This is a genomic window from Paenibacillus sp. Paensp38, from assembly GCF_059491915.1.
Window position 1 is genome coordinate 3422854 of sequence record NZ_CP168516.1, and the last position, 57671, is coordinate 3480524.

At 46.3% G+C, this 57671-nt stretch carries 57 protein-coding genes, 1 tRNA gene and 1 pseudogene (1 of these 59 running past the window's edge); 12 read left to right on the forward strand and 47 right to left on the reverse strand.

The window, feature by feature from the left end:
* The first annotated feature begins 217 nt into the window (after positions 1-217).
* Complete coding sequence (locus ACEN8J_RS14995) at positions 218-745, forward strand: phosphatase PAP2 family protein (RefSeq protein WP_029516469.1); 528 nt, start codon at positions 218-220, stop codon at positions 743-745.
* A 51-nt stretch (positions 746-796) separates the two neighbouring features.
* Entirely contained in the window at positions 797-1930 is a 1134-nt protein-coding gene (locus ACEN8J_RS15000; RefSeq protein ID WP_029516468.1) for an MGDG synthase family glycosyltransferase, read from the forward strand.
* 41 nt (positions 1931-1971) lie between these two features.
* Here ACEN8J_RS15000 and trmB read toward each other — a convergent pair whose 3' ends face one another.
* Together trmB and ACEN8J_RS15010 are read right to left on the reverse strand one after the other, a co-directional pair.
* Positions 1972-2685, reverse strand: coding sequence for a tRNA (guanosine(46)-N7)-methyltransferase TrmB (gene trmB, locus ACEN8J_RS15005; protein ID WP_029516467.1), 714 nt, complete (start codon positions 2683-2685; stop codon positions 1972-1974).
* Positions 2686-2789: 104 nt separating this feature from the next.
* Entirely contained in the window at positions 2790-2987 is a 198-nt protein-coding gene (locus ACEN8J_RS15010) for a hypothetical protein (protein ID WP_013309373.1), read from the reverse strand.
* Between the two features lie 306 nt (positions 2988-3293).
* Here ACEN8J_RS15010 and mnmL point away from each other — a divergent pair, with 306 nt between their 5' ends.
* The 4 genes from mnmL (at position 3294) to ACEN8J_RS15030 (ending at position 7005) form a co-directional block, all read left to right on the forward strand.
* A complete protein-coding gene (gene mnmL / locus ACEN8J_RS15015; protein ID WP_029516466.1) occupies positions 3294-4247 on the forward strand; it encodes a tRNA modification radical SAM protein MnmL/YtqA in 954 nt (317 codons plus the stop codon).
* The gene (gene mnmM, locus ACEN8J_RS15020; RefSeq protein WP_029516465.1) at positions 4248-4829 is read left to right on the forward strand and encodes a tRNA 5-(aminomethyl)-2-thiouridylate-methyltransferase MnmM; all 582 of its coding nucleotides are present in this window, start codon (positions 4248-4250) and stop codon (positions 4827-4829) included.
* 168 nt (positions 4830-4997) lie between these two features.
* Positions 4998-5972: a type I phosphomannose isomerase catalytic subunit gene (locus ACEN8J_RS15025; RefSeq protein WP_495593641.1), complete on the forward strand. Its 975-nt coding sequence runs from the start codon at positions 4998-5000 to the stop codon at positions 5970-5972.
* Between the two features lie 25 nt (positions 5973-5997).
* Complete coding sequence (locus tag ACEN8J_RS15030; RefSeq protein WP_029516463.1) at positions 5998-7005, forward strand: alpha/beta fold hydrolase; 1008 nt, start codon at positions 5998-6000, stop codon at positions 7003-7005.
* A gap of 98 nt (positions 7006-7103) precedes the next feature.
* Here ACEN8J_RS15030 and ACEN8J_RS15035 read toward each other — a convergent pair whose 3' ends face one another.
* The 3 genes from ACEN8J_RS15035 to ACEN8J_RS15045 all read right to left on the reverse strand — a co-directional run bounded on the left by ACEN8J_RS15035 (position 7104) and on the right by ACEN8J_RS15045 (position 11969).
* Positions 7104-7634 carry a YfiT family bacillithiol transferase gene (locus ACEN8J_RS15035; protein ID WP_029516462.1) on the reverse strand — a complete coding sequence of 177 codons (531 nt, stop codon included), beginning with the start codon at positions 7632-7634 and terminating at the stop codon, positions 7104-7106.
* A 139-nt stretch (positions 7635-7773) separates the two neighbouring features.
* On the reverse strand, positions 7774-9072 hold the full coding sequence (gene odhB / locus ACEN8J_RS15040) for a 2-oxoglutarate dehydrogenase complex dihydrolipoyllysine-residue succinyltransferase (RefSeq protein WP_495593642.1): 1299 nt from the start codon (positions 9070-9072) through the stop codon (positions 7774-7776).
* Positions 9073-9077: 5 nt separating this feature from the next.
* Positions 9078-11969: a 2-oxoglutarate dehydrogenase E1 component gene (locus ACEN8J_RS15045; protein WP_029516460.1), complete on the reverse strand. Its 2892-nt coding sequence runs from the start codon at positions 11967-11969 to the stop codon at positions 9078-9080.
* 520 nt (positions 11970-12489) lie between these two features.
* Here ACEN8J_RS15045 and ACEN8J_RS15050 point away from each other — a divergent pair.
* Positions 12490-13761, forward strand: coding sequence for an MFS transporter (locus ACEN8J_RS15050; protein ID WP_029516459.1), 1272 nt, complete (start codon positions 12490-12492; stop codon positions 13759-13761).
* A 216-nt stretch (positions 13762-13977) separates the two neighbouring features.
* Here the strand turns inward: ACEN8J_RS15050 and ACEN8J_RS15055 are convergent.
* Positions 13978-14051 (reverse strand) — tRNA-Pro (locus tag ACEN8J_RS15055).
* 117 nt (positions 14052-14168) lie between these two features.
* Here ACEN8J_RS15055 and ACEN8J_RS15060 point away from each other — a divergent pair.
* Positions 14169-14474: a hypothetical protein gene (locus tag ACEN8J_RS15060; protein ID WP_029516458.1), complete on the forward strand. Its 306-nt coding sequence runs from the start codon at positions 14169-14171 to the stop codon at positions 14472-14474.
* 43 nt (positions 14475-14517) lie between these two features.
* Here ACEN8J_RS15060 and ACEN8J_RS15065 read toward each other — a convergent pair whose 3' ends face one another.
* Positions 14518-14922 carry a hypothetical protein gene (locus ACEN8J_RS15065; protein ID WP_029516457.1) on the reverse strand — a complete coding sequence of 135 codons (405 nt, stop codon included), beginning with the start codon at positions 14920-14922 and terminating at the stop codon, positions 14518-14520.
* 284 nt (positions 14923-15206) lie between these two features.
* On the opposite strand from ACEN8J_RS15065, the gene ACEN8J_RS15070 reads away from it, so the two are divergent.
* On the forward strand, positions 15207-15419 hold the full coding sequence (locus ACEN8J_RS15070; protein ID WP_016820594.1) for a helix-turn-helix domain-containing protein: 213 nt from the start codon (positions 15207-15209) through the stop codon (positions 15417-15419).
* 451 nt (positions 15420-15870) lie between these two features.
* Here the strand turns inward: ACEN8J_RS15070 and ACEN8J_RS15075 are convergent, their stop codons facing one another.
* The 6 genes from ACEN8J_RS15075 to ACEN8J_RS15100 form a co-directional block, all read right to left on the reverse strand.
* A complete protein-coding gene (locus ACEN8J_RS15075; RefSeq protein WP_459760138.1) occupies positions 15871-16593 on the reverse strand; it encodes a hypothetical protein in 723 nt (240 codons plus the stop codon).
* A gap of 196 nt (positions 16594-16789) precedes the next feature.
* Positions 16790-17164, reverse strand: coding sequence for a hypothetical protein (locus ACEN8J_RS15080; RefSeq protein WP_165145016.1), 375 nt, complete (start codon positions 17162-17164; stop codon positions 16790-16792).
* A gap of 145 nt (positions 17165-17309) precedes the next feature.
* On the reverse strand, positions 17310-17444 hold the full coding sequence (locus ACEN8J_RS15085) for a hypothetical protein (RefSeq protein WP_274385797.1): 135 nt from the start codon (positions 17442-17444) through the stop codon (positions 17310-17312).
* Positions 17444-18286 carry a barstar family protein gene (locus ACEN8J_RS15090; RefSeq protein ID WP_495593644.1) on the reverse strand — a complete coding sequence of 281 codons (843 nt, stop codon included), beginning with the start codon at positions 18284-18286 and terminating at the stop codon, positions 17444-17446. Before ACEN8J_RS15090 ends, ACEN8J_RS15085 begins: the two co-directional genes overlap by 1 nt.
* 64 nt (positions 18287-18350) lie before the next feature.
* Entirely contained in the window at positions 18351-18998 is a 648-nt protein-coding gene (locus tag ACEN8J_RS15095; protein ID WP_165145010.1) for a hypothetical protein, read from the reverse strand.
* Positions 18999-19025: 27 nt separating this feature from the next.
* Positions 19026-19514, reverse strand: a complete 489-nt coding sequence (locus ACEN8J_RS15100; RefSeq protein WP_495593645.1) for a HEAT repeat domain-containing protein — start codon at positions 19512-19514, stop codon at positions 19026-19028.
* A gap of 209 nt (positions 19515-19723) precedes the next feature.
* Between ACEN8J_RS15100 and ACEN8J_RS15105 the strand changes: the two genes are divergently transcribed.
* Both ACEN8J_RS15105 and ACEN8J_RS15110 read left to right on the forward strand, forming a co-directional pair.
* On the forward strand, positions 19724-20482 hold the full coding sequence (locus tag ACEN8J_RS15105; RefSeq protein ID WP_029516451.1) for a DUF2087 domain-containing protein: 759 nt from the start codon (positions 19724-19726) through the stop codon (positions 20480-20482).
* A 155-nt stretch (positions 20483-20637) separates the two neighbouring features.
* The gene (locus tag ACEN8J_RS15110) at positions 20638-20979 is read left to right on the forward strand and encodes a GIY-YIG nuclease family protein (RefSeq protein ID WP_209949591.1); all 342 of its coding nucleotides are present in this window, start codon (positions 20638-20640) and stop codon (positions 20977-20979) included.
* Position 20980: 1 nt separating this feature from the next.
* Here ACEN8J_RS15110 and ACEN8J_RS15115 read toward each other — a convergent pair whose 3' ends face one another.
* The 12 genes and pseudogenes from ACEN8J_RS15115 to ACEN8J_RS15170 form a co-directional block, all read right to left on the reverse strand.
* Entirely contained in the window at positions 20981-21541 is a 561-nt protein-coding gene (locus ACEN8J_RS15115) for a GNAT family N-acetyltransferase (protein ID WP_029516449.1), read from the reverse strand.
* A 30-nt stretch (positions 21542-21571) separates the two neighbouring features.
* A complete protein-coding gene (locus tag ACEN8J_RS15120) occupies positions 21572-22129 on the reverse strand; it encodes a hypothetical protein (protein WP_029516448.1) in 558 nt (185 codons plus the stop codon).
* 306 nt (positions 22130-22435) lie between these two features.
* Entirely contained in the window at positions 22436-23380 is a 945-nt protein-coding gene (locus tag ACEN8J_RS15125; RefSeq protein WP_341039112.1) for a class I SAM-dependent methyltransferase, read from the reverse strand.
* A gap of 115 nt (positions 23381-23495) precedes the next feature.
* Positions 23496-24707, reverse strand: a complete 1212-nt coding sequence (locus ACEN8J_RS15130; protein WP_495594550.1) for a rhamnogalacturonan acetylesterase — start codon at positions 24705-24707, stop codon at positions 23496-23498.
* A gap of 60 nt (positions 24708-24767) precedes the next feature.
* Positions 24768-25250, reverse strand: a complete 483-nt coding sequence (locus ACEN8J_RS15135) for a ribosomal maturation YjgA family protein (protein WP_029516445.1) — start codon at positions 25248-25250, stop codon at positions 24768-24770.
* 1 nt (position 25251) lies between these two features.
* Positions 25252-25410, reverse strand: a complete 159-nt coding sequence (locus tag ACEN8J_RS15140) for a hypothetical protein (protein ID WP_209949598.1) — start codon at positions 25408-25410, stop codon at positions 25252-25254.
* 62 nt (positions 25411-25472) lie between these two features.
* Complete coding sequence (locus ACEN8J_RS15145) at positions 25473-26060, reverse strand: GNAT family N-acetyltransferase (RefSeq protein WP_209949601.1); 588 nt, start codon at positions 26058-26060, stop codon at positions 25473-25475.
* Positions 26057-26770: an HAD family hydrolase gene (locus tag ACEN8J_RS15150; protein ID WP_495593647.1), complete on the reverse strand. Its 714-nt coding sequence runs from the start codon at positions 26768-26770 to the stop codon at positions 26057-26059. The genes ACEN8J_RS15145 and ACEN8J_RS15150 overlap by 4 nt, the downstream gene beginning before the upstream one ends.
* Before the next feature lie 250 nt (positions 26771-27020).
* Positions 27021-27578: an SMI1/KNR4 family protein gene (locus tag ACEN8J_RS15155; RefSeq protein WP_039269707.1), complete on the reverse strand. Its 558-nt coding sequence runs from the start codon at positions 27576-27578 to the stop codon at positions 27021-27023.
* 25 nt (positions 27579-27603) lie between these two features.
* Positions 27604-27999 carry a hypothetical protein gene (locus ACEN8J_RS15160; RefSeq protein WP_029516441.1) on the reverse strand — a complete coding sequence of 132 codons (396 nt, stop codon included), beginning with the start codon at positions 27997-27999 and terminating at the stop codon, positions 27604-27606.
* A 145-nt stretch (positions 28000-28144) separates the two neighbouring features.
* A complete protein-coding gene (locus tag ACEN8J_RS15165; RefSeq protein WP_495593648.1) occupies positions 28145-29230 on the reverse strand; it encodes a saccharopine dehydrogenase family protein in 1086 nt (361 codons plus the stop codon).
* Positions 29217-30031 (reverse strand): annotated as a pseudogene (locus ACEN8J_RS15170) (class I SAM-dependent methyltransferase). Before ACEN8J_RS15170 ends, ACEN8J_RS15165 begins: the two are co-directional and overlap by 14 nt.
* 172 nt (positions 30032-30203) lie before the next feature.
* Here ACEN8J_RS15170 and ACEN8J_RS15175 point away from each other — a divergent pair.
* Complete coding sequence (locus ACEN8J_RS15175; RefSeq protein WP_495593649.1) at positions 30204-31217, forward strand: LuxR C-terminal-related transcriptional regulator; 1014 nt, start codon at positions 30204-30206, stop codon at positions 31215-31217.
* 76 nt (positions 31218-31293) lie between these two features.
* Here ACEN8J_RS15175 and ACEN8J_RS15180 read toward each other — a convergent pair whose 3' ends face one another.
* The 22 genes from ACEN8J_RS15180 to ACEN8J_RS15285 all read right to left on the reverse strand — a co-directional run.
* On the reverse strand, positions 31294-31473 hold the full coding sequence (locus tag ACEN8J_RS15180) for a hypothetical protein (protein WP_013309345.1): 180 nt from the start codon (positions 31471-31473) through the stop codon (positions 31294-31296).
* A gap of 77 nt (positions 31474-31550) precedes the next feature.
* Positions 31551-32552: an NAD(+)/NADH kinase gene (locus tag ACEN8J_RS15185; protein ID WP_340884792.1), complete on the reverse strand. Its 1002-nt coding sequence runs from the start codon at positions 32550-32552 to the stop codon at positions 31551-31553.
* The gene (locus ACEN8J_RS15190; protein WP_013309343.1) at positions 32549-33610 is read right to left on the reverse strand and encodes an SPFH domain-containing protein; all 1062 of its coding nucleotides are present in this window, start codon (positions 33608-33610) and stop codon (positions 32549-32551) included. Before ACEN8J_RS15190 ends, ACEN8J_RS15185 begins: the two co-directional genes overlap by 4 nt.
* Before the next feature lie 301 nt (positions 33611-33911).
* Positions 33912-34130 (reverse strand): MbtH family protein, encoded by a 219-nt coding sequence (locus tag ACEN8J_RS15195; protein ID WP_029516437.1) that lies wholly within the window; start codon positions 34128-34130, stop codon positions 33912-33914.
* A complete protein-coding gene (locus tag ACEN8J_RS15200; RefSeq protein WP_495593650.1) occupies positions 34127-41599 on the reverse strand; it encodes an amino acid adenylation domain-containing protein in 7473 nt (2490 codons plus the stop codon). The genes ACEN8J_RS15195 and ACEN8J_RS15200 overlap by 4 nt, the downstream gene beginning before the upstream one ends.
* A gap of 14 nt (positions 41600-41613) precedes the next feature.
* Complete coding sequence (locus tag ACEN8J_RS15205; protein WP_341071815.1) at positions 41614-42663, reverse strand: isochorismatase; 1050 nt, start codon at positions 42661-42663, stop codon at positions 41614-41616.
* 44 nt (positions 42664-42707) lie between these two features.
* Positions 42708-44360 (reverse strand): (2,3-dihydroxybenzoyl)adenylate synthase, encoded by a 1653-nt coding sequence (locus ACEN8J_RS15210; RefSeq protein WP_340933887.1) that lies wholly within the window; start codon positions 44358-44360, stop codon positions 42708-42710.
* Positions 44361-44393: 33 nt separating this feature from the next.
* Positions 44394-45680, reverse strand: coding sequence for an isochorismate synthase DhbC (gene dhbC, locus ACEN8J_RS15215; RefSeq protein WP_029516434.1), 1287 nt, complete (start codon positions 45678-45680; stop codon positions 44394-44396).
* A 77-nt stretch (positions 45681-45757) separates the two neighbouring features.
* A complete protein-coding gene (locus ACEN8J_RS15220) occupies positions 45758-46543 on the reverse strand; it encodes a 2,3-dihydro-2,3-dihydroxybenzoate dehydrogenase (protein WP_039269699.1) in 786 nt (261 codons plus the stop codon).
* Positions 46544-46860: 317 nt separating this feature from the next.
* The gene (locus ACEN8J_RS15225; protein WP_495594551.1) at positions 46861-47631 is read right to left on the reverse strand and encodes an alpha/beta hydrolase; all 771 of its coding nucleotides are present in this window, start codon (positions 47629-47631) and stop codon (positions 46861-46863) included.
* Positions 47632-47749: 118 nt separating this feature from the next.
* Complete coding sequence (locus ACEN8J_RS15230) at positions 47750-48772, reverse strand: FecCD family ABC transporter permease (RefSeq protein WP_449291643.1); 1023 nt, start codon at positions 48770-48772, stop codon at positions 47750-47752.
* On the reverse strand, positions 48765-49772 hold the full coding sequence (locus tag ACEN8J_RS15235) for a FecCD family ABC transporter permease (protein ID WP_039269698.1): 1008 nt from the start codon (positions 49770-49772) through the stop codon (positions 48765-48767). The genes ACEN8J_RS15230 and ACEN8J_RS15235 overlap by 8 nt, the downstream gene beginning before the upstream one ends.
* Positions 49773-49782: 10 nt before the next feature.
* Positions 49783-50763, reverse strand: coding sequence for an ABC transporter substrate-binding protein (locus ACEN8J_RS15240; protein WP_029516428.1), 981 nt, complete (start codon positions 50761-50763; stop codon positions 49783-49785).
* Positions 50764-50927: 164 nt separating this feature from the next.
* On the reverse strand, positions 50928-51611 hold the full coding sequence (locus ACEN8J_RS15245; RefSeq protein WP_449291642.1) for an HD domain-containing protein: 684 nt from the start codon (positions 51609-51611) through the stop codon (positions 50928-50930).
* A gap of 146 nt (positions 51612-51757) precedes the next feature.
* On the reverse strand, positions 51758-52792 hold the full coding sequence (locus ACEN8J_RS15250; RefSeq protein WP_103047635.1) for an NAD(P)/FAD-dependent oxidoreductase: 1035 nt from the start codon (positions 52790-52792) through the stop codon (positions 51758-51760).
* 189 nt (positions 52793-52981) lie between these two features.
* Positions 52982-53431, reverse strand: coding sequence for a hypothetical protein (locus tag ACEN8J_RS15255; protein ID WP_165144977.1), 450 nt, complete (start codon positions 53429-53431; stop codon positions 52982-52984).
* Positions 53432-53459: 28 nt separating this feature from the next.
* Positions 53460-53981: a GNAT family N-acetyltransferase gene (locus ACEN8J_RS15260; RefSeq protein ID WP_165144974.1), complete on the reverse strand. Its 522-nt coding sequence runs from the start codon at positions 53979-53981 to the stop codon at positions 53460-53462.
* Positions 53982-54028: 47 nt separating this feature from the next.
* A complete protein-coding gene (locus ACEN8J_RS15265; protein WP_449291641.1) occupies positions 54029-54637 on the reverse strand; it encodes a phosphotransferase in 609 nt (202 codons plus the stop codon).
* A gap of 139 nt (positions 54638-54776) precedes the next feature.
* On the reverse strand, positions 54777-55268 hold the full coding sequence (locus ACEN8J_RS15270) for an 8-oxo-dGTP diphosphatase (protein WP_029516423.1): 492 nt from the start codon (positions 55266-55268) through the stop codon (positions 54777-54779).
* A 266-nt stretch (positions 55269-55534) separates the two neighbouring features.
* Positions 55535-56491: an aldo/keto reductase gene (locus ACEN8J_RS15275; RefSeq protein WP_449291640.1), complete on the reverse strand. Its 957-nt coding sequence runs from the start codon at positions 56489-56491 to the stop codon at positions 55535-55537.
* 105 nt (positions 56492-56596) lie between these two features.
* Entirely contained in the window at positions 56597-57409 is an 813-nt protein-coding gene (locus tag ACEN8J_RS15280; RefSeq protein ID WP_069012029.1) for a helix-turn-helix transcriptional regulator, read from the reverse strand.
* Positions 57410-57445: 36 nt separating this feature from the next.
* Positions 57446-57671: the 3' end of a hypothetical protein gene (locus tag ACEN8J_RS15285; RefSeq protein WP_069012027.1), read on the reverse strand. It continues 236 nt past the right edge of the window; 226 of the gene's 462 nt are visible here — the last part of the coding sequence; its start codon lies off the right edge, out of view — the gene reads right to left on this strand; the stop codon is at positions 57446-57448.

The following is a 57671-nucleotide window of genomic DNA, read 5'->3' on the forward strand; positions in this document are numbered from 1 at the left end:
GGATGAACGCAAAGAAAGTTATACAATACAGCTTATATTCCATTAACATTTTTGTGTAGAATTGAACCAAGTAAGTTATGAATCTTTAGTGATTCTTGAAATGAACAGCGTTTAAAAATATGATGAGAGCAAGAGAATAATTACTTATGGTCTGATTATGTCAAAATGACTCAAAATATTTGCCGACTGACCTGAACCGGCAACCGGAGGAAACCAAATGCAACGTCTAGTCGTAAAACTTGTAAGTCTGGAGCAGCAGTTGTTCAAATGGATCAACGGACGCTTACACAACCGTTTTTTGAACTTCTGGCTTTATTATCTCACACATTTAGGCGGGGCTACCTTTACTATAGCCTCCACACTCCTTATTTGGTGGCTCGCTCCGAACCCGTGGAAAGATTCCGGTATGAAGGGAGCCATCGCTCTTGGGGTCAGTCACATCCCCGTAGCTATCGTTAAAAAGCTGTACCCGCGGATTCGCCCGTATTTAGCGCTACCAGGTACAAATACATTCCGCAACCCCTTGTCGGACCATTCTTTTCCCTCAGGGCACACGACCGCTATTTTTTCAGCTACCGTGCCTTTTATGCTACAGTCACCGATGCTAACACTGCTGCTGTTGCCTGTAGCGACAATTGTAGGTTTTTCTCGGATTTATCTAGGTCTCCACTACCCAACGGATGTACTTGCAGGAGCGGTGATCGGAACGTCTGCAGCAATAGGAACGGTTGCATTCTGGCCTTAAAGCCGATATGGTATGATTGAGAACATCCCAGCAGGAACAGGTGAAATGAGAGTGGCTAAAAAACGAGTGTTATTATTATCGGAAGGTTTCGGTGCCGGACATACTCAAGCTGCCTACGCGCTCTCAAGCAGTTTGCGGAAGCTTTCTCCGAATGTGCAGACAAGAGTGCTGGAGCTGGGGAGTTTTTTGAATCCAAGAATGGCCCCCCTTATTATTACAGCATACAAGAAGACTGTCGTATCGCAGCCTCGCCTAGTCGGATTGGTTTACCGTCATCAGTACAAAAAATCATTAAACCGTCTTACAACGCTCGCTTTGCACCGTCTGTTCTACACGCAGACCCGAAACATTCTCCGGCAGCTTCGTCCCGATTTGGTGGTATGTACTCATCCCATCCCAAGCGCGGTAATTTCACGTTTGAAGCGCTTAGGTTTACATGTTCCGCTTTGTACTGTTATTACAGACTACGATGCACATGGAACATGGATTAGTCCCGAGGTTGACCGGTACTTTGTATCTACGCCTGAAGTCATGCGTAAGCTGCGAGCACGCGGAGTACCCGTCTCGAAAATCCAGGTGACCGGTATTCCCGTTCATCCAAATTTTTGGGAACATCCTGGGCACGATGAAATTAGAGAACAATTTGGACTTAAACCCATCCCGACCGTACTCGTTATGGGTGGCGGCTGGGGCCTTATGAATGACGAAGTTATACATCGTTCGCTTACTCAGTGGAGAGAGAACATTCAATTTATTTTTTGTTTGGGGCATAATGATAAAATTCGTCGTAAAATGCAATTAGATCCCAGGTTTAATCATCCAAATATTCATATCTTCGGATTTACACGGGAAATCGACAAATTAATGGAGGTATCGAATCTGCTCATCACCAAACCCGGCGGAATGACATGCACCGAGGGATTGGCTAAAGGGATTCCGATGCTGTTTCACAAACCTCTCCCTGGACAGGAGGAGGAAAATTGTCAATACTTTACGGCTCAAGGCTACGGAGAACCGATTACTTCGCTGGATGTTGTCGTGAAATGGATGAACCGACTGCTACACGATTTTCCAGAAATCGTCCGCAAACGACAGGAGCACGTCCACAATGTAGCGCGATATTATCCTCTTCAGAGCGCACAGAGTATTTTGGATATACTGGAACCGAACAGGGTGCTTTCCTAAAAGGAAGCACCCTGTCTTATTTTATCCATTTGATCTTTTTTTTATTTCCCGTACTTTTCAAGGCGTGTTTTTCCGTACTCTTCCAAAGCATCTTGGCCGATCAGCACTTCGACTCGATGAATATTCATACCCTTGCCCATGAACTTTTGTTCATATTCCGTCATGACATGCTCCTCGTTGATCCCCTCACGATGAAGGTTTAACGAAATATTCGTCATTTGTAAACCGCTATCGGCAAACGAATTCAAAGAAAACTCAAATAGTGTCTCCGAATCAGTCTTAAAATGAATTTGTCCTTTGCTGTTCAAAAGCTGACGGTACTTGTCCAAAAAACGCGGATGCGTCAAACGACGACGTGCATGCTTGGCTTTAGGCCAAGGATCACTAAAATTTAGATAAATGCGTTCAATTTCTCCTGGTTCAAAAACATTCTCGATCTGTTCAATGTTTGCCAGTGCCAATTTAATATTAGGCGGCGTATCAACCTCTGAATTACTCCAGGCCAGACGGGACTTTTCTGTTGCACGGCGAACCAGCTCATCATACATATCAAAGCCAATATAGTTAACCTCTGGATTCCGGAAGCTCATTTGGCTTATAAATTGCCCTTTACCCATACCGAACTCTACATGAATGGGACGATCATTACCAAAAAGCTGTTGCCATTTCCCCTTATACTGTGCCGGCTCCAAGATGACTAGATCCTGCTGTTCTTCCAGACTTTCCCGTATTCCTTTTCTTCCGCGTAAACGCATGTTACTCCTCCATATACTCTGTTATCAAGGAAAAAGGAATTTCACCCCCGCTTGAAGATACGGAAATGAAATTCCTTTTTCAATATATTTGGATTGGGGTCCAACTAATTTAATTGTTCATAGTCTACCCCATCAGCAGGTGAAAAATCAATTGTCTTTTGGCAAGCCGCTCTGATTTTTTGACGTGCGGTCGTTCCAATCTGACGATCCTGCCCAAAACGGACACCAGTCAATGCCAACGCCTCATCAAAGGTTAACTCAACAGTAACTTTATCCATACGCGTCTTATCCTGCGCATTCATAAAAGATCACCTCACGGGTTATTTGTGATGGAACCGACGTGCACTTACCCTAAAACAGGCGATAGAAACAGCATAGCTGCCTCCCTGAAGAATAATCATTAGCAACGGATAACTTTTATCTTCAGGATCGAAAACAGTCCTTTTATTGTATGTCTGGTACCGTTTACAATATAACATATTGTGTAACCTTTTTCAATCCGCAACGCCGTGAAATCCGCACATTTTATTGACTTGTTCGGTCAAATGATTCCCAATGAAGACTAATTTTTGTTACAATAGGGTGATCGTAAAAAAAGGAGTACACCCATGAAAACAGATTTATTGCCTGCTCCTCTCCTGTGGGGAGATAAACGGTTCCACACTTGGAATTACGAAATGCGTGAGCAATTTCAAAATAAAGTGTTCAAAGTCATGCTAGATGCGGGTTTTACCTGTCCGAATCGCGATGGCTCCATCGCTAAAGGGGGCTGCACCTTTTGTAGCGCACGCGGATCGGGTGATTTTGCCGGGCGTCGTCGTGATGATCTGGTCACCCAGTTTAATACGATTCGGGATCGACAGCATCTAAAATGGCCAAACGCCAAATATATTGGCTATTTCCAAGCCTACACGAATACGTATGCCCCGGTTGAGGAACTGCGAGAATACTTTGAGGTAATTCTGGAGCAGCCCGGCGTTGTCGGTCTGTCCATCGCTACACGTCCTGATTGCCTGCCTGACGATGTAGTGGATTACCTTGCCGAGCTAAACGAACGCACGTACCTGTGGGTCGAAATGGGTCTGCAAACCGTCCATGAATCGACCTCAGAGCTGATTAACCGCGCTCATGATACTCAATGCTATCTGGAGGCGGTGGAAAAGTTGCGCAAGCGGAATATCCGCGTGTGCGCCCACATTATTTATGGTCTGCCCCAAGAGACGCATGAAATGATGCTTGATACGGGACGTGCAGTAGCGGCTATGGATGTGCAGGGCATCAAAATCCACCTGCTGCATCTCATGCGCAAAACGCCTATGGTCAAGCAGTATGAAGCGGGATTGCTACGCTTTCTGGAAAAGGACGAATACGTGAAGCTGATTGTTGATACGCTGGAGTTTTTACCTCCCGAAATGATTGTTCATCGGTTAACCGGAGATGCCCCACGCGATTTGCTAGTGGGACCCATGTGGTCGCTCAAAAAATGGGAAGTGCTCAATGCCATTGATCATGAACTGAAGTCACGCGAAACGTGGCAGGGAAAATACTGGAGGCAACCTTAAATGGGATTCCTATCCGTCCTGAGCTACGCTCATCAATTGGTGGCTACGCGGGTGCAGCCAGGCGATACTGCTATAGACGCTACCGTCGGTACAGGAGCAGATACGTTATTTCTGGCAAAAGCTGCTGGCAAACGGGGCCGTGTCTATGGCTTTGACATCCAGCAAGAAGCACTGCATTGCGCCCGTCGTCGACTGGAAGAAAACGCTTCACCTTCATTAGCAGAAGTATCGCTACTACTACAAGGTCATGAGCAAATGCGGGAGGCCGTTCCGGACATGCTGCATGGCAAAGTCGCTGCGGTCATGTTTAACCTTGGCTACTTGCCATCCGAAGGCGCCGATCCTACGGTCATCACGCATACGCACAGTACGCTCGTCGCACTGGATGCTGCCTTACAATTGCTGCGACCACGCGGCATTCTGACTGCCGTACTCTATCCAGGGCATGCTGGAGGAAGTGAAGAAGCAGATGCCGTTCTTCAATGGGCTTCTGCTCTCCCGGTCTCCAGCGGTCAAAGCATTATTTATCGTCAATTACAACGAGCCGCTTCACCTTACGTAGTGGCAGTTGAGAAGAAATAATGTCGGATTTTAAACTCAGGTTATGAGCGGCTTTTTTACCGCCTTACATATATCATTTTTTTAGCTCGTTTGGGCGCTATTCATCCCAGTTTATTGCCCATCAGCACGTTATTGATTTCCCTATTCTGTTAGATCACACTCATTTACTCATTATGGAGGAGAGAAATTATGCTAAAGCCATACCCGCTGCAATTTCAACCTGAGTTCAAAGAGAGAGTTTGGGGAGGACGGGCCTTAGAGCAATTTGGTCTAACCCCACCAGAAGGACATATCGGGGAAGGATGGATGATTGCCGATCATCCAAACGGAACAACAACGGTCATCAATGGTGAGCTGGCAGGCAAAGGACTGGATGAAATTCGCGAGACCTACGGGCAAGATTGGCTCGGGGCCAAGGGTGTATCGGAAAAAGGCGGACGATTCCCACTTTTGATCAAACTACTGGATTGTAATGATGACTTATCCGTTCAGGTGCATCCGACAGATGATTACAAAGGACTTCCAGCCGGAGAATTAGGAAAAACTGAAATGTGGTACGTGCTTGATGCCAAGCCGGATGCCAAGATTATTTATGGTCTGACCGAAGGTGTAACCCGCGAGAGTCTGCGTACAGCTCTTGAAAGTGGGGACATCCTCGGCAGTTTGCGCCAGGTTCCAGTCGAAGCAGGCGATACATTCTTCATCCCCGCTGGAACCGTACATGCACTGTGTGCAGGCGTTGTCGTTGCTGAAATCCAGCAAAATTCGGATACTACCTATCGCTTATATGACTATAATCGCCCCGGACTGGATGGCAAGCCTCGTGAGTTGCATATCGAGGATTCCCTCAATGTAACCTCCTACGCAGGTGCAGGCGCAACAACGATGAAAACGGACGGCTTACAGCCTGGAAGATGGCTCCAGCTGGCAGCCTGTGAGTATTTTGTTGTGGAAAAGGGTATCGTAGATGGAAGTTGGGCACTTTCTACAACGGAAGACAGCTTCACCATTCTCGTGATTTGTGAAGGCAGTGGGACCATAACATGGAACAATAATACCGAGTCTCTTTCCTGTAAAGCTGGAGATTGCTTCCTGTTGCCCGCTAACCTGAGCGGTTACACGCTGAATGACGGAATGACCGTACTTAGATCTTATCTTCCTTAAGGCTTAAAGGATGTGATGTCTAATTATGCGGGAATACACCTTCACCATCGCTGAAAATGATGGAACAGAGCTTTTTGCCTACCGCTGGCTGCCCGATCAGAATTTGCCCATTAAGGGGATTGTTCAAATTTCGCATGGTATGTGCGAGACGTCCTATCGGTACATCCGACTGGCCGAAAAGCTTACTGCTTGCGGTTACGGTGTGTATGCCAACGATCATATCGGTCACGGGCGCACGGCTGGTGATCCTGATAAGCTGGGTATGCCAGGAGCTGATGCGTTTAATCGAATGGCAAATGGCATGCTGGAGCTAGGCGAAATTGTGGCTAAGGAATTCCCTGAACAGTCTCGTTTTTTGCTGGGTCACAGCATGGGGTCCTTTTTAACCCAGAAAATTATGTATGACGATCGGCAGACGTATCATGGGTTTATTTTATCGGGAACCAACGGAAGACGTGGTCTTCTAAAACTCGGAGAGCAAGTTGCTCTACTGCAAGCCAAACTGCAAGGAATGGATCATCGCAGTATGTTGCTCAACGCTATGGTCTTTGGAGGCTTTAATCGTGCCTTTCGTCCGGTGCGCACAGCGTTCGACTGGCTGTCCCGTGATCCTGAGGAAGTAGATCAGTTCGTGCACGACCCATTATGTGGAGCTATTTGCACGACAGGCTTTTTTCTGGATTTTTTCAGGCTATTGCAAGAAATCCACTGGCCTTCCTCGCTGAAACATATCAATCCCAAACTGCCAGTTTATATTTTTGCCGGGGATCGTGATCCAGTGGGTTTGTTCGGTAAAGGCGTGTTGTCACTAGTGGAAATGTATCGAAGCCTAGAGCTTCAGGACATAGAGTATCGCCTCTATCCTGATGGTCGCCATGAGATGCTTCATGAAACAAACCGCGACGAGGTGATGAGTGACATCGTAGACTGGCTCGACCGTCATGTTAATACAGAGGTGACCTCTGTTTCCACATTGTCTGGAGCCTCCGATGAACCTGAACAATCAACCTCGTCCAAGTCATCAGCCTTGTGAGGAAATAAGAAAAGAAACCTTTAAAACCACGATTAAAGTGGGATTGAAGGTTTCTTTTCTTATTCCTTTTTATTTTCCATTTGGGTTAGTTTTAAAAATCACCATGCATTTCGTTCTCTCAGGGAAGTAATATGAGCTGTGTGATGTTTGCCATGCCAGGCATAGATACCGATGTTTCGTTCCAGGCGGATCGTCTGGCCCGATTCAGGATGAATAAACGATCGGTGTAGCTGATCCTCTCCCAACGATCGCAACACGGTCACCCACCGTTCATGCAGTCCTTCTAGCAATTGCAACGAGGGCTCCAGTGGAAGTTCCCTGGCGTCTGGTATTTCGGCCCAACGTCCCTCATCATATGGCTTGATCGTCGGTGTATCCTCCGTCAGCGCCAGTTTAAAACGGATATAGCTGTTCATATGGCTGTCTGCCACATGATGAACTACCTGCCTTATCGTCCAGCCCCCTTCACGATAAGGCGTATTTAGCTGCTGCTCATTCAGTCCTTCGACCGCCAGACGCAGCTGTGCAGGCAATTCAGCAATGTCGTGAATCCATGCGATAAGCTGTTCTTCTGTAATGGTGTCTGGAACAACGAATGATCCTATCGGATAGCGCAAGTCTTTGTCCAAAACAGTTCCCGCCCTTCTCTACATCTACTGACAGTAATGTCTGTAGCCTTATGTGATAACTATGCAGGAAAAAAAGCAGACTCGCAAGAGTCTGCTTTTGTCATACACGTAAAGAGGAGATACACTTACCCCATTTATTTTATCCTTCCAGTAACAATGATTCCGGATCTTCCAGCAATTCTTTGACCGTTACCAGGAAACGAACTGCCTCACTACCATCAATAATCCGGTGATCGTAGGACAACGCGATATACATCATCGGACGATTTTCCATTCGTTCCTCGTCGATGGCAATCGGGCGAAGTTGGATTTTATGCATTCCCAAAATCCCCACTTGCGGCGTATTGAGAATTGGCGTAGACAGCAGGGAACCGAAAATACCTCCATTGGTTATGGTAAAAGTTCCTCCTTGCAAGTCGGCCAGAGAAAGCGAATTGGAGCGTGCTTTGCCAGCCAAATCTGCAATGCTCTTCTCAATCTCAGCAAAGCCAAGACGATCGGCATCCCGCACAACTGGCACAACCAAACCTTCCTTGGCAGATACAGCAATCCCAATATCATAGTATTTTTTCAGTACGATATCATCGCCATTAATTTCAGCATTCACGGTAGGGAAGCGCTTGAGAGCACCAACCACTGCCTTTGTAAAGAAGGACATAAAACCCAAGCCTACATCATGTTTTTCCTTAAACTTATCTTTACGGCGTTTACGCACATCGAGAATGGCGGTCATATCCACTTCATTAAAAGTGGTCAGCATGGCAGCTGTCTGCTGTGCTTCAACAAGACGCTTAGCGATCGTCGCTCTGCGACGAGACATGCGCTGGCGTTCCACAGGCTTGCTGTACTCCGTTTGCGCTGGAGACGGAGGCGCAGGCTTGCTAGTAGCGGCAGACGCAGGTATAGATGCTGCATGTGATACTTCAGCGCTGTTATGCGTTTTTACGTCCTCCTGGAATACACGTCCGAGCGGGTCCTTTCCCTGTACCTGCTCAAGATCAATCCCGCGCTCACGCGCTAACTTCCGTGCAGATGGTGATGCCGTCTGGCCATTTCCGTCGCTATTCGATGAAATAGGCGGTGCAGACTTTTCTTCTACTTTAACGCCGCCTCCTACGGAAGACGGTGAAGTCGCTACGGACGGTGCTTCAGGCGCTTGAGTCGCTGCAACTTCTCCAGCACCGGTTGAATCCGCACTACCACTGCCGCTTCCGATCAGACCAACAGCTTCACCAATGACCACAGTATCTCCCTCCTGACGAAGGATTTTCTGCACCACACCTGCTTCTTCCGCACTAATTTCCAGATTGACCTTATCGGTTTCCAACTCCAGCAGAACATCTCCCTGTCCTACGGAATCCCCTTCCTTCACAAGCCATTTGGAGATTGTTCCCTCCGTGATGGATTCTCCCATTGCCGGCACTATAATATCGCTCACAGCCGCTACCTCCCCAGTGTAATATTGTTTTTGGAATCCTGCTTCAACGCCGATTGAATAATTCGCTGTTGTTCTAGGCTGTGTACTTGCTGATAACCGCTGGCCGGGCTTGAACGATCTGGTCTGCCTGCGTAACGAATTTCCGCTCCCTGTGGCACAACATTCCGCAGGCGAGGTTCAATGTAACTCCAAGCCCCCATATTTTTAGGTTCTTCCTGAGCCCATACGAACTCCTTAACATGCGGGAAGCGACCGAAAATATTCCGAATTTCCTCTTCCGGGAAAGGGTATAACTGCTCCACACGAATAATATGCAGACGCTCTTCTGCCTCATTCTTATCCTTTTCCAATGCTTCTTCGAGATCAATGGCAATCTTGCCACTGCACAGTACAATGCGTTCTACACGATCCGGACGTGCACCAAGACCAGGCTGTTCCAACACAGGACGGAATGCTCCTTCGCTAAATTCAGAAGCAGGCGAAGCGACACGATTATTACGAATCAGGCTCTTCGGCGACATCATCACCAGCGGGCGGGCTTCCTCACTTTCGCTTAATGCAGCCTGACGGCGCAGCAGATGGAAATATTGGGAGGCACTGCTCAAATTAGCGACAGTCCAGTTATTTTGTGCGGACAACTGGAGAAAACGCTCCAGACGTGCGCTCGTATGCTCTGGTCCTTGTCCTTCGCTACCATGCGGTAGCAGCATCACCAGACTCGATTTCTGTCTCCATTTGGCACGGCCTGCGGAAATAAATTGGTCAAAAATAACCTGTGCACAGTTGGCAAAATCGCCGAATTGTGCTTCCCAAATCACTAACGTTTCAGGAGAATACACGTTATAGCCATATTCAAAGCCAAGGACAGATGCCTCAGACAATGGACTGTTATGAATACTGAACGAAGCACGTGCTTCCGGCAATGTATGCAACGGGCAATGTGTACGGCCTGTTTCAGGCTCATGCAGCACAAGGTTACGGTGAGCAAATGTAGCTCGCTCCGCATCTTGGCCTGTCATACGAATAGGCTTGCCGTCTGCGAGAATGGTAGCCAAAGCCAGCGTCTCCGCCAAACTCCAATCTACCTTTTCACCTTCGTTCAGAGCGGTTTTTCTACGCTGTAAAATTCGATCCAGCTTCGGATATACGTGAAAAGACTGTGGCCATTTGAGTAAGTTTTCATTGATTTGGCGCAGTTTTTTCAATTCCACTGCAGTACGTACCACAGAACTCTGATTCTTTTTCGCCTTCACAGGAGTAATCTCCGGCTCTTGTTCCGGTTGATTCTTCACCTGCTCATGCGCTTCCTTCAGTCTGTTTTGCACCTTCTCAATGAGGCCGGCACTAAACGCTTCGTCCACAATCCCCTGCTTCATCAGCTTTTGAGTATACAATTTGCTCACCGTCGGATGATTCTTCACCTTACGATATACCAGCGGTTGTGTTGTTTCCGGGTCATCGGATTCATTGTGACCATAACGACGGTAACCAATCAGATCAATCAGAAAATCCTTCTTGAAACGATTGCGATATTCGCCAGCCATACGAGCAGCTGCAATACAAGCTTCGGGATTATCCGCGTTCACATGCACAATTGGAATTTCATAGCCTTTAGCGAGATCACTGGCATAACGGGTCGAACGGGAATCAACACTCTCTGTCGTAAAGCCCAGACGATTATTCACAATAATATGAACTGAACCGCCATTGCGGAAGCCGCGCAAATTCGTGAAATTAAGTGATTCTGCCACGATACCTTCACCTGGGAAAGCAGCATCACCGTGCATAATAATGGTAGCTGCCTTGCTCACATCCAGCTTCGGATAACCAGCCTCACTGCGGTCTTCCTGTGCAGCTCGTGAAAATCCTTGTACCACCGGATTCACATATTCCAGGTGACTTGGGTTATTCGCCAATGTCAGACGGGCCTGCACCGCTCCCCCATCTTTTACAAAACGATCAGCACCCAGATGATATTTCACATCGCCAGTCCAGCCGTAGTTAATTCCTGTGGAACCTTCCGACGGGATCAAATCCTTATTCGGCGAATGATGAAATTCAGAGAAAATTTTACTGTAAGGCTTGCCCAGCACATGTGCCAGTACATTCAAACGGCCGCGATGCGCCATGCCCATCAGGACATGACTTGCTCCTGCATTTGTGGTTAGACGAATAATCTCATCGAGAACAGGGACAAGCACATCATTACCCTCGATGGAAAAACGTTTCTGTCCGACAAATGTTTTATGCAAAAACTCTTCGAACTGTTCTACTTCTACCAATCTGCTCAGCAACGACTTGCGTTCCTGTGTGGTGAGGGGCTTGGAGGACCAGCCGGATTCTGCATAGCTGTTCAGCCAGCGGCGTTCCTCCTCGTTATGAATATGACTAAATTCATAGGCAATCGGACCTGTGTATGCTACACGTAACCGTTGAATGGCTTCCCATCCGTTAAGTGTTCCCGCAGGAGCGTTATCCCATATTAAAGAGGCTGGAAAAGCCTTCAAGTCTTGTTCAGTTAAACCGTAAGATGCTGGATTAAGCAAGCGTGTATCCTGCTCTGCATCCAGTTCCAGCGGATCGATTTGGGCAGCTAAATGTCCGTATTCACGGATATTCCATACCATTTTACCCGCTGTAACCGCTTTCTGTAATGTATTCGAATCAAGATGCCCCAAAGCACTTGTGGGGGGGCCTTGCAATTTGTTGTCTATCATGGAAGCAGCCGAGTATTCGGATTGTGGCGGCTCACCCCATTGATCAAATAGCTCGCGGTAAGCCGGGTCAACCGTTCCGGGGTCCGCTACATACTTTTCATACTGGTCCTGCACATAACCTAGATTAGGTCCGTAATACGCCTGCCAAGGTACCTGTCTGCTGCTCTCTTCCATTGTCATCTCGTTCCCTCCGTCAAATTTTGAAATTCATAGCTGGACGGAAATCATTTTCATTTTTTTATTAATCTTCAATTTAAGTTGTTCACAATATGCTCACATTATATGAAATTCTTCATCAAAAGTCGAATTTCACAATTCTTATTCCTCTTCCATTGTATAAAGTTTTCTAGCTATGAGCATTTCCTTTTTCTCAACATATCCATGCGTAAATGAGATGAATCGGGCTAATCTGTAATCAAACACCTGGCAACTTAAATAACCAGCCGTCGAATATCAACTGACAGCTGGTTATTTAGTCTATGTTGCACCTCATAACGCCAAACGAGTTTGAATGCAACTTCCGAGTCCACCCCACTATGATTACCGTCAACAGCAGAATTTAAAAGGCAGAAGGTCCGATACGATGCAAATTCAAACGTAAAGTGACATTAAAGTCACTTTTCTGTACAATATTCCTACTTTTCACTATTATTTTAATTAGGCATCTAAAAACCGCTTTGAAAGCGAAAGGGATGGAACTGTGACTGGACTAAAACAAGTACTCAGAAACAAGAATTATGTCAGGTTTTTTCTGGCAACCTTCGCCTCACAAATGGGAGGAATTATCGGGGTTACTGCATTCATGTTTTATTTGTTGAAACGGTTTACAAATCAGCCTTATTATGCAACGCTTGCCGAGTTAATGTATTCGCTTCCTATGCTGGTAGTATTTCTCGTAGTTGGAGTGCTGGCAGATCGGATGGACAGACAAAAAATTGCTGTTAATTGTGACTGGATCAGCGCTTTTTTATCCTTATGTTTGCTTATTTTTATTTGGGTCGATTCGATTCCTTTGATATTTGCCCTCCTGTTCATCCGTAGTGCTGCCTCCAAATTTTTCTTCCCGGCCGAAAGTGCCATTATACAGGGAATATTAAGCGAAGATGATTACACCATTGCCGCAGGCCTCAATCAAATGATGGGGAGTCTTTTCATGCTATTCGGAGGAACTCTCGGGGCCGTCGTTTACTGGCACTTTGGAATTACTGGAGCCATCCTAATTGATGCTGTTTCTTTTATTGTGTCTGCACTGCTTATTCGTTCCTGCAAAATTCCAAAGGAAGTACGCCTTCCGAACGGGGCACATCAATTCAAACAATTAAAATTCAAACTTGTCATGATCGATTTTAAACAAGGGTTTCTTTACATATTACGCAACAGACTATTGCTTTGGTTGGTTTCAGGCTTTTTTATGTTCGGTATTTTAAATGGTGGTTTTAGCGTTTTACCGATGTTTATTCTTAAATACAAGCTAGCTCCAGGCAATTACGAGCAGTATATGGTATGGACGGGTATTATTTTTGGGGCTGGTGTGTTGCTTGGTACCCTAATCGCTTCTCTCATCTCTGCCAAGCTAAAACTACACCAAATGATTGCAGCGGGAGTTCTGGTAGCCGGAATGGGTATGTGCACACTTGGATTTGTTAACCACATCTACGCTTTCCTGATTATCAACTTTGTCATCGCACTGATACTTCCGTTCATTAACATCGGCATAGGAGGATGGCTTCCTCGTATTGTAGATCCTCAAATGATGGGACGTGTGCAAGGTTTGATTAATCCGTTAATGATGCTGTCCCAGTCTCTTACATTAGGTTTCATTGCTGTTAGCTTTCCTTCATTTATTTCAATTGAAATTCTGTTTTTATTAGTTGGGGTCTGTACCGTTATTGTAGGAATATACTACACTATTGTGCTTCCCCGTTATGCTGATTACAGTACTTCTTCCAAGACCCTTCAGGAATCTTTATAGGCAAATTAAAAAAGTCATACAGCAGACCATTCCGCCAGCGATTGTTGAGTTGCCACTTCTGCCTCCGAATCCAGTTCAGAGGTGGCTTCATACATTCGTTGCATACGACTAGCTCGTCAAAACCCAGTAGAGACAAAGACTAATAGGGTATGTAATATTCAAAAAAAAACGCCCGGCAGACGCATTAGCTGCATCAGCAGGACATTTTGATTGAAATCGGAGTAGCGGGATTCGAACCCACGACCTCACCCACCCCAAGGGTGCGCGCTACCTAGCTGCGCTATACCCCGATAACCCAGTGTATGTAGATCGATGCTGTTATTTACTATTATATTCTGGTCATAAAATCCTGTAAAGGGATTATTTTCACGTTAAGAGGTCAAAAACAGAGATCATAGGAGCTAACCATGCAAAGCAAAAAATTACTTATCCCCATTGCATTACTTCTTTTAATACAGTTAAGCGTTCCTATCTGCTATACCTTTGCACAGGATAACCTTGTCATAGATCATGAAACGAAAGAGAGAATCAAAGAACAATATGGCTTGGAAGAACCTCAGTCTCCTATATTAGAGCAGCAGCAAAACATTTTATTCGGAGGTGATTGGGGCTTTAATCCTTCTGCCGATGCTGTGATGCTGGAATTGACCATATGGATTCGGAATCCGCTCATTTTCATCAGTCAACAACTGATATATTCGGTGAAATCATAAGCTTTATTTCGACAAGTTCCATGATATAAAGCATAAGAATCATTTATTTCGTAGCAAATTGTCTGCCACCTAAGGTCACTTCATCCTTCTTATTGAAAAGGTTTAATTCAATGGGGCCCCTACCATGTAGCCACAGCAGTTCATCGAATAAAAATGTCAGTCCATCCTTGGCGCGCAAGCGCTCGATGATCTCCGTGACAACTTGCATAAGCTCCCCTTGTACACCCGCTGCCAGTTGCAGACCTCCGCTCTCTCCATCCAGATAAAGATGCGTATGATATGACTGCTCCACCTTCTTCACATGGCGCCGACACAGTAAGCCATTTTCGAGGTAAAAGAAATATTGACGGTCATAAAGAACCCCTTCGCATATCTCATACATATGAGGGTAATCATACGGCCCCTGAACCATGGATACCCGTTCCAATTCCATTACCGATTCTGTCATACATCCTCGCTCCATTCCTTTGTTCAAAGTTTCTTATTTGCCAATATGCTCTCTTTTACAGGTAGTTTTTCAAACTAGGCTGTTGAACGATAATTAATTGCTAATTGTAAAACGTTTTGATACGATAAGCATATTACTATGACGTTCACAAATAACATCTCAATAAACCAAATGCACATTACAGTGTTATTTTTGTTGTTTCTAGAATACATTGAATAGTGTTTATTGTCAATACTTTGATGGGTTTTTTTAACACTATAGAGTGCATTTATCTGGAGGAAAATATGATAAAGATTCATCTTTCCCGTATTATGGGCGAAAAACGAATAAATATTGCCGAGCTTTCTCGCATGACTGGATTACATAGAAACGGAATCACCAAACTTTACAACGAAGAAACAGACGGTGTGAAATTTGATACGCTAGATAAAATTTGTAAAGCTCTAGACTGCCATGTTCAAGATGTTATCGAGTATGTAGAGGATGATACAAATTAGTAAAATGGACTTCTCTTGTTATGGGAAACTGTTTCAATTAGGTTTAGAACCGGCGTACTCCCTAGTGAACTGATCGAATACTTGCCAGAGAGAGCCGTTAACATTCTTACGGCTCTCTGTTCTTTGTGTAATATTCAAAATACTTTTTTACCGATCTTCCACTCAATTAAATTTGAACAATGTAATCCCTTTCTATCAGGCCACTTTAAATATATTTCTCCCACATATTATAAATGTCGAATAAAGCATTGGGTCATTTATATTTTCTCATTTCACCCTTTTTTCCTGTATAAACTTGTACAATCCATACAGTTTCAACTCCTCTTAAACCCATAGAAAAGAAAAACCACATAGAATCAATCCATGTGATTGGAGTGCAAACTCACTATTAAAGAAACATCTTGGACCGAATAAAAAATCGGAACATGTTTTTGCTCTCAATTTAATTTGATTATTTCCTATTACCTTGAAGATTCTTTACAGTTCCAGTAATGGCCTGATAGTGATTAATAATTGAGTTATTTTGAGGATTAGAAGCAAAACTGTTAGAGATTTTATAAGGTCTTCTATTAAAACTACTAATTCCACCTATATTTTTAATAGAAGGGCCATAATTTTGATCGTAGTACCACTCACCATCTAACGTATGGATAAAAAATTCTCCTAAGAAATAGCTTGATAACAGAACGTTTTCCTCCGTCGGTTCTGAACTTAGCAAAGCTTCGATGGTTTTTAGCGACTTTTCATCTTTAAAGTTCAGATTATTTACCTCGACAAATTTCTGTAGCTTCTCAAACCATCCTTTATCCAAAAAATTTGCAGGAGGAAGCGTATCTTTAGGCACATTCTCTTCAAACCATTTTAGAGCATGCTCATCAATAATCTTTCCTAGGGTGATAAATATATCTCGTAATGACTCTTCATCCTCATAGTAATGGAATTTATCTATCTTTGATCCATCAATGAAATAAAAGCTATACACTGATTCGGACTCAGTCATAAAAGTAATGCGTATTGCATTCTCTGTCCAATAACTTTTATCGATTTGGATTTTTTCCTTAAATCCATTGACTACTCTTGTAAAAAACCAAGTATTGTTTAAATGCTCATAAGTAAAGTTCAAAGCAGCTAATTTGTTCCCTATGGTTTTTCTGATAATATTTGATATTTTCACAAAATATTCTCCTTACAAGATAATTGGAACATGCATCCGTGGAACAGGAAAAAATCCTCCTACTCTCAATTTAACGAGCAAATGATCATCTTAGAGCATGTTGTCTCCTAATTATATATTTTCAGAATGAGGAGCTAAAAAGAAACCTCATAGAGATTTATACTCCATATGGTCAAAATAACTATACAATTAATTTTTAATCGTTCAAGAGTTCCTGATTTATTCTTTTCATTTCTTTAAGGCACAAATCAATTCTGTCTAAATCTATGACTGTTTTATCAACGCCAGCTACAAAAAACAACTTTAGCCAGAAAGCATCCTCCTGAGCGTAATTTTCAATAGCTTGTTCAATAGTTTCTTCTGTTAATGACTTCACAATAATATCTGGTGGCGATGCAGGAATAAAATTAATATTCTCTTTGGTCATATAACTAATTAGATTTTTTGGGGTACATACAGCAACAGAAATATTAGTCCCATCTTCAAGTTCAATAAATACATCTATATTATCATCCTCAATATCTGCTATCTGAGATAGTGAAGTTGGATATACAATTTTTTTCACTTTCATTTGGGCCTCCTCATTTACCGTAAACTTTATATATGATATCAATAACTTAGCCATATTAGCCTTAGCCAAAATGTTCATTTGGCCATTATTCATTCTAAAAAACACTCTTGCTCCTTTTTCCCCCTTAAGTAATTAATATCTCTTGTTAGATTTCTTTTTCCATTTCCCGTATTAAAATTTCTTTTAAGGAATTTGCCACAAGTTCATCTGCTTCTAAATGTTCTTTCCCTTCGTTTTTACTCATTTCAGAGTATTCTTTCATGTCAAAAGGTGGTTGCATTAATTTATATCCATTTCAAAATCCCCTTCTTGCTTTGCTATCTTATTCGAAAAAAAATTCACGGTAACACCACCTGATACTAAGATCGTTAAAAGATCCGTAAAATATTGCTGTGGTGAAAATCCATAACATCTCTCTTCTTGATCCCATTCTTCCTCGAATCTTTCCAAGAAATAATGTGCGTTTTTCCAATGGATCGTGAACGGTCCTACTGTTCCAAAACCTCCACAGAGACAGTCCGATATACTGTCCAAGCTAAATCCATAGTACCCTCCGGGTCCATTAATCGCTTCACCAAGTGCTATGAAAACTGTTGTAAAATCAGATATGTATTCGCCGTCCAAGGTGTAGACTTCTCCTCGTTTATCCAGTCTAGCAAAATGATTAGATGCAGAATGTATTCTAGTCACGTTTAGCCACCCGGACCGTTCTTCTTTAGAAAAGCCTTGCCATATATTATTTTCAAGCGACTGAGCACCCTTTAAAAACTCCCATAATCTTAATTCCACAGGGGAGGGCTTCGTTTCAAGTATACCTGTTAACTCCAGATTGAAGTTTCCTTTATTGTAGTTTAGTTTATGGATTATGTAGGATTCAGGTAGGTGATAATGATAGCTTCCAATCACTTTTTCTTCATCATTTAAAATAGCAATGTACAAGTTGTGTACAGATTGTTTTGTCTTTATTATGTTTCCTATGAAATCCTCATTAAAGACAAATTGTTCAAAAATAACCTTTTCATACGTTTCGACAATGATATCACCCGTTAAGCCAACCACATCTCTACAATAACCAACCGTGAGCCCACTTTCATCGTCAATGACAGCAAATCTATATTTCATATCATATCTCCTCACAATAGTTTTAAGGAATGTAGCATTTAGCATTTCGGAATAGAGCCAATAATTAATCAATTTGAAGCCTATAAGGATTGAGATCCTCTACACTTTTTATCTTTTTTAGATCTTCTGTAGGTATTGCAAAATAAATTTTTTCCTTCTCGGACTTAAATGTTAACGAAGCATCATACTTCTTTTCAACAATCCACTGCTTTATTTCCAACATCTCTTGCAGATAGTGAGTGGCCGAAAAGTTACCTTTAATACAAATTGAAGCTTCTGAGGAGAGTTTTTGACTAACCATAGAATAGCTTGGAACCTCGTCATGGTAGGTTAAAGCATCCTGCCCCATACTAGATACATTTACGATGACTTCTGCATCTGATCCTGTAACTTGCTTTGTTTTTTGTGTTACAGCTTCTTTTAGCTCATCTCTCCACACAGAAGAGGCATAGTCATCCATCATTTGCCCATAATAGTCTTCTTCCACCAAAAAAGAAATCCCTAATCCAGAGATCACATTAGCTATAAATTTATCATTCTTAAGGTCATAATCTACTGAATCAATTTTCCAGTTCATAGTGTATGTTTTATGTAGGTAGTCAGTAACGTTGCTCCGAAATTTGACTCTTTCAATTGGACTTCCTGTTGTAATGGATACAACTATATATGCAATGACAATGATGATCACGAATAAAACAGCTTTTTTTACCACTCCAACCAAACCTCTCTAATAAAAGAATCATGTAAAAAGCTCTAAAGATTCCAGCAAAAAGTCACGCTTATATTTGTTTTTATGATCGGTCAGCTTTCTTCTTATCATTTGTCTACATATATCCTTTTGAGCCTCAGAGATTTTATCTTGCACGGTACTTATCAGTTGGTAGGATTGTCTACTCGCTTCAAAGGTATCATCCAGTAAATCTACCAACATCACAACATAAGTAGATACGTCAAAAAATTCTAAAGCATATAACAGCGTTCCTCTATTCCCCTTGGTCTTTGGATTTTTTAACAAGTCGATAAGAGGTAACACCGCTTCACTGTCTCCTAGATCAGCTAGCGTAATGGCGATTACATTTCTTAGCAATACACTATCCGTCGTTACTAAATATCTCAATAATATTGGAGTGAATGTATGATCCAGCTTTTCACCCACATCCTCTATAATCTTTACCGCTTCCTTTAAATCTCCACTTTCTATGACTTTTTCTAAACGCATTCTGTTCATAGTTTACCAGCCCACTTTATTACAATATATAGCAACTATCCAGTCTTAAATGTAATTCAATAATTTACATATGATAACAATCTGATGTCTCTTTTGTATATAGCGAACATTGTCGAAACCCTAAAGAGATATCCATTCATTGATTTAAAATAAACAAAATGTTATATTGTCTATAAAATAATCATCATTTAATTGAGGTGTTTGCTAAAATGGATCATTCCGAACTATTCTGGAATGCTGGTATCGAAGAACTGAAGCGTGGATATATTCGCCAAGGAGAGCAGGTCATTTGCTTGCTGGACGGACAGCGATTTGAGCAAGGCATCATATATCAGGATCAAGGGGTATTTTATGACGCGGAGAGGTACATGCGACTTCATATTGAGCGGACGTACGGTTCGGTCTTTGACTATTTGATCGGTCTGGACAAAAAGCTGACTGGACTGACGGATCATCAGAATCGGTTGCTTCAGTTATTTTATCAAGGCATGGGCGATGCGGACATTCAAAAGGAAACCGGAATCGGTAGCGCATCCACCATACGCAATCATCGCTTTGGTCTCAAAGAAAAAGAACGACAGGCCAAAGTATTTCTCACATTAATGGAGCTACTAAAGGAGAAAGATCGTCACGCTCCCGCCATTGTAGAAGTACCCATAGGAGCACGGATGGTGGACGAACGCTATAACATTACGGAAGACGAAAGACAAAAGGTACTCACGAAGTATTTTCCGAATGGTACAGACGGACGCCTTAAGACCTTTAAAATGCAAGAAAAGCACAAGCTGATTGTGCTGCGTGAAATTGCGAGCCGTTTTGTGAAGGGACAAATATATCATGAGAAGGATATCAATGCGATTTTACAGGAAGTGTATGACGATTATGTCACGGTGCGAAGATATATGATTGAATACAGTCTGTTGGATCGCAAACCGGATGGCAGTGAATATTGGTTGAAGGAATCTTGAAGCTAGGCGCTTATGAAATCAGCATTTTGCATAATTCGATTCCCAACGCTCGTAGGTACAATATATAGACGAACTAAAGCGTTTCGATCTATACATTGCTGATTTGAAAAGGCTCTTGGGATTTATGCAAAATGCTCAAATAGGAGGATTCGACAATGAATCGAAGAAAAGAACTGGTGCAGCAATACATGGAGATGAAGACAGAGGCAGGAATCTATTGCATTCGCAATACACGTAATGGGAAAATTTTCGTCTCTTCCACGCCGAATTTAAAGTCGCTGAATGGACGGCGTTTTGAGCTAAATATGGGTGGATTTAAGAATAAACAACTGCAACAGGAATGGAATGAGTATGGCGAAGATTCGTTTGAATTTGAAGTGCTGGACGTTTTGAAGAAAAAGGAATCCGCGTTCTTTGATGTCAAGGATGCACTAGCAAAGCTGGAGCAGACCTGGCTTGATCGACTCCAGCCTTACGGGGACAAAGGGTATTTGTAAATTACCAATCCACGGGATGCTCTTCCCGAAGGTATCCAAAAATAATAGCGTCGACAAATTGACCTTTTTCATAAAAATAGTCTCTCAGGTGACCCTCTTTAGTAAAGCCACTTTTGAGTAGCAGCCGTTTGGAGCCTTCGTTATCTGGATCAATGAAGGCTTCTATACGGTGAACCTGCGGCAAATGAAAGCCATAATCCACTACCACCGTCATCGCCTCTGTCATCAAACCCTGCCGCCAATATTCCGGTGCCAGCTCATAGCCGATTTCAATACGGGAGTGCTCCTTCTGCCAGTTATGAAATCCAATTGTACCCACGATCCGCTCAGGAGCTTTTTTTAATGTAATCCCCCAACGAAAGCCCTCTTGCTTCTCATATCTGGTTAGCATCGAACGAATAAATTTTTCGGCTTGCTCTACCTCTGTAAAGCTTTCCAAGTCATAATATTGTGTGACCTCATCCTTGGAGAAATAACCGAATACATCCTCCGCATCCCCTACTGTAAGCTGTCTTAAACGAAGCCGATCAGTTTCTAAAATCGGAAACGTTTCCATTGCCATGATCTATCTCCTCCTTCACATCGAAGAACCTTATCTTATCAGCCACCAGCCAATCCCAACTATCACTCCATTGATGAAGAATAATGCAATACATGCTCTCCACTTGCTGATTCCACTTGTTTGAAAAAAACCTGTCACTTTACTACGACACATGAACAACGTAAACAACAAATTCCAAATAATACGCATACCATATTTTACGTAGTATAAAGCAGGGTTTAACTGTACACCGCCCAACGTTGGAGGGACATCTGGAATAAACAGAATTGCACACGTATAACGCATGGTCTCATATGTAAAATAAAATACTGCCAGCCACCAAGCCCACTTCTTACCAAATAACATGCCGATACCGGCAGTCGTCCCTGCCAAACCGAGTAACGCGATAAATCCTTGAAACATGCCCCTACAAATGCCTACTAACGTAGCAGCCTCATTTAATGCATTAAGCGTCAATAGCTGGGTCACCAACAGAAGTGCTCCATTAAAGATCAATAAAATGGCTGAAATGCTTACACCTAAAGGTCGTTCGAAAACCACGTTGGTTACATAATCTTCTACTTCTTTTTTCGTATACAGATCTGACACTTCTTCTACTCTCCTAACCCAATTATATACATCCATTTTCGGGCGGGTTTAATAACAGTATGTTCTCGCCTCATTCCCATATATCGGCTTTTAGGAAAATATGGTTTAATCTTCCCTAAAATTCAGTTATCCGTAGGCTAATCATTATTATTCAGTGCAGCCATGCTGCTAATGATCATCCTCTATGGTGTCAAATTAGCGTCATGAGAATTTCTATCATCAACTGAATCCCAAATAGAGTAATATCTATCCTTATAATACCATTCCAAGAAGGAATCTGACAAATGAATGGACTACTACTAGCGCTTATGAATGTATACGCGTTATTTTCGTGGCCCTGTAACCTTCAGATGACTGGATATACTCTACCTCATAACCCATTCGGGCATCCAAAAGCCCTTCCATAAATGGAAGGCACGGACTGTAAATAAAACTCCCTCCGGGCCGAATGGCTCTAAGCAATTCCATATATTTGCGAGCGTACTCATGAATATTACCATCTGCCTTCAGATGATGATGTATAAAATGATTGGAGAATGCCATATGTGAAACGATCGTTCCCCATGTGCGTTCCCCAAAGGTGGTCTCTAACCAATCTCCTTGAGTGACCCAACCTTCTGTTTCAGCCAACCGATCTGTTCCGTAAGCCTCAATTCCACAGGCACGTAAATAAGTAACCAACCGTGCCTCAGATCCGCAACCAACATCTAGAACAGGCTCTTGCAAACGAGCAATGTCCAATCCTAGCAGATTGGCTTGCAACTCCGGCGTATATTCCTCACAAGGTATCCAAAAGGTATACTCACACTCTGCATACTTAGCAAACATTTCACGTCCGTTGGTACGAGTTAAAAAATCTCTCAAATGCCCGTAATGCTGCTGAAGCAGTAAGTCCAAGGTTGCTCTATCTATAAATTTCTTCTGGAACAGGTTCTCAATCCGGGTGAAAAGTCGATCATACAGCTCCGTAAGCTCCCTCACATGAGCTGTGTGAAAATGTAGATATTGATTGGTATTTACAAACTGGGACAGTATTTTAGCCGCTACATCCGTCACAAAAGCGTTATACATATGCTGGCGCTTCAAGCCTTGAAGCATGAGGATCAGTTCTGAGCTTCTCTGCGTCAGCCAGTACGTCATTTCCGTTGAAGGTCCTAACAGAACAGAACCCTCACGCATATAAAATAAACTCCGATGCTGATTGTACAGGAGTTGACCGTTAATAAGTTTATGAAGTTGAGCGACTGTCATTCTCGCTTCCTCCTTAAGATCCAGAACATTAAAGCCCTACCCAAGCCTAAACAATGTTATCTTTGGGTAGGGCCAGCTTATTTTCTAAGTATACCATGGCTATGGAAATAATGTTTTATTGCGAATCTTCCACCTGTACATAAGAGGATAAAGGAATATTCAGCTCACGTATTCCCTGAGCTACCAGCCGAGCTATTTGCTCCGCACCATATTCCTGAAAATGAGTATCATCCTTCACTCCATCAGGAAATGCAGGATACACCCCTGGCTCCACATGCAAAAATAACGGGAGTGTTCCTTCCAGTCCAAGTGTATCATAGTACGCTACGCTCAAGCGGCTAAGATCGACCAGTGCAACATTTGTCTCCGATGCTGTTTCCTTCATGGCCTGCACATATTCCGGGAAACTAATCCGAAACGAGGCACTTGCCGCATCATAATCCCGGCGGCCAACAGGAGTAATTAGCACAGGTGTTGCACCGCGTTGGATGGCTCCTTGAATGTAGGTTTTTAAGTAAACTTTGTAATCCGCGGGTGAAACATAACGCTCTTGGTTGTTGATCGCGGCATCATTATGCCCAAACTGAATGAGCAGATAATCTCCTGGACGGATATTGCGTAAAATATCATCTAACCGCCCTTGTACCAGAAAGGTTTTCGTGCTTCGTCCACCAATAGAACGGTTCACAAAAATAGGCTCATCTGTGAAGAACGGAGCAATCATTTGCCCCCAGCCCGCCTGAGGCTTCATCGCGGATTTATAGGTTTGAACCGTAGAATCTCCCGCAAGGTATACCGAAGGATGTTCTCCAGCCGTTCGAGCATCCTTTGGGGTAATAACCAAAGCGTTAATCTTCGCTTCATTACCTGAGAAATACAATTCGAGCTGGCCGTCGATGAGTGCAAGCTCAAATCCAGCCTCCACAAATTGTCCTGCTGTTTTAGCAGTAGGTTCTACCTTGACGATGGACTCGGCTTTAACCGTAATGTCTGTGTTTCCGGCAGTATCTCCGGCAATCAGGGAAAGCGTGTAATCCGCAGGTGGTAAATTGACAACAAAGGATGATCCTTGAACACGAACAAAATCTGAGCGTATAGCATCACTTCCACCACGATCTTCTTCATTCACTTTGGAAAGATCGGTAAATCCATAGCCTCGCTCAGGCGTGTAAACATCATTGGCAGTGACTTGGGTGTAGCCGTCAGCTACCTTGCCGGGGCCAAAATCAAAACGAAGAGGTGCCACAAGCTGTTTTTTGGCTAATGCCTGCCCTGGGATAAGTATGGTTGCAAACAACAAGCTGAACCCTGCGCATAATCCAATCATCTTACTGAACAACCTGTGACGCTTTCCCTTTTGTTTCAAGCGCAACCCTCGCTTTTCAGATTATTTGAGTGGTTTGTCATCGTCTATACGTGTATTGATCCCCGCTAGCTTTTGACAGCCTTGGTCCAGCGCCCAGGATACCACAATGCCAACCGTGTACCTGATCAGATCCGCGGTCAGGAACCCTTTCCCAAGCACCAAGCCGCCCAGTGTCGTTGCCCGAATGTGGTTAATCCAGGGAGCCTGGTACATCTGGCTGAACTCAATGGCGAAGCAAAACAGCAAGCTGCCCCACAGGGCTACGGACAATTGACGATTCACCCCCAACATTCTCAGCCCAAAATAAATCATGCACGCCCACAAGGCATCCCCAAAGTGATTAGCAACGAATTCAGGCAACTGGGAGGAGAAAACTCGGCTTCCCAAACCCAACAAGATCGTGACCAGCACAGCAACAAGGTACGCAGCACGGGCCTTCCAGCGGAATTTCGCCTTTATTTCCCGATTGGCCTTCCTGCTGACGCTCTTACGAACGCTCCTCATGCTAAATCACCTGTCCTAATGCTGGGACATCTTCGCCAAGCTGCGGGAAATTTTTAAGCACCCTCTCTTGGATAGCGTTTGCAAGATTGCAGAACCTTTTGCTGATGTCATATTGTATGCACACCAACTTGTCTGTATTTTTCATAATATAATTAATCATAATGAGCCTCCGTAATATCGTACAAACATATCAGCAACTTCCAAACTATTCATGTGAGGATACTAAAATTCAATACCACGCACCTTGGCAAAAACCATTTCGTGTGCCATGCTCCCCTTTTCATCATACTCGACGTTTCTTAAAATCCCCTCCAGTGTAAAACCTGCACGTTCCGCTACCTTGGCGCTGCGCGTGTTTCTGGAATCACAACGAATCTCCACCCGATTGGCATGCAAATGCTGTATGGCAAAATCCGTAATACCGTGCACGGCCTCTGTTATGATGCCTTTTCCAGTCCAGGATGTTCTGAGCCAATACCCAATTTCAAATCTTCGTGTATCCCAATCAATCCGATGCAGACCGCTGCTGGCTACAAATTCTCCCGAAGCCGTATCAAATATATACAACATCATATCAGAGCGATCCAGAAATTTAAGTCTGGCTTGACGCGAACGGATTTCAGATTCCTCTACCGTCGGAAGATTTCTTGCAAACGGAAGCCAAGGCCGCAGTTCATTCGCACTTTCTCGCATCGCCTCATTGACTGCCGCTCCATCCCCCCACTGCGGAGCGCGTATGGTCAATCTCTCCGTCTGGAATTGGTCCGGGAACGATAAGAGAATCGGATTCGGTTGCTGCTCCATACTCATGATGCACCCTCCTCCTTATTCGTTGAATAACTGCGACGATCCAGCCAACCTGTGATTTCACGCAAACTCCCAATCTGATAGTCCGGTACAATGCCCGTTTCCTGCCACGTCATAAAGCCTTCCAGCCAGATGGTATGCAATCCTGCACTTTGTGCACCACGAATATCATTTGTCGGGTGATCGCCTACATAACAGGCATGGTCGGGATCGACAATGTCCAGCTCGTTTAGAGCCAACTCGAAAATTCGAGGATGAGGCTTCTGGATGTTGACGCCGCCCGATACGATAATAGAATCCACATAATCCCTCAGCATAACTCGGTCGATTTTCGCTTGCTGCGTGCGGAGTGAGCCGTTGGTAATAATACCGAGCTTCAAGCCACGCGACCGCAGTTCGGACAATACTTCCTTGGCCCCGTCCATCAACACCGTAAACTTATGAAATTCACTATACCAAAAGCCCAGCATCTCTTGTACTGACGTATCGGGATTTTTCAGTTCCAAGTCTGTATGCAGCTCGGTATACAGTTCCTTCTTATCCCGGTATCCGTCCCGATCCGCCAATCGTATCTGTTCAACGACAGCCGCGCGGATCGCCGGTTCTTCTGCCACTATAAATCGTTCTATAAAGCGATCTGTATATGCCGCAAACGCCTGTTTACGATGAATAAGAGTATTATCCAGATCAAAAATGATTGCTTCTATGGACATAAATAGCTCCCTTCCTTCATCCTCTTGTACCGATTAGGCTGAAACAAACTGAATAATTCCTATTAGAAGTAAAAGAAAAAAAATAGACAAGAAAATAATGATCATGTACTTCAAGATTCTCTTGGAGGTCGACTTTTGTTCTAGTTTGGTCTCGATCTGGGTCAACCTTTCTTTGATTTCTTCCAAATCCTGCTCCACCTTCACATCATGCTCCCCTTCCTTCGTTTCGACTTATTCATCTTCCTGACACTCACTCACACAAGTTGCTCCAAAAACGCACTTTTTTTACGGCATTAAAATCAATTTGTTCATAAGGCTTCTCCCCAAATTCCAGCTTGAAATACTCCTGCAAACATTCCCCATACACGATAATATCCGTTTGATATACGGAAAATACCGGATTTCCTTCTTCAGATGGCTGCTCTGGGATATATCGATGTCCGTTGATTGGGATTAGCTTGGGCACACGTAAAAACTCACGTTTACATATATCAACAGCTTCCGCCGAATCTGTCGGTTTTTCGCCCCATTCGGGAGGCCAGAATACATGCTGCTCTACATCAAAAATCATACCTTCCAGCGGCCAATTCAACCTTTGCCGGATTACACCCATCCGCTGTGGTGACGTATCTCTCCAAGGGATAAAGCTTTTACCGATGGGAAGAACACTCATCAGAAGCTCCCTCAAATCGGGCGGGAAGTGAATATCATACCTGCCTTCGACGTCGGTAATCTCCTGCGTGGATAAGCCTGGAGCTAGGGTCACATCGTGTTTACGTAATAAATCTATGATATAAGCGATATCCATCTCTTATCGACTCCTCAGCAACTACCTAGTTGACCGGATTGGTCAAGAGGCCTACCAGGCTTGTAACTTCAACTTCACCAACACGGCGCGGACCTTCCATGAAATATCCCCTTGTTCCTACCTGTATCCGATGTCGGTGTACCTTTTTCCTCATTTCTCCAAACAAAATCCACATTCTCGCTTGCCCTTCCCGCTGAACAGGACGACCAACATCCATAATCAGTTGACCATCTCCATCTTCAAACTCAGGATGTATGGCATAAATTCCCGTATTCCCGATGTCGTCACCCTCATAGGCAAAATCACAGCGATAACCCTGAATAGGCAGCTGTTTCCTGCCTCCTTCTTCCGGTGTGTAAAATCGATATTTTATTATAAAATCGTGCGGATGCTGTCTGCTATTTTCATAGGGGTTCCACATTTCATATCATCCCCTTAGGTCTTTTCCAAAAATATGTACTTCATTCTAGTGTAATCTAACAGGAAAAGAAATCCAAGACCTATCCGCAATGCGTTGCTGAATAAGCTTGGATTATATGAGATTCATTTATTAGAATGTATGACTTCTATGCTTGCTGTCCGTTCACCTGAATATCTGCGGCTACTTGCTGCCCTAACCAAGCCCGCATGCGATTCCATGAAAAAACCTGCTCCGTATGAAATACACCGAATGGAAGTTCTGAACGGTACAGGGCGAGCGCTGCAAAGACGGCTGCCTTAGCGGTTAAATCAGACTGATGGTGACCCCTTAGCCGACATTCGACCTTCGTCTCCTTGCCATTGAGAGTTCCTCGAGCATCTACCTTGACCGCTACAGCATTCCCACCTATATGTACCTTGCTAAAGCTGCGAACCACTGCATCACGCACGGTTTGCTGTCGGAGTAGACCTGAAACTCCTATCGTCCGAAGCCCTGCTAGAAGCCGAGTGGTCAAGCGCGAATCGAAGCAAAGGCGTGTGCTAACCGTAGGAACTTTGAGCGTACGAGGAAGTGTCTGCTGATCTGAAAAAGGAAATCGATACGCCCGATGACGACCCACTCCTGCACCAAAATCTGCCACTATTCCGCCAGTAAAGCTTTTTCGAGTCACAAAACGTCCCTGTTCTATAACCTCCAAATCGGCATGAATCTGATCTACTGTCCACTCAATAGCAGCCTGACCGTGTCGATCTCCCAAACCCAGCATCAAAGATATATTCAACTCATCCGTCTGATCCATGAGCTGTGTCGCTTGCAGTGCCAACAGATTGGTCAGTCCCGGAGCTAATCCTACACTTAACAGGGCTGTGGCCTGATGAGCTCGGGCCTCCTGATGACACTGCTCCACCTGACTCAAAAAGTCCGCATTCGCGGTAATATCCATGTAATGCACCCCATGTCGAAGGCAGGCACATACCAAGGCCGTATTGTCCTGATCCAAACACATGATTACCAATTTGGCTTGCTCTAATATCGACGGGTCCATCGGCGCATGAATATTAAGCTGCAAGGGCCGTATCTTACCATTCGATTGTTGGCTAAATTCAGTGGCCCGTTCCAGACTACGACCTGCGGCAAATACCTTGCCGGGAAACATTTCACTTAACTCTGTACATACAATTTTTCCAACATGGCCATACCCGCCAATGATGATGATGTTATCCTTTGTCATAAGCTGTCCCTCCCTCTTTAACTGCAAACCATGCATTTACTAAAAAGCACCATAATACCGGGTGATGTGGGTAAAGCCTGCATCTATCAACAGTTCCTGTATTGCCGCATTGGACACTGGGTTTGACTCACGACCGATGGAAGCAGCGAATCGTTCCCAATCCTCCAGTGAAATGCCCTGGCTCAGCATATGACCTTTCCACGCCTGCATTTGGATGGAAAAAGAAGGCTCCTGTGAATTCCCATTAATAGAAGCTAAACAAAAAGGCGCACCCGGCTTGAGTCGAGTAGATATCTGGCGTAGCAACGCCTGTTTACTTTCCAAGCTTTGAAGAAAATGAAGCACCAGCAGGCAGGTTGCAGCGTCATAGACCGGTTCTCTGCATGATTCTTCGCTGTGCTTTTCGCGCTGTTCTTCAGGCTGTTCTCCAGACAACTCTTCCAACGTACCTGCAACAAACGATATTTTTGAACTGATGCCCGCATGTGTTACACGCTTACGTGCCAAATCCAGCATGTGCTCAGAGGGATCAACTGCCGTAAAGGACCATGCATCATGGCGCCCTCCGAGCGTAATCAATTCCTGACCGCCTCCAGCTCCGACAATTAGCACATTTGGATCTATATTTCGAATATGAGTTTGTGCTTCAAGCTGTGCGGCTATCAAACCGTCTGTCATCTCGTACAAATGAGCATATCCAGGTATTTTTAAAGCAATCGTATCCGCGTACTTATGCACATTCGGATGATTCCAGCTCATAGGTTGATTTGAGTCCGTATTTCCAATAGGGGTATGTCTCATATGTGCTTTCCTCCAAACATTTAGCCTTGATCTTCTCAGACCATTCATTTATTGTAGATTTAATTAAGAATCATTCTCAATTATAAAGACAATACGAATATCCACCATCCCATAAATGTGGGATTTAATAATCGCGCTTGAGAATCTCCAGCTTTCTCGATAGGAGTAAATGATGAACGCATACTACAAGCACACCCTAATCGACCGCTTGCGTACTCAGGTTACTTTCGATGCGGCGTGCTGTACCTCAGTAGATCCGCGTACGCTGCTTTCCACAGGGGCATTTACAGAGTCGGGTGTGGAGGACATTCATAACAAACTACTAGAATACGAATACCTGCACGCCGATATGATGAAATATGATCAGTTGGTGCGGGAAGGACGGTCTGTAGCGACGCTACATGGGTCTACACAAGGCCAACCGGATCGGAGCACACGATATAGAGATGTTTTGCAACCCGCCGGATTCGGGGACGAGCTACGTGTTCCGTTTATGTACAAAGGGAGCTGTTGGGGATTTCTTACGTTGTTCCGTCATCACGGAAAGCCTGTATTCAGCGTGGAAGAGCAACAACTGCTTGAAACGTTAGCGCCGTCCATAGCCTATCATCTGCGTCAGGCCAGTGTCGGTTTATCTCCATCCCCTGCCATGATCACGGAAAATGGACTTGAGCCAGGAGTTCTCATGCTTTCCGATAAGCTAAAACCGATTTCGTCCAATTTAGTAGCAGAGCAGTGGCTACAGTTGCTTCGGCAGCAGGAGGGAATCCATGAAGACGGTCTTCCGGCTCCCGTCCGGGTGGTATGCTTGCGAGCGCTATCCACTGCCACTGCACCAGCACGACTATGTATCCCTTCCACAGACGCAGGAGCCCCATGGGTAACCATCAGAGCCACCCTTCTGCAAGGCGGACAGAAGCATACGGGACAGAAGCAGCTAGCCGTATGGTTTGAGGCTGCTAAAGCAACTGACATGCTACCGCTTATGGCTGAGGTGTACTCATGGTCCGAACGAGAGAGACAAATTGTCCAACTCATTGTTCAGGGCTTTTCGACCAAGGAGCTGGCCAGCGCACTTCATATTACTGCCTACACGGTGCAGGATCACCTGAAAGCGATTTTCTTGAAAACAGATGTAAGCAGCCGTCGTGAGCTAGTATGGAAGGTATATTCCAGATTCAATTAACCTATGTAAAAAAGACAGATGCCCCGATTAGGGATCATCTGTCTTTGCATCACTGCTCTATTGGAATGCCAGAGCCTTATTTCTTCGAAGAGGAGTTCGTATCATCGTATGACACTGGTGAGGGCTTCGCAATCCATTCATCAGCCTCAGGCTCGATATCCACGCCATTTTCCAGCTTCGTTTTCTCCATCAAGGAATCTCCGTCCTCGTCCTTCTTGTTGCGGATTTTCGCTTCGTCTTGAGTGTGGTCGCTCATGTTGATTCCTCCTTTTTTAATTTCATCTGATGGTTGTACCTTACTCATAATTACCCATTGCCGTCCTGTACAAACCTCTACACGACCAGATGCCCTTTTTTCTCCGCGGGTTCAATGATCGCCTCAATGCCAGCATTAAACTCCAGAAAGTCACTTTCTACTCCATCACTGAAAATAACTCCGTTTTCCGGCATCTGCGATGCAATCCGTAACGGTTTTTCGGCTGCTACCTGACCAAACACGAGATCCGCAGCAGTCGTTCGGCTGGGGAATGGTTCTCTCACCGTAAAATAAAGCGATGGCGAACTCCAGGTTGCACGATGATCATGACTCATTCCGTCTGCTGTCCCTTCCTGACTGAAGGCTGTACCTGGCATCAGCTGGCTTGGAGTCAGCGAGATTGGATGCCGTGTAGCACTGCCGACAATTCCGGCCGCTCCAGCCAGTACGCTGGTCAGCCAGCCTGTCGCTCCCAATCCGGTTGAAACGATAATGCCGCTGGAGGATTGCTGCTCTACTTGATCCTCCAGCCTTAGCTCATATCTCGCGGAAACATGAGTTTTGCGTCCAATGAACAAATCATTTACAGCATACAAGGATTGGCCATCATTTAATTGGGCCTTAGCCAGCGTAACTTCCTTAATTGGCCGTCTGTGCACGAATACATCCGGCACTACCCAGCGCAGGTCGGATACGGTAAACGGCAGCAATACCCCGTCCCAGCGCAATGGATCTGGATTCACACCGATAAGCGGCTGCTCGGTCAAATATTTTAAGGTGTTGGCTACCAGCCCATCCTGACCCAGCACCACCACTGTATCCTGCTCACCAAAAATAAAGTTCGGCACATGCTCCCGCTCCACAATCTGAACACGACCCAAGGCCGTTAACTCCGACGTTGCCGTTGCCACCGCCCTGCGGTAATTTTCGTCCTCCAGCACATAATCACTGAAATCCGCACCCAGCCGTTCCATAAAGAAGCGAGCCTGCTGCACCGTATTGTATCGGACAATCAGTTCCTCCAGTCGCGTTTTACGCTTCACCAAAATGATCTTCTGCTCTGTCATTCGGCCGCTCATCGTGTTCTTCCTCCAGACCCTCTCGATCCTGCTGATCCGCTTGCTCCCGTATCTGACATGAGACCTTGCAGCAGATCCGGCGTAATATTTAGCTGACCGATTTTTCCTGCATTTTCTGCAAGCTCCTGGAATGCAATCGCAATTAGTTTATCCGGGCTCATATCCATGTTAGCCATAGCTTGAAGTACGTTCGGTTCAACATCCTGCAACGATTTCATGACGGCTGTCAGCTCATAGGCCTTGGCATCGGCTTCTGCCTTTTTATTCGTGACGGTCAGCTCAATCAGCTCGCGTTTTTTCTCCTCCAAGGCCGTGTCAAATCGTAGCTGCTCCTCTTTCATCTCGCTTTGCTTTTGCTTCACAGAACGCTCGGCATCGAGTTGAGTTTCGCGGATTTGTTTCTTTTTCGTCTCCACTGCAATCTCAGTGTTCAGCTCGTTTTCCTTCACACGCCGCTCTTGCTCAATAGATGCATTACGACGCTCATACAAAGCATGATCCGCGTTGCGAAGAATCTCTTCCCTCGCTTGAGCCTCCAGCGCTCTCATCGTCTCCTTATTAGGTAGAATCGCCAAAATCGACAGCCCCATAACCTCAATGCCGAGCTTTTCCATTTCCGTATGCTGAGCAATATCCTTTGTCATGTTTTGGGCCAGACGTTCACTGGACTGAACAGCTTCTTTGAGCGGGACACGCTCCAAATACTTTTTGGTAAGCACCTTGGCAATGTTAATCACCCGTTGGGCCAGCTTGCTTGGATCATCCGAAATGTAACGTCGTTCCTTCAAGTCATACGTATAGTTTAAAATCTGCGTCGTTCTCCGATAATCCACAATTCGATAAGTCAGTTGCCCCTGTACCGTCACCGCCTGAAAATCATTTGTCATGTCCTCAAACATGAACGGCGCATCAATAGAAGAGACGGGCACGACAACAACCGAGGTGGTCGGGGCGTAGTAATAAAAGGATAATCCAACACCCTCCCGAACCACCTTCCCGTTTTTCACCTTCATCACATATTCACTGGGCTGAAATTTAACAAAATTAAATCCAAACATAGTCGCTTCCCCGCTTTCTTTATAGTTTATATTATTTTGTTATTATCATTTTGTTATTAACAATAAAATAACACATGTTTCCGATAATATCAATATGACATTTATAAAAAACAAAGGCCGTTTCCCCTCCGATACGCTCGGTTAGAGGAAACAGCCTAATTCGTTCTCTGCCTTCCTATGAAACTTTAAAGATCACGAAAAATTGTATGGTATCATCAAAAGGCGTTACATTTGTCATCATTTCATGGGTCATATATGAGCAACAGTTGTATAGTTGTATAAAGATATGATGACTCCCCGATTAGCGACGCACTGCATCGGCCTTGGGATGCAAGGAATCCGGCCTCATATCTGTCCAATGTGTGCTGATATAATTCATACATGCCTCACGGCTGTCTGTCGGGTGAACGACCTCCCATCCAGTCGGTACATGCTGGAAATCAGGCCAGAGTGAATACTGTCCTTCTCCATTCATCAGCACTAAATAACCACCTTCATTCTGCTCAAAAGGATTAATCATGGTTTGTTTTCCTCCTTGCGATTGTGATGTATTGATTTAGAAAGCCTGTATAGTTTTGCTGCCATCAGTTTTCCAATATGAGCCAAGGGTCCCGGCTGGCACAGATCCTTATGACGGCAATCCAGTTCATGCTGCTCTAGCTGTCCATCAATATAGGGAAGCCAGGTTTCCGGAGCAATTGGCTCAAACCAATCTGGGATAATTGTAGATCGGAAAAATAATATATCACCTTTGTACCGTCTCGGAACGTACTCCCCCAAGATACGCACAGAATTTACATAAGTATCCTTGAGGTTTAAAATCGTCTCCTCGCTGAGGCTGGCCAAGGCGCTACCATCGCTTCGTAAGATATGCAGGGCGGTGGAAAGCCGCAAAGGCTCATCATTCAGACTATCCGGGTCATAACCCCCCAGAGCCAACAGAGCGATTAACGCTTCCTCCTCATCTGGTCCTCCCCGCAGCGGCAAATGGTTGCTTGGGTAGGAATCCAGCATGGTCAGAATCGCAATTGTCTCTCCTTCGTATTGAAGCTGTGTCGCTATTGCATGAGCTACATTCCCTCCCAAAGACCACCCCAACAGATGATACGGTCCTGTGGGCTGAATTGTGCGAATATGACGAATATAATCGGCTGCCATATCATCCAGCGTCTGCGGCAATTCCTCCTGTCGGGCGATCCCGCGAGCCTGTAAGCCATAAATCGGATAATCCTTGCCCATGGACTGGATCAAGCCCGCATAACACCAGCTTAATCCGCCTGCCGGGTGTACACAGAACAACGGAGCTTGCAATCCGCTTGCCCGCAAAGGCAGCAAAACGTCCAAAGCCCCTTGACTGGCACCTACGTTCAACTGCTCGGCTAGGCCAGCCACTGTTGGCGTTCCAAAAAGGTTGCCAATGCCCAACTCGATACCCAATGCCTCGCGGATTCTACTAATCAGCTTCACAGCCAGCAATGAATGACCTCCCAGATCAAAAAAGCCATCATCTATACCGATTCGCTCCATGCCAAGCGTCTCGGCAAACAAATCACACAGGATTTCCTCCTGTGGCGTTCGCGGTCCCCTTCCTCCACCCGCAGCCATCTGCATGGGAGCAGGTAATGCTTTACGATCCAGCTTGCCATTAGGTGTAAGCGGGAGATCGGATACCGTGACAAAAGCTGACGGTATCATATAATCAGGCAAGCTGACTCCTGCATGCAGTCGGAGTCTGGACGCTTGCGGTTCACCGCCAGGTACAGGAACAATATAGGCGACGAGTCGTTTGTCCCCCGGCTGATCTTCGCGGACAATGACCGCTGCCTGAGCCACATCATCATGCCGAACCAGCACCGCTTCAATTTCTCCCGGCTCCATGCGAAAACCACGTATTTTGACCTGCTGGTCAGCACGTCCGGCATACTCCAGCGAGCCGTCAGACCGCCAGCGGGCCAAATCACCTGTCCGATACATCCGGCTCCCCGGCAAACCATACGGATCGGCTACAAAACGCTCTGCCGTTAAAGCGGGTTTTCCCAAATAGCCTTGTGCCAATCCAGCACCGGCGACATATAAATCACCCGTTACACCCGGCGGGACAGGCTGAAGTCGATCATCCAGCACATACACTTGCAGATCAGAGATGGGACGCCCAATCAGACTGTTTGCTTTTTCAGCCACCATATCACGGTCCAACGCAATATAGCTGACATGTACAGTTGTCTCCGTAATCCCATACATATTCACCAAGGTAGGAGCATCGTCTGCATGACGCTCATACCATGCAGGCAGCCGGCCCAGTTCCAGAGCCTCACCACCAAATACGACATAACGCAACGCCAGCTTTTGTGAAAGGACAGGCTGTTCAAGATCAGCCTGCATCAGTTGATAAAATGCCGAAGGTGTCTGATTGAGAACCGTTACGCTCTCGTTCACCAGCAATTGCAGGAATTGCTCCGGAGAACGACTGACAGTATACGGCACAATGACAAGACGGCCTCCATGCAGCAACGGTCCCCAAATTTCCCATACTGAAAAATCAAACGCATAGGAGTGGAACAGAGTCCATACATCCGATGGACCAAAATGAAACCAAGGCTGCGTCGAATCAAACAAACGCGCGATATTTTGATGAGGAATAACTACTCCCTTTGGTTTTCCGGTAGAACCGGACGTATAAATAATATAAGCAGGATGAAGCGGCAACAAAGGCATCAGACGGTCTGCATCCACCGGGTTCCGGTCGGGATATGACTTCAGCTCCTTATTTGTCTGAGGATCCTCCAGTACAACCGGGAATACCGTGCTTGTTACCGGAATTGAGGATATTGTCACGTGAATGCTGGTAATCATCAGAGCAGGTGAAGCATCCTCTAGCATATATGCGAGACGATCTGCCGGATAATCAGGATCTAGCGGCAAGTAGGCGGCTCCCGATTTAAGCACAGCCAGCAATGCAATAACCATATCCAGTGACCGAGGAAGCGCCAGCGCCACAATGCGATCTGGACCTGCACCACGCGCTATCAGCAGATGCGCCAGTCGATTGGCACGCGCGTTCAATTCCTCATAACTTAGCTGGTTGCCTTCGTATGAAACTGCAACAGCTCCCGGGGTACGGGCAGCCTGTTGTTCGAATAAAACAGGCAAGCTCGAGGTAGACGCTTGGTTAGGACAAGTGCTCGCGTTCGTGTCACCGTTCCACTTCACGAGAATTTCGTGTCGTTCCTCGGGTCCCAAAATATCCAGGGCCCCTATCGGTTGTTCTGTATTAGCCACCGCGGCCACTAATAGCCGTTCCAGCCGTACCTTCATAGCTTCTATCGTTTCTCTTTTAAATAAATCGGTATTGTATTCGATCCATCCCTCGATTCCATCAGGTCGCCCGTCTGCGGTCCGACACTCGCGCAGCTCCACCGTCAGATCAAATTTCGCTGCACCCACACTGGCCAATTGCAGTTGAGTTTCCACACCGGGCAACAGCAATTCGGGATCAGGGGTGTTTTGTAAAGCAAGCATAACTTGAAACAATGGATGTCTCGATCTGGAACGTGTAGGGTTCAGCATCTCTACAAGCCGCTCGAAGGGTACATCCTGATGTTCATACGCATCCAGACAAGTACGACGGACCCGTTCCAACAGCTCACGGAAAGTAGGGTCGCCCAATGTGTTGATACGAAGCACCAGCGTGTTGATAAACAAGCCCACGAGATGATCCAGTCCCTCTGCGTTACGTCCCGCTATCGGACTGCCCACCGGGATATCCGTCCCTGCACCCAATCGGGTTAGCAATGCGGCCAACCCGGCCTGCACCACCATAAACAGGCTGGCCCGACTTTCACGAGCCAAACGCAGCAACTGCTCATGCAATTCGGGAGCGATACGCAATACAACGGTATCTCCCCGGTAGCTGGCCTCGGAAGGGCGTGGATAGTCTGTAGGCAGATCTATTTGATCCGGTAGACCTTTCAATGCGTCGTGCCAATAAGCAAGCTGCTTGTTCATCAGGCTGCCAGCCTCGTTCTCCCTTCCAAGCAGATCCTGCTGCCATAGCGCATAATCCGCATATTGTACAGGCAGCATCGGCAACACCGGTGCCATGCTTTCAGGATGTGCGGATTGTTCCGCATGTGCATTACGGTCGATGTGCGCAGCATAGGCTGTTGCCAAATCACGTGTGAGTGCATTCAGCGACCAGCCATCTCCGACAATATGGTGCAACGTCATAAGCAGCACATGCTGGTCAGCAGACAGCGTGAACAGTTCGGTTCGCAAAGCCGGCTCCACTGCAAGATCAAAGCAGTAACGTGACCCTTCAGCAAGCATGTGTGGCAGCTCTGCCTCACAAATTTTCGTCACACGGAGTACAGGCCAAGCTTGCTGCATTTCCAGAATGACCTGCTGCGCTACACCTTGCACATCTGGAAAAATCGTACGCAGCGTCTCATGGCGGGCCACGATGTCTCCTAAGGCAGCTTGAAGTGCCTCCACATTTACATCCCCCGACATACGGATAACGAGTGGGATATTATATGTAGGGCTTGGTCCCTCCATCCGATGCAGGAACCATAATCGGCTCTGGGCGAAGGAGAGAGGAATTCGTTGTGGACGTACGGCCGGAAGCAATGAGGGCCTTAAGCTCTGCCCTTGGTCCAGTCGTTCCGCAAAACTGGCAACCGTAGGAGTTTCAAACAGGCGGCCTATATTCAGTTCTACCCCGAATACCTCCCGGATTCTTGCCATCAAGCGTGCGCCAAGTAGCGAGTGACCGCCCAGATCAAAGAAACTGTCATCAATACCGACTATCGGTAGTGCCAGCACTTCTGCGAACAGGTCACACAACATGGCTTCCTGTGGTGTTCTGGGAGTACGGACGTGGAGAATCTTATCCATAACAGGAGCAGGCAATGCCTTACGGTCCAGCTTCCCATTAGGCATGAGCGGCAAGGCCCCCAGCATCACAAACGCTGAAGGTACCATATAATCGGGCAGACTCGCAGCGGCATATTCACGTAACGCCAGTGAATGCAAACGATGAGGCGATGAGCCCAAGTCCCCTCTTATACTTTGATATCCAAAAGGTTCGGCAGGCGCTTTTTGTTCGGATTGCTCACTTTGTCCCGATGACCTACCCGGCTCCTGCTGAATAGTCTCTGTCTCAGCTCCGGTAAGCACCGGCGTTGCTGCGGCAGCGATCGGTACGATATAGGCAACCAGCCGCTGATCGCCCTCTCGGTCCTCACGGACAATCACAGAAACCTGGGCTACATCGGAATGCCGCGCCAAAACGGCTTCAATTTCACCCAGTTCTACGCGGAAGCCGCGAATTTTAATCTGGTGGTCCGCACGCCCCCCGTATTCAAGAGATCCATCCAATCTCCAGCGGGCCAAATCTCCAGTTCGATACATGCGGCTCCCCGGAGGGCCAAACGGATTGGCTACAAAACGCTCCGCTGTCAAATCCGGGCGCCCATAATATCCCCGAGCCAACCCATCCCCGGCAATGTACAGGTCCCCTGTGACCCCTGCCGGAACTGCCTGAAGACTACCGTCAAGCACGTACACTTGCGTATTGCGGATAGGTCTGCCGATAGCCGGTGTTCCCGTGTCCCCTTTTTCGATGGAAGCTGCAGTAGACCAAATCGTCGTTTCGGTGGGACCGTACAGATTCGTAATGCGGCAATCCAGACGCTGGAGTGCATGCAGCAATTCCTCTGGAAGAGCCTCGCCTCCAACCAGCACCCGCAAACCCCGAATAGCCTCTGCATGTTCCGTTGCCAGCACATGCCACAGCGTAGGCGTCGCCTGCATCAGGGTAGGCTGTGAACGGTTAATCAGTTCGGCCAAAGCAGACGGCTCCTGAACGGTTTCCTTCCGGGCAATAATCAGTTGCGCACCATTCAACAAGGGCAAATAGATTTCCAGTCCGGAGATATCAAAGGATATCGTCGTAACTGCCAGCAGTCGATCCTGCTCACACAACGTGAATTGATCCTGCATGGCAAGCAAAAAATTTGTCAGGCTCTTGAAAGTAATAACGACTCCCTTCGGCTTGCCCGTTGAGCCAGAGGTATAAATAATATACGCAGGATGGTCCGTGGATAAAGGCTGAACACGTTCACGATCCGTAGGATTCGTATCCGGGTAGGCTGATAGTTCATGATTATGTCCGTTCAAAACAGCCGCCGAATCCCCTTGGCCGCTTCCTCCATCCAAAAACATACGTGGCACAGAAATGTCTGCCGGAATGCGGTCCGCTACCTGGGCATTGGTTAAAATGCAGACCGGAGACGCATGCTCCAGCACATAAGCAACACGATCCTGCGGATAATCAGGGTCCAGTGGAACATAAGCCGCGCCCGTTTTAAGCACAGCCAGCATCCCTATAACCATGTTGACGGAGCGAGGGAGCATCAGGGCAACGATCTGCTCAGGTCCTGTCCCATGAGCAATCAGCCAATGGGACAATCGGTTCGCCCGCTTATTCAGCTCCTTATAGCTAATTACCATGTCGTTGTCACATTCCACAGCTACAGCATCAGGTCTAAGTTCCGCCTGTAGCTGGAGCATTTCCTGTAAGGAAGCGACTGGCATCGGACTGGAAGAACGATTCCAGCCCTTCAATATAAGCTGACGCTCCGCAGGCAGCAGGAGGTCGATTTGTCCAATCGGCTGTTCTGGTTCCGAAGCTGCGACCTTTGTAAGCAACTGCAAGAAACGCTGTTGATGCTCTTCTATTTCCCGTTTGCTATACATAGCAGGGTTGGCATCCCAATCTATGCGCAATCCAGATCCGTCCGACCTGTCATACACATTCAAGGACAGATCATCAACCGGGCCTGCCGACAGGTTATGTGTAATTCCGCGAGAACCGTTAAAATTCAGCTCATAGTCAAATGGCATAATATTGACCAATGGACCAAACAATCTCCTGTTTTCACTAAGCAAGCGCAGATCACGCCGTAGCTCCTCATGCCTGTATTTTGCATGACGCCGTATCTCACCCAGCTCCTGTACCAATTGACGGAGCAATGTGGCTACCTTCATTCCTGGCTGAATCGACAAACGCAGCGGCAACAAATTCATCACCATACCCGGCACACGGAGCGAGGCTGAGCCTAATCGGTTCATCATTGGCAAGCCAAGTATAACGTCTTGTGCACCTGTGAACCGGTGAATATAAATAGCCATTGCCGCCAAAAATACATCCGGCCAGCTCACGTTGAGACGTTCCGCAGCCATCTGAAGACGTTCACGCTCCGCAGAGGTGACATGGGCTGTAACGCGTACGAAACCTCCAGCCATCGCTTCTTTCGAAGCTACATGCCCGGAGTTTCTCGTCGCATGGTCTCCCAAACTGGCCACCTCGAACCCATCGGCAAAGCGTTTGATCCAAAATTCACGCTCCTGCCCAAACTTCTCCGAGGCGCGATAGATCGAATCTTCCTCCAATAGTTGACTAAACCGCGGAAAGCAGCCCTCTTCGTCCAAGCGTCCTTCCGCCAAAGATGTGTACAGTTGAGCCACCCGCTGCGCTATGAGCGAAAAGCCAAAGCCATCCAATGCAATATGATGAACACGCTGATACCAGAAAAATTGATGATGACCTACCCGAAACAATGCCTGTGTAAACAGTGGCCCTTGGGTAAGATCAATCGGCTTCAGCAAATCATCCCTCATCCAGACTTCAGCAACTTTACGAGGGTCAGGAGCTGCGCTTACATCGATTTGGTGCAGCGTCCATTCCCCCGAAGGCATAATCATCTGCCAGGGTCCATCCTCATCCTCTCCGAACCGCAAATGCAGTGATTCAGCCTCTGCCATCGTGCGGCGAAGTGCTTCCTTAAAGCAAATGGGATCGACCGGCCCGTGAATTTCAACGTATTCACCGGTATTATAGGCCGGATTTTGCAAATCCATCTGTTGGGCAAACCAAATGCCCGCTTGCGCTCCCGACAAAGGAAGACGAATAGCCTGATGCTTGAGCATACATAAACCCTCCTTTAAAGGGAAAAATAGTCTAAATTAGGCATTGACTGCCTAGTTCGCGAAGACAATAGCTTCCACCAATCAGCAAGTGTCGGACGTTCAGCCAACTCCACGAACGTCACCCTTGCCCCGTAGCGGCGCCATTTTTCCACAAGACTCATCATACGAATCGAATCCAGTCCCCTATCCATCAGATTATCGTGGGCAGCCAATCCTTCCGCTGATTCCTGCAGCAGTCCTGCGACCTGCTCACGTACCAATTGTTCAGTTAACTGCGGAGCCGCAGGCACTTCCTTTTCAGCCATTGCTGAATCTAAAGTCTTTGCCTCGCTTTCTCTTTCACCAGGCTTCTGGTCAGCTATGCCTGTCTGAGCTGTAGCCATATTTACACTTTGCACCTGAGTACCTTCCGTTGCTGCCCCCTTCGTAGTCTCCAACTCGTCAATCAAGGGGACAGTCAGCATCGTAACCGCGCAACGCTCAGCAGCGTAAGTCAGGGCCATTTTGTGGTATTCCAGTGAAAAGTCCCCCAATGCGTCAGCTACAAAAAAAGGCTGTATATCCTTCATAAATGCCTCGGTCGCGGTCATTAGACAGCCAATATGTGCGTAAATACCGGTAATCATGATCTGATCGCGATGATATTGCCGCAATATATCGTCTAAATTGGTTTTTTGAAATGCGCTATACCTCCATTTCGTCATAACCATATCCTGATCCGAAGGGGCAAGCTCGTTCACAATCTCCTTTTGAACAGGTCCATCATCCATCCCCTTGCCCCAAAAATCCTGCTGTAGCCCCCTTTTCTCCGGAGCCTGACCTCCCGGCTGCGCCGAATAGATTACAGGTATCCCAAGCTGCTGGCAGTGGCTTTTCAACAACTGGATGTTAGCGATCAACTCCTTGACCGGAGATTGCCCAGCCTCAAAAGCGGTAACAAAATATTGCTGCATATCATGAATCAATAGCACTGCACGTCTGGGATCAGGCCGCCATGCCACTTTATTTTGGGGCATATCCGAAGCACTCGGCATCGGATAAGCTGAAATTGGAGGAATAGCCATCATATCGCTTCCTTTCATTTTTCATTACGAGTATCTGTCTTGCGTTATGTGTTCTTGCTCATCGTTATGTCTCCATGCGGTTCAGGTGCAGATGCTAGCTGCTGTGTAATCATTTCCCGCAATGCTTTTTTACTAACCTTGCCTACACTGGTCTGTGGAAACGCTGTTATAAACTCAATTCTGTCAGGAATTTTGTAAGCCGCCAAACCACGTTCACGCAGAAATTTCTTCAACTCCGTTACGGTCGGTACCATCTCATACGGGATAATAAAAGCACAGGAACGTTCACCCAAATATTCGTCAGGCATGGCTACAATCGCTGCATCATGCACACCGGGATGGGCCAGCAAATGATTTTCAATCTCCTCAGCCGCCACCTTTTCTCCGCCCCGGTTAATTTGATCCTTCGCTCGGCCTTCCACAATCACATTGCCATCGGGACTCAACCTCACCAAATCGCCCGTACGATAAAATCCATCCCGCGTAAATGCTCTTGCATTATGCTGATCCGCCTTATAATAACCCCGAATCGTGTAAGGTCCGCGTGTAAGCAAATGGCCTACCTCTCCCGGTGCCACTTCTTTGTCCTCATCATCCAATATTTTAATTTCATCGTCGATTGAAATGGGACGTCCCTGAGTTGCTACAATGATATCCTCCGGATCATCCAGTCTGGTATAATTGACCAGCCCCTCCGCCATACCAAACACCTGTTGCAGGGTACACCCAAGTTCCGGCTTTATGCGACGAGCAGCCTCCTCATTGAATTTGGCTCCCCCTACTTGAAGCACCTGAAGACTGGACAAATCACAGGTTCTCGACGAAGCACTATCAAGCCATACCAGCGCAAGCGGCGGGACCAAAGCAGTAATCGTCACCTGCTCCTGTTCAATCAATGGAAAAGCATCATCTGGACTCGGCGTAGGCGCAAGTACAATTTTAGCTCCCGCATATAAGGCTCCGAAGACACCCGGAGAACTGAGCGGGTAATTGTGAGCCATGGGAAGCGCAGCTAAATACACGCTATCTTCATCCAGACCGCATATTTCAACACTGCCCCGCAGACTGTAAATATAATCATCGTGTGTCCTTGGAATTAGCTTGGGCAAGCCTGTACTCCCACCGGAAAGCTGGAGAAAGGCAATATCCCCCGCAAGCACCTGGGGTAACGACTGATCAGGTTGGATATACAATCCGGATAGAGCCGTAAATTCCTGCGGCTTGCCCACAACAATGACATGACGCAGGGTTGCCACTCTGGCTTGTACCTCTCTGGCTAGTCCACGATAGTCAAAGCCCGAATATACATCTGGAATGATATAAGCAACCGCCTCGGAAAATTCACCGAAATAGGCAATCTCGCTACTTCGATGAGCCGGAAGCGAGAATATGGGTAACGCCCCCAATCTGAACAGCGCAAAGCATACATCAAAAAACTCCGTAACATTTGGCAACTGAACGATGACCCGATCCGTCGATCTAATTCCCAATTGGTAAAATCCAGCTGCCAGACGATCTACTTTTTCGTCCAATTCACGGTAGCTTGTACTTGTTTGGCCGTCCGTCACTGCCGTCCGGTCACCTTGCGATACTGCACGCTCCCGCAACATTTCTCCAAAGGTCACTCCCTCCCAGTAGCCTGCCTTCCGGTAACGCTCGGCAAATTCCTGCGGCCATGTAGGGCATCCGGGCAACATCATGATATTCCTCCTCTTTCTGTATCGTTCTCGTTATTCATGCTTCAGTCCCAATGCCTGAAGCATGGTTCCAAACTTGGCTGCTGTTTCCGCCAGTTCGTCTTCCGGGTTTGAAGCCGCCACAATGCCTGCCCCTGCAAACAAACGCAAGGAATGCTTTGCAGCTTCTGCACAACGGATCGTAATCACCCATTCTCCATCTCCGGCTGCATCACACCATCCAACAATTCCCGTGTAAAAGCCCCGATCAAACGATTCGATATCTCGGATAACCTTTTTGGCCTGCTCTGTAGGCGAACCGCATACGGCTGGCGTAGGATGCAGCGCCAGGGCAACGGCCAAAGATGAAACCGTCAAATCCACTAATTCCCCCGTAATTTCAGTCGAAAGATGCCACATCGTCTCTGTTTGTATCAGCGAAGGCTCCTGCGGCACATCCAGTCTCCGGCATAGCGGTCTGAGTGCCAAGGCCACCGCTTCAACGACTACCGCGTGCTCATGCCGGTCCTTGACTGATTCCAGCAATGCCGCAGCCCGCAGCTTATCTTCGACAGGATCATCACTGCGAGGTGCAGAGCCAGCCAGCGGATTAACCGTCAGATGCAGCCCCTCTCGGGAAACGAGCAGCTCGGGGCTAGCTCCAATCAGCGTTCGCTGTTCCACACCGACAACAGCCCCGTCCGAGCCTGCTTCTTCCGCCTCCAAAGCGGGTAAATCAACAGCGAAGGTATAGCCCTTGGTATTATGTCTGGCTAAATTATGCAAATAACTTGGAACGTCTACTTGTTCCGAAGTATCCAGCTGTAGTGTTCTGGAGAGCACGATTTTGTTCAGCTCCCCGGACGCAATATATTTCAGGGCCTGTTCCACCCCCTGTACAAACTCCGACGGATCGGGCACGGAACGAATACCGTAGTCCGGAGCCTGCCCAAGCTTTGTCGGGTTCACACGGCTGGCAGCATTCGCTGAATCGGCAGCTTTCCCATTCTCGGAGTGCCAGTTCGTAGAGTGAGAATGAAGCGGCCCCGCCCAGCGAGTCTCTGCCGGAACCAGAAGCTGTGCAGCCCGTGAAGCATCAAAGGGAATAGCTCCCACCACAATCGGATGTCCACCGTGGGACTGACGCACACTCTCGAGCAACGTGGCTACACGCCCGGTCAATCCGCCCTCCGTATCGCTTGCCTCCCCATGCGGCAATGCCCCCAACGTACCTTGGGCCAGTAAAGTCCGGGTGGGTGACGCAAAAAAGAAGGAAGAGCCTGGCTTGTAATCTTTTAGCAAGTGAGTCGCTTGTACTTCAAGCGCAGTATTGGATTTCATACGTTATTGCCTCCTGTTCCATTGTTTTCTGTCACGATTGCCATCATCTATTCCCATACAAGACTGCTGCATTCCACTCAGACACCTAACGTAGCGCCACCATCAATGCGCAAATCATGCATCGTTATATGGCGTGACTTGTCCGAAGCAAGAAAAACAACAGCATCCGCGATATCTGCCGGATCAGCCAACCTTCGCAGTGGAATGCCGACCTTGTAAGCGTTCGGCGATCCGTCAATAGCTGCTTGTGCCCCACTTTCATCAGACCACAGGGACCACTGCATTTCTGTCTCCGTAGAACCTGGGGACACCACATTACAGCGAATATGATGGCAGGCAACCTCCAATCCTAAGCATTTAGTAAACATCGCCGAAGCGGCCTTTGAAGCTGCATAAGCTGCCATATACATACGAGGTACAGCTCCCGCATTGGAACCCACCGTGACAATCGAACCCGATTTCCGGGGAATCATATGCTTCACCACAGCCCGGGATATGTAAAAGACACCGTTTGTGTTTACAGCAAAGGTTTCCGTCCAGTCACTGTCACGGAGCGTGTCTACTAGCCCAATTCGTAGCACACCCGCAACATTCACCAAAATGCCAACTGGTCCGAGATGATGCTCAATCTGCTCTACCGTCTCATCGACAGCCGCACGATGGCTGACATCGACAGGAAAAGCCGTTGCACGATAGCCGTCACGCACCAGCTCGTCTACCAGCCTGCTCACACCTTCTGCGTTTCGGTCTACAGCGGCAATGATTGCTCCCAATTCGGCCAGAGAACGCGCCACAGCAGCACCGATACCTTGGGCAGCACCTGTAACCAGAGCTACCTTCCCCTGTATTCCGTCATCACTCATGTTCATTCCACCCTTTCCAGCGAAATCAAAAAAAGCAGTTTAACGCCCAGTTTCTGCTGTAATCATCATTCATTTTGAATTTAAATAACTAATAATGATAATCATTATCAATTAGGAGTTACAAAATATGATAACTAAACCATCAATTACAGTCAATGTTGAAAATCGTCTGTTTTCGTCCATATTTGTACATTTAAGAAAATTATCAATTCAAAAAAACCTCTCCTGGTAGCATTGGAGAGGTTTTTTTGAATTTTATCCCTTTTTATACTCAATATCCCTTTATATATCTTCATTTTTTGATTCTTTTTATAGTTTTAGTGACAAACCGAAGCAAAACGAACGGCTCTGCTCACCAGTACTGGCAACACGGATATATGGCCTTCATCTGCAAATTCACGGAATTCTACGTGCAAGCCCGAATCATTCACATTTGTTAAACGCTCGGCAAGCTCCCTGGCCTTTTCCTGCATACCACTTGAATGTCCTGCTTCCAGCTCACCCACTGCAATCAACAGCCTTTTGTTCCGCTGTTCCTGAGCTGTGGAGGCTAAAAAGTGTTTCTCTTCCTCCATAATGGCCCTCCCGCCCCAGTGAATAGAGGGACTTCCCGCCACATAGATCTGAAAAGAGCCGGGTCTTGTAAACAGGGTATGTAATACGAACAGGCCCCCTAATGAATGACCGAAGATCGTTTGTCGGCTGCGATCGATGTGAAAATCACGCTCCATTTTAGGCTTTAGCTCATCTTCAATAAATGACAGGAAATGCTCGGCTCCCCCGCTTTCAATAGGTGCTTCTCCGTTTGGTCTTACAGGAAGCTCTACTGCCGTCCTTGGTAGTGTAAGATCGTAATATCGAGAAGGATGGAACGGAGCCTCTGTTGGGTAGCCTATTCCTACAACTATAGCTGGGACAACACCCGTTTTGTCGGGTCGTCTGCCCTGAACACGCACCGCTTCCACCAGGGTTCCAAAAACAGAATTGGCATCCAGTACATAAATAATTGGATACCCGGATACAGGAGGTTCCTCAGCAGGGATCGCAATATAAATATGATACTCACGGTTTTCAGCCTGTGAATACATCACTCGATGCTGACTTCGAGGAACGTACACAGCTCCATGTGCATCACTGGAACGATGAACATGCGTAAATAGGTCTTTCACGGGAATAACCTCCTATAGAACCTCAATTTCAATTCAATTAGGCCGTTTTTTTCATGAGCAAGACTACAAAATAAGGGACCCCGATCACCGCAATAATCAGCCCAACAGGAATTTCCGCAGGCGCAACCACCGTTTTGGCAACAAAATCAGACAACAGTACCAGCACCATACCCACCATGCCGCATATGGGAATCACAAGACGATGATGAAGGCCAACCAGTCTTCTGGCGATATGAGGGGACAATAATCCTACAAAGCCTATTCCTCCTGAAACAGACACACAGGCACTCACCAGTCCAATGCTGGACAGCAGAAGAATAGACTTTTCCTTTTCGGTCGCAACGCCAAGACTTTTAGCTGTATGTTCATGCAATTGAAACAGATCCAGAACATACGATTTCAACCAAATAACAGGGATCAAAATGACAAGCCACGGAATTACGGCGGCAACCAGCTTCCAATCCGCACTCCAAATACTGCCCGACATCCATACTGTCGCCATCTCGAAATCCGAGGCTTTCATTTTCAGCGATAGATATAAGCTTAAGGAACCGAAGCCAGAGCCAATCGCGATACCTACGAGAAGCAGCCGCTGCGGATCCAAGCGTCCTGCTTTCCATGCAAATAAATAGATCAGCAGGGCAGCCATCAAACCTCCAATCAAGCCAAAAAAGGGCATAGCCAACGCCGCAGTCCAGCCTGTCGTTTCCATCTGTCCTTGGTAAAAGAACATAAATATGACGATGGCTGCCCCCGCCCCTGCATTAATGCCCAAAATGCCGGGATCAGCCAAGCCATTCCGTGTAACTCCCTGTACCGCCGCCCCAGCAATCCCCAGCCCAAGACCGACCAAGGCTGCAATCACAATACGAGGTAGCCGAAAATCAAAAATTACCAAATCCAACTGCGGAGTAGGATGAATACGGAACAACGTCTGAACCACTTCCTGCAGAGTCATGTCAAACTCCCCATGGGTCAGACTAATATAGGAGGCTACTAAAATGAGCGCAGCCACGCTTAAAAGTACGAGCCACAGGCGTTTTGCACTGATTTTACGCATGCTCTCCCCCTCCTTTTCTACGTATTAAGTACAGAAAGAAAGGGATGCCAATGACTGAGGTAACCACACCAATAGGCGTTTCAAACGGATAATTTAGAAAACGGCTCAACACATCAGACATACCCAAAAAAACGCCACCGATCAAACCAGAGCATGGAATGACCCAACGGTAATCTACTCCGATTAAATATCGGGTGATGTGCGGAATCAATAAGCCAACAAAAGCAATTTTTCCTGCCAGCGCAACAGAAACACCCGTCAGCAATGCTACACAGAGCATCGCCCCCAGCTTGACCGGTAATGACCGCTGTCCCAGGCCTGTGGCCACGTCGTCGCCTAGCGACAGTAGTGTTATTGGCTTGGCCAGCAGCATCGCCCCCACAACTGCCACAAGAGCAAAGGGAATTGCCAATTGGATCATCCCGGGATCCATCTGATGCAGTCGTGCGTTAAACCAGAAGCTTACATTTTGCGATACATTAAAATAAATGGAAAGAACGGCCGACAGGCTGCTTAAAAACGTGCCGATGATTGTTCCCAAAATGGCCATACGAACCGGAGCAAGACCCCCGGGAATCATCCAGGCTAAACCGAATACAATAGCTACCCCAAGAGCCGATCCTACAAAAGAACTGCCGATCAGCCCCATCGAAGTGGAGTTCGGCGCGAGGATCATCATTAAGGTGATCACAAATGCCGCTCCATCTGACACGCCCATAATGGAGGGTGAAGCCAAGAAATTCCGCGTCATTCCCTGCATAATGGCTCCTGAAATCGCGAGAAAAGCACCAATCAATATAGAGCCGACCGCTCTAGGCAGACGAGAGTTTAATACGACCTGATGATCTACATTCCCAGCATCAAAATGGAAAAATGTAGCAATTACCGTCTCCCATTCTATCGTCTTGGCTCCGTACATCACAGACAGCAGTAACGTTAACACGATAAACAAGGGAGAGACGAAGATGATAAGGTAAGGAGAGATTAATTTTTTTCCCATGTTCCTACCTTTACTGCGAAAGTCGGTTCATAACCGCTTCCAAAAAGGCTAGTTTGCTCCATGAAGTACCGCCTTGAGCATTGGGATCTACGATGTTGACGAAGGTTTTCCCATTCTTTACGGCGCTGATACTGCTCCAAATCGGATTTTTCTCCAGATCTGCTAATGCCTGCGGCTGATCCTTGTTCTCTCCTTCTGAGAATTGCACGAACAGATAATCAGGGTTCATATCAGCCAACTTCTCCAAAGAAACTGCCTCTTGTGCCTTTACTGTATTTAACTCTTCCGGTACCTTAGCTCCCAGATCAACATATAGCGAAGGATTGAAATATACATCTGCAGGATATACATACAGATTACCTGTACGAATCCGTACCATAAGCACCTTTTTGTTTTCCCATAATGGCTTGAGCTTCTGTTGGGCCGCCTGAGCATCTCGCTTGTACTTGTTCAGTATCTCTTTCGCCTTCGCCTCTTTGCCCGTAAGTTGCCCCAACATGAGCAGGTTCGCTTCCCAGTTCGTTGAAATATGAGATACTGGAATCAATGTAGCGACCTTCCCCAGCTGTTCTGCCACCGCAGGTCGAAATTTGGAGCTCCCAAGAATCACATCTGCCTTCAGTTTCAGGATCGTTTCAGCACTAGGCTGCATTCGGTCACCAACATCTGCGGCTCCTTCCATCGCTTTTTCCATGTATTCGGGGAATTTTCCTCCCGAAGTAACCGCCCCAGTCGGCTTTACTCCCAGGACAGCCGCATCTTCCATCGCTTCCAGACTTGCTACAATAATATGATCCGTCTTGGTCAGCTTATAAGTCTTATCTAGATATGTAATCGTCTTGGCACTTTCTCCGTCGGAAACTGACGTCTGTGTCGATGCATTGGAATTCGTTTGAGCCGAGCTATCCACCTCCTGCACTTTTCCACCACACGCTGTCAACAACAAACTTGCCGATAATAAAGTACACACCCCTACTGCAAACTTCTTCATAACCTGAATGGCTCCCCTCTACTGCTTGATTACAGATAATAGTTATCATTATCAATGATAACTATTATCAATAGTAGGAGAGAAATCAGTGCATTGCAATATTTTTTCTAATATTTATTAAAAAGGTGAGCTTTTTTCCTTGGAATCACTGCATCTAAGAAGCATCAGCCTTCCTCTCTCTGCTGAACATCATCCACATTCCATTCTCTATAGAACTGCTCCAGGTACAGCTCCATCCATTGATGCCGAACCTCCGCCAGCTCTCGGGCATAAGTGGTATTCATTAAATCCTGGAGCTTGAGCAGCTTTTCGTAAAAATGGTATATGGCACTTTTACCTGCGGCACGATACTCATGCTGTGAAAAATCTTTATCCGGGTGATGCATCATACTGCCTTTTGAGCCTGCATACATAAAGGTTCTTGCAATCCCAATTGCTCCAAGAGCATCTAACCGATCCGCATCCTGCACAACTTGACCCTCCAGCGTCTCCATGGGCGGGTTTTGTCCACCATTGTAGGACATCGTAGCAATAATAGTCATCACGTGCGCGATTATATCCAGATCACTTACATGCAGAAGCAGCCACTGCTCTACTTTATCCAGCCCGGCTTGTTTGGAATCATTTAATTTTTCATCCGCTACATCATGCAGCAGTGCTGCCAGTTCACAAATAAACGAATCTGCGCCCTCTTTGGCAGCAATTTTAAGAGACAGCTTTCTCACCCGGTCTATATGCCACCAATCGTGACCACTATGATCATGCTCCAACTGTTGCTGTACAAAGGGCTCTGCCTTTTGAGTAATATCTGCACAAATCGCTTCCTGTTGCTCCGTTCGTCTCTTCATATGTCACCTTTCAATCCAGTCCATACTTTCTATGGTAGGTTCGTTTGATTTTTTAATGCAAACCACATCAATCGTAGTCGCGGAAGTTCTTTTACATTTTCCCTACCCTATCTCTAATCCTATATAACTTAATTCCGTATCTTACTCTACTCCACGACACCAAGCTCGCGGTTCTTCTCCTTAAAGCGGCTGTTATGAGAAGAAACATATGCCGCTTTGTCAGCTGCCGGATCAATATACAGCTTCGCGCTGTTCAGCGCAAGGGCGGCATCTGTGAACGCACCGGCAATCAGATACAGCTTACTTCCGTACTCGACAAAATCGCCTGCCGCGAAAATCCCCGGCAGATTCGTTTCCAGCTTTTCGCTCACTCGGGCATGCCACTCCCCCATATCCAGTCCCCAATCCCGAAGCGGACCGAAATCGGATTTTAGTCCATGATTTACGATGACTGCATCGACATTCAGCACCTGTATTTCGTCCGTATCTACATGACTGATCGTTACCTGTTCAATCGTCTCTCCATTGTTGCTATGTAGCTGACTCACCGCGTATGGCGTGAGAACACGGACCGAAGATGATTTCATACGCGCTACATTTTTCTCATGTCCACCAAAGTGATCCCGACGATGTACGACGGTCACACTCGCCGCAATAGACTCCAGCTCATTCGCCCAATCCACTGCTGAGTCGCCCCCACCGGAAATCAGGACGTGCTTGCCCCGAAATGGCTCTAGCTCTTGTACAGTATAATGCAGGTTCGTAACCTCATAGCGGTCCGCCCCCTCAATCTCCAGCTTAGCCATTTTGAGAATACCATAGCCTACTGCCAGAACGATCGTGCGTGTCCAATGCTGTTCCCCTGTGGCAGAAGTTAGCAGGAACGTGCCATCCTCTTGCCGATCCAAACCAGTGATCTGCTGCCCCAGCACAATGGTAGGCTCGAACGTCCGCGCTTGCTGCTCCAGCTGATCAATCAGCTTTTCACATAAAACCGGGGTAACCCCTCCGACATCCCATATCATCTTCTCTGGGTATATGCGCATCCGTCCGCCCAACTCATGCTTGGCTTCGATCAGCTTGGTCTTCATATCTCTCATTCCACTGTAAAATGCGGTATACATACCGGCAGGACCACCGCCGATGATCGTTACATCATATAATTCCAAGGACACTGTCACTCTGCAACTCTCCCTATCATAGCGTAATATGTCTGCTTTTATTATAAGTGATAATAATTATCAATATCAATTAGGAAATAAAAACATGGCCCTTGGAGAGGTTTTCGTGACCTTAGAACTACATCTTATGGGTTAATATAGCTACTCATGCATGGAAGCATCCATATATTCATTTCCTCTTTCGTTCTATCAAGTGAATGTTTCAAAAAAGTTACTTCCATCGATCATCCAATACTGTTCAGATGAAGGTACCTCGTTCATAAAGTTTTGATATTCTCCTTTCCACCCCACTGGGACATAGTGTTCAAACGAAGCTGGCTCAGGAAATAGCGAATAGAGAACTTTCTCATCAAAGTTAACATACAGAGCAGGATAAAACTCCAGCACTTCATCCTGATGCTGAATAGCATCATCCAGCAACTGGAGCATTGAAGTTAGCTCCCCTGTAGCCACCTTATATTCACAGATGTGATCCAAAAATGCTCCTGCTGTGGTTTCATCCAAAATAGGGATACCAAACCGTTCCTCCATCTCGGTATTCAAAAACCAATATTCTCTTTCCGTCACATACCAATTCCAGTTTCCTTCAAAAATAACACCAACAATGATGTTTTGCGCATATTCAGGCCATAATTTCATGAGCTTCTCGCGTTCCCCTCTTTCTCACTCACAGTTCGATCCAAAACCGGTTTACACGGTTTCCGTCTTCCTCTATGTAATCCTTGTCCGGCATTCCGCCGTTTTGTATGATTGTTTTTTTGGAGGCAATATTATCGGAGTCGCATACGACCAGGACTCGGGAAATCCCCAGCTCTTTTGCTTTTTCCAGCGCCAAGGCCAGCATTGTAACAGCGTACCTGTTCCCTCGTGCAGAAGGACGGATACCGTAACCGATATGACCTCCGGCATTCATTAGGTGTTCGTTAAGGACATGCCTGATATTCACCGCTCCCTCAACCTGTTCATTCGCATTCACAAGCCAGTATGTGGAGCTTTTAACCCAGCCTTCAGACAGGTTCATTCCATTTTCCTGATTACTTAAAAACGTCAGCATACCTTCAAAATCGTACGGCTCTACAGAGATCACCCAAGGTACCATATGCTCCTGGCTCTGTTTCCATTCCTCATAAAATGAAAGATAAGCTTCCTTCCAGTCCTGATCCGGCTTTACCAATCTGACAGTCTGCATCCCACTCACTACCTCCTCTTTAAATACTCAATTTGTCTGCTATTGCTTTATACCTTAATATCCATGAATTTTTGCGCCCAATCTGCAAAAGAGAGCTTATCATCCCAAGTGATTTGCTTCATCGCTTTGGCACATCCCCAGTTTAGAACCTGCTGATGCAGCATATGCACCCGGAAACGCTCAGTAAATCCTTCTTTAGCTTCCATCCCTTGTGCGTAAGCAGTAAGAAAACCTTTTGCCAATTCTTCTTCGCCGTTCTCCAGATACATGATGGTTATTTTCGGAAGATCTGCAACCCCATCCCCAAAATAGGCTGTCGTAAAATCAAAAAGACCACTGACTCCCCAGCCCTTATTCCCATTCTGCACAAGGAAATTTTGCGGTTTAAAATCCCCCATCACGAAAGTGGCAGCTTCCAGCTGATCGAATGCTTGACGGGAGCCTTCCAATATTTCCTCTACCCATTCCATATCCTGTACAGAAATGTTCGAGTATTTTTTGGCATCCTCTAGCCAATAGCGAATTCGTCCATACAACCATACTCGATAAGAGACTTCAAAAGGACGAATGCCTAGAGTTGTTGTATCCAGCTCTCCACTGTTCTTAACCTTCCATCTATGAAGCACTAACAAAACAGTAGCAAGCATTTCAGCCATTTGCTGTTTATCCAGCGAGGTCAGCTTTGCTTATAAGACAGCAAACGTCCCAAATCAAAACGATTCAGCATCCTTTGCACTTGTTCAATTGTTACCTCGCCTAGCCGATTAGATGAGAAATATATGGTCGTCGTCATCTCTATACACCATAGCTCTTAATCGTTGCTTCCAGAGTTTCATCTGTATCCGCCAGCCACACGGAACTAACTTCAAACGTTCCTGGCTCAAAAAACAATGGAAATCTCCGCTTAAACCAATCCTGCATCGGCAGATTTAGCGCTTCTTTCATATCCACCCACAGCAGTTCTCCCTCGGGGGGATTTTTTAATAGTTCACCCTCAGTGGCTGTAGCCAAATAGTTAAAGACCATATATCTCAGCCCTTGGCTTGGGTCACAATATTCGTCGATTCCTTTAAATACAATTTCCGTAACGGCTAAGCCTGTTTCTTCCTTTACTTCACGAATGGCCCCATTCACAATGCTTTCTGGAAACTCTACTTTTCCTCCTGGAGCAATATAACCCGGAAACCCCTTTCGATTGGGTCTATTCATAAGCAATACCTTACTTCCGTCCTGAATCATACACATGGTATATATTTTATGTGTCACTTCTGTTGTCAATCCGATCATACCTTTCTTTATTCACGATTCACTAAAATCTAGTTTTACTTTCACACCGACAAACTGTGGTTAAATATGGCATTTCCCATACTTTAACTCGTTATTTTGTAGAGTGCAATAACTCTAGCCATAGACTAGACTTGAGAACTCATGCCTACGTCGGTCAAAATTAGTAAAAAAAAGACCGCCTTTCTGCAGAGCCGCTGGTACTACCAGCGGCTCCAGAAAGGAACGGTCTTATCCTAAACTTAATCATCATGCCAATACTCCGTTTTCTAGGCACGCTCCGGATAACGAGAACCTACTGCGAAACCTTTGGGCGAAATACGCTCGATCTCTTGAAGCTCTGCTTCCGACAAAGAGACCTGTAGGGCACCAAGATTTTCACGCACTCTTTCCAATCTCTTCGTTCCTGGAATCGGGACGATATGGTCGCCTTGCGCCAGCAGCCATGCCAGCCCCAACTGAGCAGAAGTACAACCTTTTTGAGCAGCCATTTTTTCGATCAGGAGGACAACCTCTAGATTTTTGGTGAAATTCTCGCCTTGGAAGCGAGGGAAATGACGGCGGTAATCATCCACTGGCAGATCGTCAAATTTTTTGATCTGTCCCGTGAGGAAACCTCGACCCAGTGGACTGTAGGGGATGAAGCCGATTCCCAGTTCGTTTAGTAGCGGAAGGACATCGTCTTCCACTTCTCTGCTCCACAAGGAATATTCGGTTTCTACTGCGGTAATTGGATGCACCGCATGCGCGCGGCGGATCTGTTCAGCCGACGCTTCCGACAAGCCGATATAACGGATTTTCCCTTCCTTAACCAAATCGGCCATCGTTCCGACGGTCTCTTCAATCGGAGTATTGGGATCGACTCGATGCTGATAATACAGGTCGATATAATCAGTCCCCAGATGAAACAGACTGGCGTCTACGGATTTTTTAATATATGCCGGATCTCCCTTGGGTCCCTGAGTGTGTGTGATCCCGAATTTAGTGGCAATCACTACCTCCTCCCGACGACCCTTGAGCGCACGTCCAACTAGCTTCTCATTGCCGCCGAACTTCTGCTGTGCGTATTCCTCACCATAAAGATCTGCTGTATCAAACAACGTTACACCAAGGTCCAGCGCTCCCTGAAGTGTGCGCACCGACTCCTCGTTGTTCGGCATCATCATCGTGCCAAGGCCCAGAGCTGATACCTCCAGCCCTTCACATCCCAATTTCCTTTTCAGCATATCATGGTTCCCTCTTTTCTTTGGGTAAATGGATGGAATGAACATGTACTCATTCTAATAGACCCTTATGGAGGCAACCACAGTACGTTTATACTAGTAACAAGATTACCAGGCAGAGGATTGGCTTACTGGCGTGTAGATACAAAAGTGCAGACCCGGTTGGTCCGTAATACTTGCTAAAGAATTAATATCATAGGAAACTGCTTCCACAGCGCCAGGGATTTGAAGGGAAACCCGATTCACCTTTTTGAGCTGGATATGATGCTGCTTCCACATGGTGTCAAACTCCATACTTTCCACACGCAGCCGTTCTACCGTCTCCTCAAACCAAGGATCTCCTAAATACTTGTCATAATAGGTTCTAAAAACAGCTACCGAATAGGACGCGAATTCTTCCCAGTTAACCATTCGACGACGTAATTCGGAATCCACGAACAATAAACGAATCATGACACGTTCAGAAACGGACAGGGAAGAAAAATCGGTAATCACCTCATTCGCCGCGCTATTCCAAGCAAGCACTTCCGCTTTTTCATTGCTGATAAAGGAAGGATAGGACAACTGATCAATAATATGTTGCCACTGTGGATTCAGCCTTGTATGGATGGGCGAAATCGCAACCGCCTCATTGGGATTCCACAATTGAATTAGATGTGCTCTCTCATCATGAGTTAATTGTAGAGCTTCTCCTATACTTTCGATAATCTCCTTAGATGCTGTTACTTCTCTACCTTGTTCCAGCCATGTGTAATACGTCGCACTGACACCTGCCAGCATCGCAACTTCTTCTCGGCGAAGCCCCGGTGTTCTTCGCTGACCCTGTGAAAGTCTAAGACCTGCCTGCTCTGGTTGAAGTCGATTTCGACGTGATTTCAGAAAAGCTCCCAACGTTTTCGATTTACTATTATCATTAGACATGTGTTACCTCTTTTCGAATCAATCGCTATAGAACGCTCACAGTCCCTCGTCAAACAACTGTAGGCCTATGATTTCAAAGGCGACACCGTCGCCCGCTTTAACGTTGACATCACCATTCACTTCTTCAGAATCCAAAATAAACGTAGTGTCTCCTACTACAATCTCCACACATTCTATCTCGTCTGCTTCGCCTTGCATCACTTGATGTATCGTTCCTTGAATCCAATAGTCGCCTAGCTTTGGTTGAGGTCGAAAAATCCCT

Excerpts from the sequence above, each read along its gene's own strand:
- ACEN8J_RS14995 (WP_029516469.1), top strand. The coding sequence starts at position 218 with ATGCAACGTCTAGTCGTAAAACTTGTAAGTCTGGAGCAGCAGTTGTTC.
- trmB (WP_029516467.1), bottom strand. The coding sequence starts at position 2,685 with ATGCGTTTACGCGGAAGAAAAGGAATACGGGAAAGTCTGGAAGAACAG.
- ACEN8J_RS15010 (WP_013309373.1), bottom strand. The coding sequence starts at position 2,987 with ATGAATGCGCAGGATAAGACGCGTATGGATAAAGTTACTGTTGAGTTA.
- mnmL (WP_029516466.1), top strand. The coding sequence starts at position 3,294 with ATGAAAACAGATTTATTGCCTGCTCCTCTCCTGTGGGGAGATAAACGG.
- mnmM (WP_029516465.1), top strand. The coding sequence starts at position 4,248 with ATGGGATTCCTATCCGTCCTGAGCTACGCTCATCAATTGGTGGCTACG.
- ACEN8J_RS15025 (WP_495593641.1), top strand. The coding sequence starts at position 4,998 with ATGCTAAAGCCATACCCGCTGCAATTTCAACCTGAGTTCAAAGAGAGA.
- ACEN8J_RS15030 (WP_029516463.1), top strand. The coding sequence starts at position 5,998 with ATGCGGGAATACACCTTCACCATCGCTGAAAATGATGGAACAGAGCTT.
- ACEN8J_RS15045 (WP_029516460.1), bottom strand. The coding sequence starts at position 11,969 with ATGACAATGGAAGAGAGCAGCAGACAGGTACCTTGGCAGGCGTATTAC.
- ACEN8J_RS15060 (WP_029516458.1), top strand. The coding sequence starts at position 14,169 with ATGCAAAGCAAAAAATTACTTATCCCCATTGCATTACTTCTTTTAATA.
- ACEN8J_RS15065 (WP_029516457.1), bottom strand. The coding sequence starts at position 14,922 with ATGACAGAATCGGTAATGGAATTGGAACGGGTATCCATGGTTCAGGGG.
- ACEN8J_RS15070 (WP_016820594.1), top strand. The coding sequence starts at position 15,207 with ATGATAAAGATTCATCTTTCCCGTATTATGGGCGAAAAACGAATAAAT.
- ACEN8J_RS15080 (WP_165145016.1), bottom strand. The coding sequence starts at position 17,164 with ATGAAAGTGAAAAAAATTGTATATCCAACTTCACTATCTCAGATAGCA.
- ACEN8J_RS15085 (WP_274385797.1), bottom strand. The coding sequence starts at position 17,444 with ATGCAACCACCTTTTGACATGAAAGAATACTCTGAAATGAGTAAAAAC.
- ACEN8J_RS15090 (WP_495593644.1), bottom strand. The coding sequence starts at position 18,286 with ATGAAATATAGATTTGCTGTCATTGACGATGAAAGTGGGCTCACGGTT.
- ACEN8J_RS15100 (WP_495593645.1), bottom strand. The coding sequence starts at position 19,514 with ATGAACAGAATGCGTTTAGAAAAAGTCATAGAAAGTGGAGATTTAAAG.
- ACEN8J_RS15105 (WP_029516451.1), top strand. The coding sequence starts at position 19,724 with ATGGATCATTCCGAACTATTCTGGAATGCTGGTATCGAAGAACTGAAG.
- ACEN8J_RS15110 (WP_209949591.1), top strand. The coding sequence starts at position 20,638 with ATGAATCGAAGAAAAGAACTGGTGCAGCAATACATGGAGATGAAGACA.
- ACEN8J_RS15115 (WP_029516449.1), bottom strand. The coding sequence starts at position 21,541 with ATGGCAATGGAAACGTTTCCGATTTTAGAAACTGATCGGCTTCGTTTA.
- ACEN8J_RS15125 (WP_341039112.1), bottom strand. The coding sequence starts at position 23,380 with ATGACAGTCGCTCAACTTCATAAACTTATTAACGGTCAACTCCTGTAC.
- ACEN8J_RS15130 (WP_495594550.1), bottom strand. The coding sequence starts at position 24,707 with ATGATTGGATTATGCGCAGGGTTCAGCTTGTTGTTTGCAACCATACTT.
- ACEN8J_RS15135 (WP_029516445.1), bottom strand. The coding sequence starts at position 25,250 with ATGAGGAGCGTTCGTAAGAGCGTCAGCAGGAAGGCCAATCGGGAAATA.
- ACEN8J_RS15140 (WP_209949598.1), bottom strand. The coding sequence starts at position 25,410 with ATGATTAATTATATTATGAAAAATACAGACAAGTTGGTGTGCATACAA.
- ACEN8J_RS15145 (WP_209949601.1), bottom strand. The coding sequence starts at position 26,060 with ATGAGTATGGAGCAGCAACCGAATCCGATTCTCTTATCGTTCCCGGAC.
- ACEN8J_RS15150 (WP_495593647.1), bottom strand. The coding sequence starts at position 26,770 with ATGTCCATAGAAGCAATCATTTTTGATCTGGATAATACTCTTATTCAT.
- ACEN8J_RS15155 (WP_039269707.1), bottom strand. The coding sequence starts at position 27,578 with ATGGATATCGCTTATATCATAGATTTATTACGTAAACACGATGTGACC.
- ACEN8J_RS15160 (WP_029516441.1), bottom strand. The coding sequence starts at position 27,999 with ATGTGGAACCCCTATGAAAATAGCAGACAGCATCCGCACGATTTTATA.
- ACEN8J_RS15165 (WP_495593648.1), bottom strand. The coding sequence starts at position 29,230 with ATGACAAAGGATAACATCATCATCATTGGCGGGTATGGCCATGTTGGA.
- ACEN8J_RS15175 (WP_495593649.1), top strand. The coding sequence starts at position 30,204 with ATGAACGCATACTACAAGCACACCCTAATCGACCGCTTGCGTACTCAG.
- ACEN8J_RS15180 (WP_013309345.1), bottom strand. The coding sequence starts at position 31,473 with ATGAGCGACCACACTCAAGACGAAGCGAAAATCCGCAACAAGAAGGAC.
- ACEN8J_RS15185 (WP_340884792.1), bottom strand. The coding sequence starts at position 32,552 with ATGAGCGGCCGAATGACAGAGCAGAAGATCATTTTGGTGAAGCGTAAA.
- ACEN8J_RS15190 (WP_013309343.1), bottom strand. The coding sequence starts at position 33,610 with ATGTTTGGATTTAATTTTGTTAAATTTCAGCCCAGTGAATATGTGATG.
- ACEN8J_RS15195 (WP_029516437.1), bottom strand. The coding sequence starts at position 34,130 with ATGATTAATCCTTTTGAGCAGAATGAAGGTGGTTATTTAGTGCTGATG.
- ACEN8J_RS15200 (WP_495593650.1), bottom strand. The coding sequence starts at position 41,599 with ATGCTCAAGCATCAGGCTATTCGTCTTCCTTTGTCGGGAGCGCAAGCG.
- ACEN8J_RS15205 (WP_341071815.1), bottom strand. The coding sequence starts at position 42,663 with ATGGCTATTCCTCCAATTTCAGCTTATCCGATGCCGAGTGCTTCGGAT.
- ACEN8J_RS15210 (WP_340933887.1), bottom strand. The coding sequence starts at position 44,360 with ATGTTGCCCGGATGCCCTACATGGCCGCAGGAATTTGCCGAGCGTTAC.
- dhbC (WP_029516434.1), bottom strand. The coding sequence starts at position 45,680 with ATGAAATCCAATACTGCGCTTGAAGTACAAGCGACTCACTTGCTAAAA.
- ACEN8J_RS15220 (WP_039269699.1), bottom strand. The coding sequence starts at position 46,543 with ATGAGTGATGACGGAATACAGGGGAAGGTAGCTCTGGTTACAGGTGCT.
- ACEN8J_RS15225 (WP_495594551.1), bottom strand. The coding sequence starts at position 47,631 with ATGTATTCACAGGCTGAAAACCGTGAGTATCATATTTATATTGCGATC.
- ACEN8J_RS15230 (WP_449291643.1), bottom strand. The coding sequence starts at position 48,772 with ATGCGTAAAATCAGTGCAAAACGCCTGTGGCTCGTACTTTTAAGCGTG.
- ACEN8J_RS15235 (WP_039269698.1), bottom strand. The coding sequence starts at position 49,772 with ATGGGAAAAAAATTAATCTCTCCTTACCTTATCATCTTCGTCTCTCCC.
- ACEN8J_RS15240 (WP_029516428.1), bottom strand. The coding sequence starts at position 50,763 with ATGAAGAAGTTTGCAGTAGGGGTGTGTACTTTATTATCGGCAAGTTTG.
- ACEN8J_RS15245 (WP_449291642.1), bottom strand. The coding sequence starts at position 51,611 with ATGAAGAGACGAACGGAGCAACAGGAAGCGATTTGTGCAGATATTACT.
- ACEN8J_RS15255 (WP_165144977.1), bottom strand. The coding sequence starts at position 53,431 with ATGAAATTATGGCCTGAATATGCGCAAAACATCATTGTTGGTGTTATT.
- ACEN8J_RS15260 (WP_165144974.1), bottom strand. The coding sequence starts at position 53,981 with ATGCAGACTGTCAGATTGGTAAAGCCGGATCAGGACTGGAAGGAAGCT.
- ACEN8J_RS15265 (WP_449291641.1), bottom strand. The coding sequence starts at position 54,637 with ATGGCTGAAATGCTTGCTACTGTTTTGTTAGTGCTTCATAGATGGAAG.
- ACEN8J_RS15270 (WP_029516423.1), bottom strand. The coding sequence starts at position 55,268 with ATGATCGGATTGACAACAGAAGTGACACATAAAATATATACCATGTGT.
- ACEN8J_RS15275 (WP_449291640.1), bottom strand. The coding sequence starts at position 56,491 with ATGCTGAAAAGGAAATTGGGATGTGAAGGGCTGGAGGTATCAGCTCTG.
- ACEN8J_RS15280 (WP_069012029.1), bottom strand. The coding sequence starts at position 57,409 with ATGTCTAATGATAATAGTAAATCGAAAACGTTGGGAGCTTTTCTGAAA.